At 53.9% G+C, this 52,358-nt stretch carries 39 protein-coding genes and 4 pseudogenes; 18 read left to right on the top strand and 25 right to left on the bottom strand.

Features of this window, described 5'->3' with window-relative positions; genetic code table 11:
• Positions 1-237: pseudogene (locus tag BLR80_RS13415) on the bottom strand (IS3 family transposase); the annotation flags it as partial.
• A 217-nt stretch (positions 238-454) separates the two neighbouring features.
• Between BLR80_RS13415 and BLR80_RS10805 the strand changes: the two are divergent.
• A complete protein-coding gene (locus BLR80_RS10805) occupies positions 455-1,153 on the top strand; it encodes a hypothetical protein (RefSeq protein ID WP_092079919.1) in 699 nt (232 codons plus the stop codon).
• A 90-nt stretch (positions 1,154-1,243) separates the two neighbouring features.
• Here BLR80_RS10805 and BLR80_RS10800 read toward each other — a convergent pair whose 3' ends face one another.
• From BLR80_RS10800 to BLR80_RS10730, 15 genes are all read right to left on the bottom strand, one after another.
• On the bottom strand, positions 1,244-4,390 hold the full coding sequence (locus BLR80_RS10800) for a UvrD-helicase domain-containing protein (RefSeq protein WP_092079916.1): 3,147 nt from the start codon (positions 4,388-4,390) through the stop codon (positions 1,244-1,246).
• Positions 4,387-7,128 (bottom strand): PD-(D/E)XK nuclease family protein, encoded by a 2,742-nt coding sequence (locus BLR80_RS10795; protein ID WP_171906424.1) that lies wholly within the window; start codon positions 7,126-7,128, stop codon positions 4,387-4,389. Before BLR80_RS10795 ends, BLR80_RS10800 begins: the two co-directional genes overlap by 4 nt.
• 71 nt (positions 7,129-7,199) lie before the next feature.
• Positions 7,200-8,498 (bottom strand): type II toxin-antitoxin system HipA family toxin, encoded by a 1,299-nt coding sequence (locus BLR80_RS10790; RefSeq protein ID WP_092079910.1) that lies wholly within the window; start codon positions 8,496-8,498, stop codon positions 7,200-7,202.
• Entirely contained in the window at positions 8,495-8,737 is a 243-nt protein-coding gene (locus BLR80_RS10785) for a helix-turn-helix transcriptional regulator (RefSeq protein WP_092079908.1), read from the bottom strand. Before BLR80_RS10785 ends, BLR80_RS10790 begins: the two co-directional genes overlap by 4 nt.
• A 186-nt stretch (positions 8,738-8,923) precedes the next feature.
• Entirely contained in the window at positions 8,924-11,248 is a 2,325-nt protein-coding gene (hsdR, locus tag BLR80_RS10780; protein WP_092079905.1) for an EcoAI/FtnUII family type I restriction enzme subunit R, read from the bottom strand.
• Positions 11,245-12,462: a restriction endonuclease subunit S gene (locus BLR80_RS10775; protein ID WP_092079902.1), complete on the bottom strand. Its 1,218-nt coding sequence runs from the start codon at positions 12,460-12,462 to the stop codon at positions 11,245-11,247. The genes hsdR and BLR80_RS10775 overlap by 4 nt, the downstream gene beginning before the upstream one ends.
• Positions 12,459-13,922: a class I SAM-dependent DNA methyltransferase gene (locus BLR80_RS10770; protein ID WP_092079928.1), complete on the bottom strand. Its 1,464-nt coding sequence runs from the start codon at positions 13,920-13,922 to the stop codon at positions 12,459-12,461. Before BLR80_RS10770 ends, BLR80_RS10775 begins: the two co-directional genes overlap by 4 nt.
• A gap of 174 nt (positions 13,923-14,096) precedes the next feature.
• Positions 14,097-14,576 (bottom strand): hypothetical protein, encoded by a 480-nt coding sequence (locus BLR80_RS10765; protein WP_092079899.1) that lies wholly within the window; start codon positions 14,574-14,576, stop codon positions 14,097-14,099.
• 82 nt (positions 14,577-14,658) lie between these two features.
• Positions 14,659-15,462, bottom strand: coding sequence for a hypothetical protein (locus tag BLR80_RS10760; RefSeq protein ID WP_092079896.1), 804 nt, complete (start codon positions 15,460-15,462; stop codon positions 14,659-14,661).
• Positions 15,463-15,786: 324 nt separating this feature from the next.
• On the bottom strand, positions 15,787-16,245 hold the full coding sequence (locus BLR80_RS10755) for a DIP1984 family protein (protein ID WP_092079892.1): 459 nt from the start codon (positions 16,243-16,245) through the stop codon (positions 15,787-15,789).
• Between the two features lie 188 nt (positions 16,246-16,433).
• Positions 16,434-16,793 carry a hypothetical protein gene (locus tag BLR80_RS10750; protein WP_092079889.1) on the bottom strand — a complete coding sequence of 120 codons (360 nt, stop codon included), beginning with the start codon at positions 16,791-16,793 and terminating at the stop codon, positions 16,434-16,436.
• A gap of 83 nt (positions 16,794-16,876) precedes the next feature.
• Positions 16,877-17,707, bottom strand: a complete 831-nt coding sequence (locus BLR80_RS10745) for a DUF7663 domain-containing protein (protein ID WP_092079886.1) — start codon at positions 17,705-17,707, stop codon at positions 16,877-16,879.
• Positions 17,707-18,165, bottom strand: a complete 459-nt coding sequence (locus BLR80_RS10740; protein WP_092079883.1) for a hypothetical protein — start codon at positions 18,163-18,165, stop codon at positions 17,707-17,709. Before BLR80_RS10740 ends, BLR80_RS10745 begins: the two co-directional genes overlap by 1 nt.
• Positions 18,166-18,503: 338 nt before the next feature.
• Positions 18,504-20,153, bottom strand: a complete 1,650-nt coding sequence (locus BLR80_RS10735) for an NERD domain-containing protein (RefSeq protein WP_092079880.1) — start codon at positions 20,151-20,153, stop codon at positions 18,504-18,506.
• Positions 20,144-20,683: a hypothetical protein gene (locus BLR80_RS10730; RefSeq protein WP_092079878.1), complete on the bottom strand. Its 540-nt coding sequence runs from the start codon at positions 20,681-20,683 to the stop codon at positions 20,144-20,146. The genes BLR80_RS10735 and BLR80_RS10730 overlap by 10 nt, the downstream gene beginning before the upstream one ends.
• A gap of 248 nt (positions 20,684-20,931) precedes the next feature.
• Here BLR80_RS10730 and BLR80_RS10725 point away from each other — a divergent pair, with 248 nt between their 5' ends.
• Complete coding sequence (locus BLR80_RS10725) at positions 20,932-23,013, top strand: AAA family ATPase (protein WP_171906423.1); 2,082 nt, start codon at positions 20,932-20,934, stop codon at positions 23,011-23,013.
• Positions 23,014-23,185: 172 nt separating this feature from the next.
• Here the strand turns inward: BLR80_RS10725 and BLR80_RS10720 are convergent, their stop codons facing one another.
• Positions 23,186-24,205, bottom strand: a complete 1,020-nt coding sequence (locus tag BLR80_RS10720; RefSeq protein WP_092079872.1) for a helix-turn-helix transcriptional regulator — start codon at positions 24,203-24,205, stop codon at positions 23,186-23,188.
• A 297-nt stretch (positions 24,206-24,502) separates the two neighbouring features.
• On the opposite strand from BLR80_RS10720, the gene BLR80_RS10715 reads away from it, so the two are divergent.
• The 4 genes from BLR80_RS10715 to BLR80_RS10705 all read left to right on the top strand — a co-directional run bounded on the left by BLR80_RS10715 (position 24,503) and on the right by BLR80_RS10705 (position 26,867).
• Positions 24,503-24,850, top strand: coding sequence for a hypothetical protein (locus BLR80_RS10715; protein WP_092079869.1), 348 nt, complete (start codon positions 24,503-24,505; stop codon positions 24,848-24,850).
• A 147-nt stretch (positions 24,851-24,997) separates the two neighbouring features.
• The gene (locus BLR80_RS13000; protein WP_171906422.1) at positions 24,998-25,153 is read left to right on the top strand and encodes a hypothetical protein; all 156 of its coding nucleotides are present in this window, start codon (positions 24,998-25,000) and stop codon (positions 25,151-25,153) included.
• A 70-nt stretch (positions 25,154-25,223) separates the two neighbouring features.
• Entirely contained in the window at positions 25,224-25,751 is a 528-nt protein-coding gene (locus BLR80_RS10710) for an alpha/beta fold hydrolase (RefSeq protein WP_092079866.1), read from the top strand.
• Positions 25,752-25,853: 102 nt separating this feature from the next.
• Entirely contained in the window at positions 25,854-26,867 is a 1,014-nt protein-coding gene (locus BLR80_RS10705) for an ADP-ribosylglycohydrolase family protein (RefSeq protein ID WP_216095212.1), read from the top strand.
• Between the two features lie 155 nt (positions 26,868-27,022).
• Here the strand turns inward: BLR80_RS10705 and BLR80_RS10700 are convergent, their stop codons facing one another.
• From BLR80_RS10700 to BLR80_RS10685, 4 genes are all read right to left on the bottom strand, one after another.
• A complete protein-coding gene (locus BLR80_RS10700) occupies positions 27,023-27,478 on the bottom strand; it encodes a response regulator (protein ID WP_092079863.1) in 456 nt (151 codons plus the stop codon).
• Between the two features lie 75 nt (positions 27,479-27,553).
• A complete protein-coding gene (locus BLR80_RS10695) occupies positions 27,554-27,796 on the bottom strand; it encodes a hypothetical protein (RefSeq protein WP_092079860.1) in 243 nt (80 codons plus the stop codon).
• A 98-nt stretch (positions 27,797-27,894) separates the two neighbouring features.
• Positions 27,895-28,119, bottom strand: coding sequence for a hypothetical protein (locus tag BLR80_RS10690; RefSeq protein WP_092079857.1), 225 nt, complete (start codon positions 28,117-28,119; stop codon positions 27,895-27,897).
• Between the two features lie 74 nt (positions 28,120-28,193).
• Positions 28,194-28,406: a hypothetical protein gene (locus tag BLR80_RS10685; RefSeq protein ID WP_092076744.1), complete on the bottom strand. Its 213-nt coding sequence runs from the start codon at positions 28,404-28,406 to the stop codon at positions 28,194-28,196.
• 626 nt (positions 28,407-29,032) lie between these two features.
• On the opposite strand from BLR80_RS10685, the gene BLR80_RS10680 reads away from it, so the two are divergent.
• From BLR80_RS10680 to BLR80_RS13410, 9 genes and pseudogenes are all read left to right on the top strand, one after another.
• Positions 29,033-29,542 (top strand): hypothetical protein, encoded by a 510-nt coding sequence (locus tag BLR80_RS10680; protein ID WP_092079854.1) that lies wholly within the window; start codon positions 29,033-29,035, stop codon positions 29,540-29,542.
• Between the two features lie 281 nt (positions 29,543-29,823).
• The gene (locus BLR80_RS10675; protein WP_245691494.1) at positions 29,824-31,560 is read left to right on the top strand and encodes a DNA recombination protein RmuC; all 1,737 of its coding nucleotides are present in this window, start codon (positions 29,824-29,826) and stop codon (positions 31,558-31,560) included.
• Positions 31,561-31,931: 371 nt separating this feature from the next.
• Positions 31,932-35,204 (top strand): helicase-related protein, encoded by a 3,273-nt coding sequence (locus BLR80_RS10670; RefSeq protein ID WP_092079851.1) that lies wholly within the window; start codon positions 31,932-31,934, stop codon positions 35,202-35,204.
• On the top strand, positions 35,201-35,893 hold the full coding sequence (locus BLR80_RS10665) for a DUF4391 domain-containing protein (RefSeq protein ID WP_092079848.1): 693 nt from the start codon (positions 35,201-35,203) through the stop codon (positions 35,891-35,893). The genes BLR80_RS10670 and BLR80_RS10665 overlap by 4 nt, the downstream gene beginning before the upstream one ends.
• 9 nt (positions 35,894-35,902) lie before the next feature.
• Positions 35,903-37,849, top strand: coding sequence for a site-specific DNA-methyltransferase (locus BLR80_RS10660; protein WP_092079846.1), 1,947 nt, complete (start codon positions 35,903-35,905; stop codon positions 37,847-37,849).
• An 8-nt stretch (positions 37,850-37,857) separates the two neighbouring features.
• Positions 37,858-38,964, top strand: coding sequence for an AAA family ATPase (locus BLR80_RS10655; RefSeq protein ID WP_092079842.1), 1,107 nt, complete (start codon positions 37,858-37,860; stop codon positions 38,962-38,964).
• On the top strand, positions 38,957-39,643 hold the full coding sequence (locus BLR80_RS10650) for a DUF4276 family protein (protein ID WP_092079839.1): 687 nt from the start codon (positions 38,957-38,959) through the stop codon (positions 39,641-39,643). Before BLR80_RS10655 ends, BLR80_RS10650 begins: the two co-directional genes overlap by 8 nt.
• The gene (locus tag BLR80_RS10645; protein ID WP_092079836.1) at positions 39,640-42,777 is read left to right on the top strand and encodes a type III restriction-modification system endonuclease; all 3,138 of its coding nucleotides are present in this window, start codon (positions 39,640-39,642) and stop codon (positions 42,775-42,777) included. The genes BLR80_RS10650 and BLR80_RS10645 overlap by 4 nt, the downstream gene beginning before the upstream one ends.
• 258 nt (positions 42,778-43,035) lie before the next feature.
• A pseudogene (locus BLR80_RS13410) lies at positions 43,036-43,981 on the top strand (COG2958 family protein).
• A gap of 125 nt (positions 43,982-44,106) precedes the next feature.
• Here the strand turns inward: BLR80_RS13410 and BLR80_RS12755 are convergent.
• The 4 genes from BLR80_RS12755 to BLR80_RS12745 all read right to left on the bottom strand — a co-directional run bounded on the left by BLR80_RS12755 (position 44,107) and on the right by BLR80_RS12745 (position 51,291).
• A complete protein-coding gene (locus tag BLR80_RS12755; protein ID WP_143012143.1) occupies positions 44,107-44,949 on the bottom strand; it encodes a hypothetical protein in 843 nt (280 codons plus the stop codon).
• A gap of 380 nt (positions 44,950-45,329) precedes the next feature.
• Positions 45,330-48,293 (bottom strand): site-specific integrase, encoded by a 2,964-nt coding sequence (locus BLR80_RS10635; protein WP_092079833.1) that lies wholly within the window; start codon positions 48,291-48,293, stop codon positions 45,330-45,332.
• Positions 48,290-50,758 carry a site-specific integrase gene (locus tag BLR80_RS12750; RefSeq protein ID WP_143012142.1) on the bottom strand — a complete coding sequence of 823 codons (2,469 nt, stop codon included), beginning with the start codon at positions 50,756-50,758 and terminating at the stop codon, positions 48,290-48,292. The genes BLR80_RS10635 and BLR80_RS12750 overlap by 4 nt, the downstream gene beginning before the upstream one ends.
• The gene (locus BLR80_RS12745; protein ID WP_143012141.1) at positions 50,755-51,291 is read right to left on the bottom strand and encodes a hypothetical protein; all 537 of its coding nucleotides are present in this window, start codon (positions 51,289-51,291) and stop codon (positions 50,755-50,757) included. Before BLR80_RS12745 ends, BLR80_RS12750 begins: the two co-directional genes overlap by 4 nt.
• Before the next feature lie 225 nt (positions 51,292-51,516).
• Between BLR80_RS12745 and BLR80_RS13335 the strand changes: the two are divergent.
• From BLR80_RS13335 to BLR80_RS10615, 3 genes and pseudogenes are all read left to right on the top strand, one after another.
• A pseudogene (locus tag BLR80_RS13335) lies at positions 51,517-51,648 on the top strand (MBL fold metallo-hydrolase); the annotation flags it as partial.
• 12 nt (positions 51,649-51,660) lie between these two features.
• Entirely contained in the window at positions 51,661-51,903 is a 243-nt protein-coding gene (locus tag BLR80_RS10620; protein ID WP_281241646.1) for an MBL fold metallo-hydrolase RNA specificity domain-containing protein, read from the top strand.
• Between the two features lie 192 nt (positions 51,904-52,095).
• Positions 52,096-52,358: pseudogene (locus BLR80_RS10615) on the top strand (hypothetical protein); the annotation flags it as partial.

The following is a 52,358-nucleotide window of genomic DNA, read 5'->3' as shown; positions in this document are numbered from 1 at the left end:
CTCCACGGCGGTAAAGATCCAGACCCAGCCCTCGTCAAGCGTGAAGACGCGGGTGCCATCGGTGCCCCACATCAGGTTGGGAGCCAGAGTAATGATCTTGCCCTCGTGCGCCTTGGCTGCCTTGGGCCGGCCCCGATGTGGAGAGAGCAGATGATTCTCGCGCATGAGGCGAAGAACCCGTTTGCGTGTCACGCGCAGGCCATCACCATAACGTAGCCTTCCCCAGATCTTGCGGTGTAGCGGCACTGGCTCCTTGGACACAAGTTTTGCTTACGCCGCCTGACGAATTCGTCGGGCGAGCGGAAACCGTTTTTTCTTGACACGCCATTTGTGCTGAAGGTCAGGACATAAAGATTAAGCGCAATAGCGCGGGTAAGCGACATCTCTTGTCGCTTCTGCTGGGTAAGCTCCGATGAAACAATCCATTGCGATAAAATCACGGGAGGTAGGAGCGATGTATTACGCCAAGGTCAAGAATGTTAATCCCAGTTTGGTGCGCAACCTTATCGAAACGGCGCTCGTACAGCATAACTTAAGCGAAGACGATCTGATCCGTAAACTCGGCTATCTCCACATTGAGCAAGGCCGGCGGGATCTCACAAATCTGTATTGCTCAGGGAGAAATACTGTCTTGTTGCGGCGTATCTGCGCGCGCCTGGAACTGGATCATGAGACGGTGACAGGTGAACGTTCATTCGAAAACCATGAAGACTATCTGCGTTTTACCTTTGAGCCGACACTTCTGCGTGTCCCAGCTCGGCAGCGTCCGAACTCCATTACCTCGGTGGCCTTCGTTGGTCTCTCACGCCTGTTGTGTGTCGGCAAATTCGCGTTTTTACGCAAAGCCTCCGATGGGGCTCAGGATCTGTTTATTGCCCGGCAGATTCGTGAAGACTACGCCCAGCGTGAGGATATCATGTCTTTCGGTAAAATTATCGGTTACGTCTTCTATGCCACATTCGATCAGGCGCGCGCCTATGCGGTTACAGGGGAGCGTCTGACCGAAGTCGAGATTGTTCCAGTGACCGTCAGTGCCTCAGCATCAACCGGCCACAGCGTTATCGCCAGCCATAGCGGTATCATCCCCCGGTTGCGAAGCATTGAGACCGGTGAGATTTTAAGCGATACGATTAACGCACAGTCTCCACTCTGACGCTCAACACCTTTGCAGCGCTTTTTGTTGGCCAGCCGAAGCCGGGGGCTTGAAAGAAGCTTGAAAGCAGAATCACCACTGCTGCCGGGATCAATCGCTAAGCACCTCCACCATCCCCGCACCGATACAGAAATGAATCCAGCAACCACATACCGGTCGTTGACTGCTGGCCAACATGGCCTGGCGATAGCCGACCAGCTGGCCAGCATATTTCAAGGCTTGTTGTTGCCAGTCAGATTGAGCGCCAGGAAAAGATTTGTGGTCAATAATCAGCCAGCCGTTTGGTGTGTCGACCAGTAGATCAATCCAGCCACTGAGCTGCTGCCCTGAAGGCAACGTGTACCTGATAGGCCATTCCGGATAAAAGGCGGTTGCGCTGAACTGCTGTTTAAGAAAGTCACGCAGACGTTGAGGGATGTGGATCGCATCGGTACTGGCGATGACACCGCGCAACTGATTGCGCACCAGCGCCTGTTCAATATGCCTTGCTTCTGTCCCATTTCCAGGGCTGCTGAATTCGGCGGTGATCAGATTGTGCAGCAAGGTGCCCAGCTGATCCATCTCCGGTTGGCCATTGATGGCCAGCCGCTTGCCTAATGGCAGTATCCGGCCGATACGCGCCCCGGCTGGAACCGGTAAGGCGCTGGGCGATAGGTCACGCGCTGGCCGTGGTCGATGGGGAACGCGGCCGGCGAACCAAGGCAGGCTGAGGCGTTGCTGTTCTGCTGGTCTGACGTCCTCCTGTGGTGCGCACTGTCGCACAGATGCTGGGACGCTCTCACCGTTGGGCAAAGTCAAGGCCGGATCGGCAGGCCTGAGCCAATCGGCTTGGAGTAGATCAAGCCAAGCGTAGGAGGAATGCTTTTGCGGCAGGGCCAGGATCAGCTGATCGCGTGCTCTGGTCATGCTGACATAGAGCAACCGCAAGGCTTCAGCTTGCTGGCGCGTCTGGGCCTGCAGCGCGACAGAACTGGCTGCGACACGATCGGCGATGGCAATGCCTTTTTTCTGGCGGCCAAAGGGCCAGGGCCAAAAATGCAGGAAGCGCTCAGCTAAAGGATCGTGCAGATCAAGCTGCGCTCCATTTGACAGCGCGCGCATCTCCCAGGCTCCACCATCAAATAGGTGATGCAGATCGCACAGAATCACCAGCGGCCACTCCAGTCCCTTGGCGCCATGATGAGTCAGAACCGCGACGCTTTCCGTGCCGGCATCGCTGGCGCAGCAGTCCTGCTGGGCCTGGGCCAGTTGCTCCAGCCATAGCAGCAGGCCAGCAACGGTTGCCGCCAGACCACTTTGGCCACAGAAATCCTGATACTGACACGCCAGAACCCGTAACTGCTCCAGATTGGCCAGGCGCTGCCGTGCTCTCTGCGGGGTTGGCCCCCAGGCGTGGCACTGTTGTTCCACATCGCCGATGCCGATGGCCAGATCCAGGGCTTCGGCTGGTGCCAGCACCTCCAACTGGTGGTGCTGTGCCTGCAGTTCTGCCAGAATCGGATCAGATTGGTTGCCGGTAGTTTTCCAATTTCTGGCGGGCTCTTCACTGGCGAGCCACTGCATGCGATCCTGCAGAATTTGCTCAATAGGCTGTGGCCGGCACAGTAGCAGGATTTCTGCGCTGGCCAGACTGTCAGCGGGGCTGTGAAGCCGTCGCAAACAGGCCAGGCTCAGCCGGGTCTCCGGTGTGGCCAGCAGCCCCGGCCGGCCGATGCTGACCGGAATCCCCGTTTGCTGCAGGGCTTCGGCCTGCACCTGAACATTGTCGTTGGTCCGGCAGAGAATGGCGATATCCCCCGGCTGCAACGGCCGCAACTGGCCAGTTTTCTTGTCGCTCACCTGGGGCCGATGCTCCAGCAGGCGGGCGATTTCGCCGGCCAGAGCTTGCGCCTGCAGATTCACATTGCGGCCCGGCAGCGACCAGAACTCCACCGCCGCCAGAGCGTCCATTTCCGGCCGCGAAGGTTGCAGAGCAACCTCTTCGGCTTTGAGAATGTCACTAAAAGCAGGAACGAACAGTGCGTTGGTCAGTTTGACCAGCCCGGGTTGCGAGCGGTAGGAATACGGCAGAATATCCAGTCGACCACCCATCTGGCGCAGATTGGCCACCACGGCCTTCATCAGTTCCGGATCGCAACCACGAAAGCCGTAAATGGCCTGTTTGACGTCTCCGACCCAGACGGTTTTTTTCACCAGCCTCATCAGCTTCAGAAAAATCGCCAGTTGCAACGGACTGGTATCCTGAAACTCGTCCACCAGCAACAGATCCATCTCCTGACGCAGATCTTCAGCCACTTCCGGCAGATCAAGCAGATGCAGCACCCTGTGTTCCTGATCGACAAAGTCGATCAGACCCCGCTGGTTTTTATCCTCTTGGTAGATGGTCAAAGCCTCGCAGGCTGTGGCAAACACCTCCTGCAAATACTGCCGCAGCTCCTCCTGCAGTTGCGGATGGGTGTCGAACTGGATGGCGACATCGCGGACGGCTTGAGCCAGCGGTTCGCTGCGTTTGGCAGCCTTTTCCTTACTCAGTTTGACCCATTCAGACCAGGGGAGATGGCCGGCGCTCAAACGTGGCAGCACCTTCTGGAGAAGATCCAGATAATCCGCCGTCGTTTTGGTGCTATCTTCGTTGCCGGAAATGCCGTGAATACCCTGCTGAACCGCATCAAGTAATTGCGCTGTCAGATCCTGGCCGGTTTGTGGCGGAAAAAACGCCAGCAGGGCTTCGGCGTTGGCCTTGGCGAAACCTGCCAGGCGGGTAGGGTCGATGGCGTTACTGCGGGCCAGGTTCACCAGAGTCTGCACTTCGCGACGCCAGTCTTCGATGCCCAGTCGTTCGCTCAGGCGATTAAGCCGGTCGATCTGGTCGTCGCTCATGGCACCGTCAAGGGCCTGGCGAAACAGCAGAAGGCTGGCCTGTTCATCAAGAACCCGCAGACGAGGAGACAGCCCGGCATGCAGAGCATAGCGGCTGAGCAACTGGCCGCAGACGCTGTTGACGGTGCCGATCAGTGACTGGCACAGTTCAGCAGTCAGATCAAAATGACCCTGTTCAGCCAGGGTCGAGCGTACCCGTTCGATAAGCTCGCTGGCGGCCTTACGGGTAAAGGTGGTAGCGATAACTGCCTGAGGCCGGATGCGCCCGCTGGCCAGTTCATCCTTGAGCAGGTGGGTGATGTGATAGGTTTTGCCGCTGCCGGCACCGGCACTGATCAGGGTCAATGATGAACTCATGCCTGTTCCTCCCAGCCTGTCAGGCAGGCATAGTCATTGAATCGGTCACTGGTTTCAGGAATCGTCAGGGCCTTTTCCGGTGTTTTTGACTGCTCGTCTGGCAGGGTGCCTGTGACTGTTACCTCAATCTGGCCGGCATCAAGTTGGGCCCGACGCCACTGGTAGGCCGCCTCGAACTGTTGCCACAGCCCAGCAGTGGTGGCGTTGTCCTCCAGTGGTGGGCAGACGCGAGCGCGCGGGAAATAATGCGCGTTGTGCGCCAGCAGACAGCCCTCCTCCAGGATAAAGAAGGCTTGGGCCGGCCAGCGTTGCTGCTGTCGGCGCAGCCAGGCGTAAAGTGCCAGTTGCAAAGCGCGGTTTGCGCGCAGCTCGGTAGCGCGGTATCTGCTACCACCCCATTTCAGGTCAATAACGGCTTCATCCCCGTCTGCATTGGTCACCAGTAAATCGATAGCACCGGCCAGATCCCCACCAGAAAATCGCCCCTGGACCGGCTTTTCGATCTCAACATGGCGGACCTGGGCAGCGCGTAGCTGCTGGATCAGCTGACAGACCGAACGCATTGCGGTGTCGGCCAGCGATTGCTTCTCACGCCGTTGCCCCGGTTGTAAAAAAGTGGCGGCTTCTTCGGCGAGCAGTCGCTCAAAACACTGGCGGGTGGCCTGCCCAATCTGCTGATCCGTGGCCTGAAGCCAGTCAAACTGTGGATCGGTCAGCAAAGCTTCAATCAAATGATGAAACAGGTTGCCTTTAAGGCGGCTGCCGGTGGCGAGATCGTTGAGGCCGCTGGTACGCAGCCGCGCTTTGTAGTTGAGTACCCACTGGTAGGGACTGAAAAGCAGCGCCTGCAGGCTGGAAAAGGATTCGGTTTCGCGGCGGGTCAGCCATTGTGGTTGATCAAGCTGCCACCAACGCCGCAATCCGGGCAGCGGTCGCGGTGTCTGCGGCTCAAGTTGCAGGTGCAAGCGCAGCGGTGTGGTGGTGCTGATCTCGTTTTCTGCCAGTTCGGCGGACAGATCGATAGTCGGTATCTGCCGGTCACCGCAGAGCGATTGCAGCAAATTGCCGAGGGGATGCAAACGCACCTCCTCGCCTCGTTGTCTGAGCGGTCGCAGCAGCACCAGCTGGTCGCTGGCCGCCAGAATTGGTCGCTGCCAGCGCCGCAACAGGCTTTCATATTGCTGCCGGGGACTTTGCAGCCGGGCTCCCTGCCGGGCAAGATCTGTCAATTCCTGATGGCTCCAGGGCAGTCGCTGAGGCAGCCATGGCTCAATAAAGTCCCACCACAGCAGGCGCTGCTGATTGGCGATGGCGGCGCCAGGCGCGCGCAGGCTGGGAATGGCACCGAGTTCGGCGCGACTCTCCGGTACGGGTGTTCCGGCGGCGGTAACCTCTTCCAGCAGGCGATCAAGCTGTACCCTTGTGATACAACTCTGACCCAGGGCCAGATCGTCAAGACCTTGCTGCGCTTCACGGGCTTGGCTGGCAGCTGCCAACAGCAGGGTACGCAGGCCAGGTGAAACATTTTCGAGCTGTGCTCGCTGGCTCATCCAGCGGGCCAGACGGGCGCAGTGCTCAGCCAGCCGCTGCGGTGGTGCTCCGGTTGCCGGATCAAACCGCGGCAGGTCAAGCCAATCCGCCAGACGTTGACGCAGGTTCTTGATAGCAGCTGTGGCAGCCAGCCTATCCTTGGCCTGCTGTTGCAGATTTTCTTCCAGTTCGCTGATGGCCTTGCGCCAGGCGGCGCCTCCCAGACCAGGTGCCTGTGCGACCACGTCAGCCAGCCGATAGCGGGCCGGTGCCGGAACCGGGCAGATCGGGTGGGCAAGAAATTCCAGCAGACGACGCGGATCAAGGGGTTGCCAGAATAAACTCAGGGCCAATGGCAGAACCTGCAGCGGTGGCCGCCAGGCGCTGGCGTCACTGGCGCCAGTCAACGGATTGTCTTCGAGCCACAGTGTCTGATCAATGGTGGCCAGCGACTGTTCGCTGACCACCTGAGTGGCCAGCGCCTCAGCGCAGCAGGATGTGGCCGGCAAATCGCTTCGCTGAATGCGACTAAGAGCGCGGGCGAGTAACCCCTCGTCGGGTGCGGTCAGCAGAAGCAGGCTACCGTCGTGGGCCGGAGTGAAGCTGCCTTTGTCGCGCAGGGCGCGTTGCAGGCGGCCCAGATCCGTGTCGGGTCTGGCCAGACAAAAGTTTTCCTCCGGCAGCTCCTGCCGTGCTCCCAGTTGTTGCAGAACCCGCTGCCAGAGCTGGGGAAACTCCGTCAGGGGATCAACCAGAACGACATCAAGTGACAGGGATGTCATTTCCAGGCGTTCGGCTATGGCTGCCAAGCGATCCGCAGGGCCGGGTGGTACCTGGCCTGATTGGCGCAGCGCTTGTTCCACCTCGGCCAGATCACGCAGACGCGGCGCACTGTCGGCGTCAGCTGTTCCGTCCCAGCCGGCCTCGATCCAGCGATCGCGCCAGTCGAGCAAGCTGTGGGCCAAAGCCAACGGATCGATCTGCAGCGAAGCTGAGTAAAAACGCGAACCGTTGTCGCATTGCCGCAATAGCTGCAGATAGCCGGTCAAACGGCGCATGATGGCAGGTTGCTGAACGCTCAAACCCAGGCGTGTTTCAAGCTGGGACAGCATTCCCAAGGGACCAAGGCTTACCTGACCATGACAATCGTCAGCCGCTGCGGGGCGGTAGCCGTCAAGATCAAGACCAAAGCGAAGGTTAAGGCGCATGTCGGCTCCCATGGCAGTGATGGATAAAAGAGAATGCGTTGAGGGCGGTTGTCGTTTTGCGGCCTGTATTCTTACAATTCCGCCTGCCCGCTTGGTGCTGTGGGCTGAAGTGGGCGCAGATTCAGTCGTTTGACAGTCAACTGGCAGCGTTGATCAATCAGATTGACGATATCTGCAAGCACGGCATGATCTAGCCCCTCGGCGGCAAACCGGTAATGTAGTGCCTGCGCCTGTGCCGGCAGTTGGCGGGCAAGCTGAAGAAGCCGCTTTTTAACTTGTGAGGGTGAGAGCCCGGCAGCCTGTGCCAACTGCTCCCAATGGCGAGACTGGACCTCAGTAAACACATATTTGCTGCCGATTTTCATGGCCATTTTGTCGGTTAGATCAGCGTAAACCGCCGTCGACAGAGCGTCATAAAGCGGCGCTAGCGCCGCACCCTGCACGCTATAGATCAGTGAGAAATTTTTAGCGTGCGCATCCTGATTGCCAATCAGAGCATTGAAAATCGTGTAGTCCAGTAACCGCAATAGATGCGGGGCACTTGGTCGCGTCACTGCGCGCAACAGTCGAAAACATCGCGGCAGATCTGGCCCACCCTCATTCTGATACTTATATTCCGGAGCAATTCCCAGCGCCTGACAAAAATCCTCCTGGTGCAGGCGTTGCAAAGAACCGTCGGGATGCCGCCAGCGATCGTAGCGTTCCACCAGCAGATAAGAGCATTGTTTCAGGCGAGTAATCGCAGCGCGGACAGCCGTCAGCTTCATTTGTGCGGCCAAGGCCAAACAGAAGCCCTCATTGAATACGCTGCCGTCGACTCCGATAATGGCAGGCTTGAGAATGTGCGAGCTTGGGCTGTCCTGCAGAGGAAGACCGATACGGCCATCGGCTAGTACCACCGGCAGTTTATCTTGGGCACCAGCCAGAGACAGGCGCAGCCCTTGCTCTCCAGCCAGCATTGGCCGACGGGGTAGCTCAGCCAGAATTGCCAGCAGTTCTTCATCGCTCAGCCAGCGTACCGATTGTCCGGCGGGTGCTGCGCTTGGCTGGTGGCCAGGCTTAAGCAGGCTGACAGCCCCCGCACATTCGCCACCAATGCCGTCGAGCAAGGCGAAATCATTCTGGCGAGAAACCTGCAAGGCCTGAGCAATCAGGCGACGTTTGTCACCCTCAGGCAACAAACCTGAAAAGAAGGAACGCGTAGCTCTGTCGTCATAAGCTTCCTCTCTCAAGGGCAAGCTGTACGAAAGAGGGCAGGCGCCAGGAGTTTGTAGCCATTTCGTTGTATAACAAAAACGGAGTTGTCCATCGATCTGAGTCAACTGACCGACGAGCTGATTTAGCAGCCAAACATCAAGAGAGCGCTTCATTCCTGCGCCCCTGCTTGGCTGTCGTTCAGACCGATCACAGCTAGCGTTCCACCCAGAGCCTGAAGAACACGCAAAACATGCTCCAGCCGAACAGTGGGTTTGCCCGCTTCCAGATCAACGATAAAGCGGACACCGACACCCGCAGCGAGCGCCAACTGAGGCTGGGTCAGCCCCAGTGCCTTGCGAGCATGTCTAACTGTGTCACCAAGCTTCACAGGTGTTTCTATCTGTGTTGTCATGGAAATTTCCTTTTCGGGAAATTTTGACGCTTGTTGCATTGGATTTCAATAAAATTAACTGATCGGGAAATTTTTGCTCTGTTGCAGCACATATTGCAAGCGGCTACTGTCGTTGAGGATGGATTTCGCCAGAAGGGCAAGTTAGCACAATTCCCAGACAGAAATTGCCGGCAGAGATGCCATCCATTAGCCAATCCGCGCATACAGGCAGCGCTGAAATCCAACAAAGGTTTCCCGGATCTGCGCTATCCCGCCCAGCTGCTCCGCCGCATCACTGACATTGCCGTACTGCAGTTGCAGCAGCCCGGCCAGTTTCGCCACATCCAGCTCCTCAATGCCAACACGCACATATTCGCCCAATACAAACGCCAAAAAAGCGCGCTGTTTGTCGTGGTAGCGGCTGTTGATCGCCTCCCAGTGCGCCGCCACCCGCTCAGAGCGGCTGATCGGCGGCAGGGCAAAGGCGATGTAGGCCAGCACATCAAACACATCGCTCTGTTCGGCGTTAATCATCAGCTTGGCTTCGGCCAGCTGGGCATCGCCAAAACCTTTTTCCGCCAGGCCGCCGAGCAAGCTCTTGCGCGTAGCGGGGTCGCCCCAGAGGATGCGTAGCTCGTCTTCGTTTTTGAACAGAGCCGGCAGTTCGCCGTAGAGCTGTTCGATAAACTGGGCGGCCGACATCGGCTTGCCGTCGGGACTCCAGAAACTGCTGGCCATCATGTGCTGAATCGTGCGTTCTTTGCCGTCGGCCAGTCTGATTTTGATCTTCTCCCGTTTTTTCGGCGCGTCCTCTGGTTCTGAATCCCGGTCGGCAGGATCATAAGCAGCGGGCCGTTCCCGAACCTTAAACGAATCGGCGGCTTCCGGCTCTTCCGGTTCGCCGTCCCATTCCGGATCGCTGAAGTGTTTGTACGCCTGGACGAAGTCGTAGATGGTAAAGTAGTCTTTGCCGTCGAACAAGCGCGTGCCTCGACCGACGATCTGCTTGAACTCGATCATCGAGTTGACCGGCCGCATCAGCACGATATTGCGCACATTGCGGGCATCGACGCCGGTGGAGAGCTTCTGCGAGGTGGTCAGGATGGTGGGGATGGTTTTTTCGTTGTCCTGAAAGGTACGCAGCCAGCGTTCACCTTCGGCGCCGTCGCGGGCCGTGACTCGCACGCAGTAGTTCGGGTCGGTACTGGTCTTCATCTGGTTGATCAGGTCACGCACCGCAGCAGCGTGATCTTGCGTGGCGCAGAACACCAGCGTCTTCTGCTTCTGGTCGATCATCTCCATGAAGATTTTGACCCGGTAGGCTTCGCGCTCCCTGATCTCGATGATCTTGTTGAAGTCGTCCTCGCCGTAGCGCTTGCCTTCCTCGATCTCCCCTTCGATGATCCTATCGTCCGAGGTGTAGACATACTCATCCAGCGTGGTGGCGATCTGCTGCACCTTGAACGGGGTCAGGAAGCCGTCGTTGATCCCTTCCTTGAGCGAGTAGATATAGACCGGCTCGCCGAAGTAATGGTAGGTATCGGCGTTGGTCGTGCGCTTGGGGGTCGCGGTCAGGCCCAGTTGCACGGCCGGCGAAAAATACTCCATGATACTGCGCCAGTTGCTTTCGTCGTTGGCCCCGCCACGGTGACACTCGTCGATGATGATGATGTCGAAGAATTCGGGCGGGTAATCGCCGAAGCTGGGGGCAGGATTGCCGTCGGCATCGCGGCCGGTCATGAAGGTCTGGAAGATGGTAAAGAAAACGCTGCCGTTTTTCGGAACCATACCTTTCTTGCGGATGATTTCGGGATCGATGCGCACCAGGGCGTCTTCGGGGAAAGCGGAGAAGGCGTTGTAGGCCTGATCGGCCAGGATGTTGCGGTCGGCCAGAAAGAGGATGCGAGGGCGGCGGTTGCCATCTCTACTTAATGTCCAACGACTATGGAACAGCTTCCACGCGATCTGGAAGGCGATGGCGGTTTTGCCTGTGCCGGTCGCCAGGGTCAGCAGGATGCGATCCTTGCCCGCGACAATCGCTTCCAGTGCTTTGTTGATGGCGTTGTGCTGGTAGTAGCGGGGTTGCCACTGACCGCTTTTGTCCTCAAACGGCACAGCGGCAAAGCGGTCGCGCCATTCGCTCTCTTCGGCATAGGTCATGGCCCAGAGTTCGTCCGGGCTGGGGTACTGGTTGACATACCCTTCCTGGCCGGTCTCCATGTCGATCTGGTAGATGGCTCCGCCGTTGGTCGCATAGGTGAAGCGGGTCTGCAGCATTGCGGCGTAGCGCTTGGCCTGCGCAACGCCTTCGGTATCGGGCAGATCGCGCCGCTTGGCTTCGATCACCGCCAGCTTCTGGCCGCGATAGATCAGCACATAGTCGGCAATGTCCTGCTTCGACCGTTTACCCGCACCCTGCAGTCGTCCCAACGTGATGACTTCACGACGGACACGACTGCCTTCGACAACACCCCAGCCAGAAGCTTTCAGGGCGGGGTCGATCAGTTCGGCGCGGGTATCGGCTTCGTTCATGCGATAGCCTCTTCGATCTCGTTTTCGGGCAGGGTGGTGAGTTCGCCTGCGAAGGCTTTTTGCAGGATGGATTGTTTGAGTTCGGCAAGGGCATCGAGCTTTTGCTGATAGATTGCTTCGAGGCGCTGAGTCTCTTTGGCCATTGAATTGAGCGTTTCCAAAATACTTTTCTGATTCTGAAGTGATGTTGGAAAACTCACGGTCATTTTATCCACACGAGTTATGTAGATGTGCTTAATTGTTGTTCCACCAGCATCTTCTCGCATCTTTTGCTGATAGTACGGACTGCTAAGCAGGTATCTCATGAAGTGTGCATCCATCCTCTCGTTTGGACGGAGCAAGGCAATCGACTGATTTATACATAGACCTGTTCTATCGACGACTGCTAGTCGCCCCAGAGTCCCGTCCTTAGTTAATAGCACATCGCCAATCAATGGCCGGCTTTTGTCGGTCAAAAGATTAGTGAACGCATCTTGTGATGTGTGACGAGCCGAAGCATAATTGATTTGTCCACCAATCACATTTTTTGCCGTAATCATGTAAGGGCCTGCATCGGTGGTAGGCATTGGGTTTGTGAACCCATAAGTTATTAGTTGAAGACAGTCGGCAAGAGGACAATCCACCCACCCATCACCCTTCTGGGTGAAAACGGCATTCAGATAGCTTTCAAACAGCTCACGGGCATTGGCGAGGTTCTTCTCGGTATTGGCGACCGCCGCATCGATCCCCGCAAAGGCTTCATCGAGAATGGCGACAATGCGCTTTTGTTCGGGGAGGGACGGAAAACTAATCGGGTATGGTTCGAGAGTTGCCTTATTCAGCCCGCTCTGTCCCGCAGCTCTAGACGATAAGTCTATTACGTATTTTTGAATCGGAGGGCTGCTTAAAAACTTAAATAGGAAGTCCTTGGTGATGAACTCCTCATTTGGTGTTGCCTTCATCAGTGCGACATTGTACGCACCCTCCAGACCTCTTAGTATCTGAAAAACCGGAGGGCCGTAACGACCGATCATTACATCAGAAGAAGAGCAGAATCGCTTTGCCTTCTCTTTTGGAATAAAAACAATATGCTTGTCAGATTTATAGTCGCGAATCTGAATAAGCCGAATATATCCTTCTTTAAATGTTGCCGAGAATGTCGATTTTGGCGGCTGGGAACCTCCTTCAAAGCGACATACGTCCCCTAAACTTTTTGTTGTCCAGCCCGGAATCACAGCATCCCCCGAATCCCAGCAAGAATCTCAGCACTCTCAGCATCTAGCGTCGCAATCTCATCCAGAATCTCTTGCGGATCGCGAAGCGTTGCTTCCTCTTCCTTATTCGGGTTTTTGACCTGCAGATCAAAGCTGGCCGGATCGATCTCCTGCACATCCACCGACCACGACTTGTCCGAATCGGCAAAGCTGGCCTGCAGCGCGACGAACTCTTTCAGATCATCATCATTCAGGGCCGTGGTCTTGCCGAGGCTGCGGCCCGGATCGAGCTGGTAGTACCAGGTGTTGCGGGTGGGTGCGCCCTTCTCGAAGAACAGCACCACGGTCTTGACTCCAGCGCCGAGGAAGGTTCCACCGGGGCAGTCGAGAACCGTATGCAGGTTGCAGTTTTCCAGCAGCTCTTGCCGCAGGGCGCGGGAGGCGTTGTCCGAGTTGGAGAGGAAGGTGTTCTTGATGACCACCGCCGCCCGGCCACCGGCCTTGAGCGACTTGATGAAATGCTGCAGAAACAGAAAGGCGGTCTCGCCGGTCTTGATCGGGAAGTTCTGCTGCACCTCCTTGCGCTCTTTGCCGCCGAAGGGAGGATTGGCCAGGATCACATCGAAGCGATCCTTCTCCTGAATGTCGCTGAGGTTCTCGGCCAGGGTGTTGGTGTGGATGATGTTGGGCGCGTCGATGCCATGCAGAATCATGTTCATGATGGCAATGACATAGGCGAGGCTCTTCTTCTCCTTGCCGTAAAAGGTCTTGGTCTGCAGGGTCTCCAGTTGGCCGGTGGTGAGGTTCCCACCATCTCTCGGGTGGCGCAGGTAGTCGTGCGCCTCGCACAGGAAGCCCGCCGAACCACAGGCGCCGTCGTAGATGCGCTCACCGATCTGCGGCTTGATCACCTGCACCATGGCGCGGATCAGCGGCCGGGGGGTGTAATACTCGCCGCCGTTACGCCCGGCGTTGCCCATGTTCTTGATCTTCTCTTCGTACAGGGCCGAGAGTTCGTGTTTCTGATCCTGCGAGCGGAACTTGAGGGAGTCCATCAACTCCAGAGCATCACGCAGGCTGTAGCCGCTGCGGAACTTGTTCTTGATCTCGCCGAAGATCTCGCCAATCTTGTATTCGATGGTGTCGGGACTGGCGGCGCGTTGTTTGAACCCCTGCAGGTAGGGGAACAGTTCCCGGTCCACGAAGTCGATCAGATCATCGCCGGTCAGTGCAGTATCGTGATCGAACTCGCCCTTGGCATTCTTCGGCGCCGCCCACTGCGACCACTGGTACTTGCTTTCGATGATGAAGGCGTAGTCCTTGCCCTCCAGCTCAGCCCGCATGGCCCGCTCGCGCTCCAGATCATCCAGATACTTGAGGAACAGCATCCAGGAGGATTGCTCGGTGTAGTCGAGTTCGGAAGAACAACCCGCCTCTTTCCAGAGGACGTCATCGATATTTTTAAAGGTTTGTGCAAACATGAAAAACCCCAAAGTCACTGCTGTTTTACAGTGAACTCAATAAGAAGAAATACATTTATTCATGGGTAAAGAGAAATATTTCGAGCGTCTGTGAAGGTTTCCTTTTAATATCTTTACCAACGAAATAGTTAAGAGTCTGACTTATTTATTTTTTGTGAAAATTTTTGTGAAAAGCTATCTTCTAAAAAAACTTGTTATGTCAAACCAGAACTCACGTCTGTAATAAATAGGATTTTCTCGACTGTCAACCTGAATTACTGTCTGGTTTTCTTCGTTTAATGATTTTATTTGTTTTTCATCTTCTATGCTTTTTGCGGGTCCGATAATTGTTATTTCAAAAATCAGGTGGTCGTAATACTGATCGTCAATACCGAGCAACCTTTGGCTGATCAGTTGGTATTGGTGATCTCTGAACCAGTAGTCGCTTTCCGTGATTTCACTTTGGTTGCGGTTCTCAACAAAATCATATTCCACGCCAATTCCGTCAAACTCTTCACTGGAGTCAACGATGGCATCGTTTTTGTCGATAATGCAGGCATCTTCACGAGTGTATCCCCATCCGCCACGGATTGGCAAGTCAGGTTCCGGGATGAACTTATTATTCCAGGTTTCTCTCGGTGAAGTTTCACAGACAATAGGAAGTGGAATGGCCACAGAGGCTTCTCCTTTTTGGAAAAAAGGAGGCTGAAAATTTCAGCCTCCTGACGAATCTGATACCTGCTGCCTGGAAGGGCTACTAATTGAACTGCGGCGTTGCGACGCTACGGATGACCAGATGTTCTGGTGGAACATGCGGCGTCAGAGCGCCAAGGTCTGGATCTCTGAAGGCAACATCGCCGTAATAAACCACCTCGTAGCCCTTGGGACTGCGGAAATGGTAGATACCCTGGACACCGCTTTCGATTTCCATCCCCATATAACGGGTTTTGAGCTGAATCACGTCGCCTTCGAGGGATGTCACCGCGTAGGCATTGACGAATGCCTGTAAAAACTCGTCACGGGTGAGCCCTTTAGCCTGAAAGAGTTTTTCACGCACCGGCACGGACAGGCTGAATTCGACAACCCTGCCATCGGATTCGGCAACGGCGAACGGTCGATCAATGCTGTTTTGCGCTAAGACAAGTTGACCGTTGTGACGGTAGATGCGAAACGGGCTGCGCTGGCGTTGTTCCTGTTTTTTTTGCAGATGATCTTCCATATCATGAACTTTTACTCCCTGTGCGCTGGCCTCATACATACCCATAATCATCGCCATCGCGTTGGCAGCATCTGTGCCAGGCGCCATGCCGGGAGGAATGCCGGGGAGACTGGCAGGTAATGGACCGGCAATTTCCGTGGGTGCAGAATCAAACCCCATGGCTTCGTTCAGTAAAATCTGGGCGTCTTCCAATGGCATTCCCAGGTAGAAACCTTTGAATACAAAACTATCGCGGCAGTGTTGTTGCGCATCCTGACGGATGGTGTCCGGCGATTTGGCATGGGCGGAAACATGAAGCTGAATGCCGGCCAGCAAGGTCAAAATGAAAAACCAGAAACGCATGGAATTGATCCTTTCCGGAGAAATGCGCAGGATCCCCCTTCAAGGTCTGAGAGATTCCGCTTTGATTCCAATATCATTGCTAAACGGCCGTTGACGCGGTGAATCAATCCCTGGTTGTTTGTGTATTGGGTAAGCGTACCGGCGCCGCTGGCGCCAACATTTCAGTGTTCCGGCCATGATTGTCAGTGACGGTAATCGTCTGGACTTGTGGCCCTGTCCGCCTGAAAAGCCGGATTGCCCGCCGGTTCGGGTGGGATTCGCCTTCACCGCGCCAACGGTTGCGTTCGCGCAGGTTGCAGGTTGTTAAGATGCTGCGAGGGACATTCAGTCTGCGAGCAGGTCGCAGGACCAGTTCAGTCGTTGGATTCGGGTATCAATCTCGCGGTAGGCAAGAGCGCAATCATCCGCCTGCTTTTGCAGTCGCGCGACTGGGACCGCGCAGATAAAGCGAACTTCGCGACCGGAATGGCGCGGTGCACTGACGGTTCCGGCAGAGGCAATGGTACGCAACAGCACCTGCTTTTTCTGCAGCATTTCCCTCTGGCACAGCAAATCAGCCAGGCAACTGCCGTCTTCCAGCGACCTGCAATTGGTGCGGTTGATGCGGCAGATCAACAGCTCAAGCTGCTGGTAAAGCGTTTCGATGCTGGTGAGCAATTCCTGGGGATCTTCAGGCGGCATGTCGCCTTCCTGAATGATCGCGACACGTTCCAGCCGTTTTTCCAGTTCGCGCAGACGCTTTTGCAGATCGACTCGTTGAATTAACGCTTCGGCAAGTTTCATATGCCCCTCCTGGGAAATTGTGGAGAATCCTTCTCCCTGCTGGTCACAGCAGAGATGAATCGCACGGGTTACGGCGGCCTTCTCGTCCTGCCTATGTCTTTTGATTCTAACTGCAGCTTGCGACAGATCGTGTCGCGTCGCACCGGCAAACAGGGACTCAACCGTTAACGGTCGCGATTTTATAGAGATCAGTTGTTGACGGAGGAGCAGGTGTCTTTTTCTGGTGCGATACCTGAGAGTTGATGCAGCAACTGCTTAAATTCCCTGGCCTCCGCACGAAAGCGCATATTTACCTGATAGGTGAGTCCGCAGGGACGGCAGAATGGAATTCGTAGAACATTCATGGCGGCTTCGAACAGCAGCACTTTCCCTTCCGCTGAATGGTGTAACTGGTTAATGAAGATTTCTACCCCGTACCCCTGATGTGGCGGATAGTGAGGGTCTTGCAGGGAGTATCCATCCTTAAAAACCCTGGACAGAGCCTCTTGAACGAAAGCGGAAACCGTTGTGGAGCCAAGCATGCGTTTAGCCTGCAGAAAGTGAGACATCGGATTTCCTCCCGCGTTGATCATCGATAAAACAAGGATTTTTGGGTTTCGATCTGCTCATTGTCATGGTGACACGGAGGTCATCAGAAGATATCAATGTGCTCACGACCGGAAATCTCTTGTAAAACGGCAAGCAGATCTGTGGCCGTCAGCTGTCCCGGTGCGGGAATAACCTCGAAAGTTTTGACAGGGAAACCGCTCCATGATGGCAGCGCTCCGAGCTGCTTCAGGCTGAATTTCTTATGATCAACGCCATAGCGCAGGGCGTACTGGTCATGGGTGCGTCGGCAATAATGAATTTCGTGATCCACCAGAAGATACCGAACATTCAGATTCGCCAGCATTGAGTAGAAGACCGAGATGCTCTTGCGGCAGCCACCAAAACCACAGCCCTCTCGAATCTTGACGAAATGGGAGATTTCTATGCCCTGTTTCAGCAGAATCTCGCCCAAGAAATTGTAGTTTTCGAAAAAGAAGTAAAAAACGCTCCTCTCAAAGCGACCGAGCTGGTTTGAAACAATGTCCAGGTCAAGCAGCAGGATTTGCGGGCGGCGGGCGGCATGGTCGGTAAAGGTCGCGTAGTATGGCGAAACCCTGTAATCGACCGGCAGCCCAGGTCGCAGTTCCAGCTCAAAAAGCTCTTTGATCCGGATGCAGGTGTTGCCGTCTTGAAACAACGGATCAGCACGGTTACGGAAATAACGAAAATCGTAATCTGTGTGGCAGAAGATGTTGGGCTCCTGGTGGAGCCCCAGATCCGGGCTTTTGGCCGGATTCAGGTAGAGTAGGTCGCGGTAATCGCTACCGGCACTCGGATACCAGAGCAGCCGTTCCTCGGCGATGGTGGCAAAGAAATGTTCCAGCCGCTGCTGTTCAGCATCGGTCCGTCCAACCAGAAGATCCTGAAATCGCATCATACCTCCGAGGGCAGCAAATCGTTGAGTCTGATCCGAATCTGGGTTTGGGGATCCTGATCTGGCGCCCTGGCCAGCACCCGGATGGCCAATGGCATGTACTGATCTTCCTCATAGCGACCGTCAAATCCTTCGCTTGTCAGTTGCTGAACGAAGGAACTCAGGATGTTTTTGCAGGTCGTATCGTAGGCCCTGACATTTACCGCATATTCTCCGCTGTAGCGTCGTACCCGAATCCAACCCTGGCTGATGAGTTGGCGAATGATTTTTCCCCGGGCCAGACCTTCACAGCGCCAGGGCTCGTTATGTTCCTCGTAAATGGTACGAAGCCTGTCTTCTGACATACCAAACAGGTTCGGGTGATCGATGACGTACTCGATATGGCAGGACGGAACCCGGTGAATTTCTCCTCCGGGAGCAATCCAGAAGGCGATGCTGTTTTTCAGCGGCTGAGGCATGATTTGACCTTTCTGTGAAAAAAGGGACTAAATCCTGTTCTTTTTTAGTAGATATGGAATGAAATTGATCAGCTATGAGCCATAAGCGGGCATTCCCCTGAGAATGAAAAACAGGCAGGTGCCCGCACAATAAAAAAACATAACGCTATTGTCAGGTAGCGACTGGCAAGGCTGGCTATCAGGCTAAACTGGATGCTGGCCGGTGCAGAAGCAACGCTTGGCATGCAGGCAGAATAGGGGGACGTGGCGACAAGCGGTGTCGTTTGTCGCCTGGATAGAGATATGATGGCCCAAGGAGAAGCTGGCAGGAGGAGGTCACTAATCCTGGTCGAAGTCGTTCAGGGGGCCTTGCTGAAGATATGCAGGGCCAGTTGTGCCCGTGAAGCTCCCACGTAGAGCAGATCTTCACGGCGCGCATGGTCGCTGGTGTTCCAGTCGCACAGCAATACGGCTTTGGCGTGCAGGCCCTTGAAGGCTCCGATGGTACTGAAGCGACCTTTGAATTCCTGCTGCTGACGCAGGCCTTGATAACCCTGGCTGTGGTTGGCCCGGTAGAGGCTGAGAATGACCACCTCTGTTTCGTCAATGCCGGCAGCCTGTAGCTGACGCAATGCCTGCTGCATCTGTTCGGTCTGCTGCTGTGCCGAGCGGTAACGGTGTTCGCGTACAGCCAAACCAGATTCGGGTGCGCTGGCCGGTGGATCACCGGCATAGACGAAACGGGCCTTGAGCCACTGGGCGATTTCACGGCAGTTGCGTACGTTGTGCAACAGCTGGAAAGGATAGGGAATCATGCCCTCGAAACAAGCGCTCGGTCGTTCCCATGCTCGTTCGAACACATTTTGATGTGGATCAGAAAACACATAGACAGGTGCCTGTGCGTTCAACGACTCGGCCAGAGGCAGCCACCAGTGAGCGGCAAAGTCCTGCCCCTCATCGACAATAAGGCCATCAAAGGCAACAGGGCAGCGTTGTTGAGCTTCGTCGAGCAGTTCGGCTGCTGTTTCGATATAGAAATGGCTTTGTTCCGTGAATCCAGTCGGCACAGCCCAAGATAAGCCGGTCTGGCCGGCTCGCTCCTGACAGAATTCGTGAAACGTGCCGACCCAGGGTGCTGGTTCCAATGTGTTGAGACTGCTGCGCAATGCCTCGGCCAGAGCGAGGTTGAAGCAGAGCAGCAGTACCCTCTTGCCAGCACTGGCCAGTTGCCGCACCTTTTCGCAGGCCAGTAGGGATTTACCGGTGCCGGCACCACCATCAATCATGACGCGGGGGATATGTTCCAGCATCCGCAGTGCCCAGCTTTGCTGGGCACTCAGGCGAATCAGCCTGGTACAGGTCTGTTCGTGGACAGGGGCAAAACCTGGTAGCAGGCGAAAACTGGGTCTGAGAACTCGTTGTCGCAATAATTCAAGGTGGCGCGGTCGCAGGGGTAATTTATGGCGGTAGTTTCCAGTGCGTTCGAACAGCGCCCGCAACCGTTCCCGGTCAAGACGGGTCAGATCCGATTTGAGTACCAGATCGGCGCGATCAAGACCACTGCCCAAGCCAGTGCTAAGATCCGTATCGTCCAAATCAGGTAGAATGAGATGGCGGCCGATAGGCAGTTGTAATGGGTCGGCCGCGGTCGGCGAATTGATCTGCTGCTGGATCTGCTGCAGCAAGGCATTCTGAGCCCGCCCCAGCTGTGACAACGGATCATGTATCGCATGTTCCCGGCCATGGCGGTCGACAGAAAACCAGCGCCCATCACGCCGCCCGACACCACCGCCCTTCACCTCCCAGATCATCAGCCCCAAATCCGGGTGTAGCAGCACGAAATCCATCTCTCCAAAGCCCTCCCGACCACGGTAATTGAGGCTGTGGTAGACCTCAAGTCCCGCCATCTCAAGTTGTTGCAGAGCCAGATAGACGGTGGCTTCAGCACGACTGTGCCGCTGCAGTTGCGCCAGTTCTGCCGGATCAAGGACAGGAAAAATCATTGACATGGGGACTCTCCCGAAGGGGTTGCGCAAGCAGGTGCGGTCATAGCATCGAGTTGTTGTGCTACCTCGGTCAGGATGTCGAACGGAGCTGATTCACGTTCAAAGCGTCGTTGCAGGTCATAGGCCATTAGCTCCAAAGGCGCGTTGCGGTAGCCAGTTCGCAGCAACTGGTACAGATAGCGCCGTAAGAATGGCCCGGTTCCGAGGTGCTGGTATTGCGCGACATGCACCAGTTCGTGGACGTGAAGAGACAGATGGTGTGCAAAAGCCGGCCGGAGGTAATAGGTGTCGCCGTAAGTAATAGCGGCAGCGGCACCAAAAGACGCGGGAAGAAAAGTACCAGTGCCCCACGGAATCCAGCGCTCGGCTAGGGGAAAAGGCAGCGGGTCAATAACAACGAAACCCGCCTGCGTTAAAAATGCAGCAGGAAAGTAATCCTGCAGTGACGGCCAGCAGGCGCAACTGCGTCGTTGTGCGGCATGGTCGTGGTTGGTTCGGAGGACCCAGTCTTCAAGCCAGCCGGTTAGCCTCATAAAGGGTTTCCTCTAAAGGATTTCTTAACGGTTTCATAGTCTTTGCCAATAATTCCATGGATAGATGCACACGAAAAAGAACCCATAGATTAGCACAGAATAAAGCCGCTGCCGCTATATAAAAGCGTCTATAGCGGCTTGCGACATTAACTGTCGCATAAGCCGGTTAGAGTTACGCCATGAGTATTGAACGTTTTATCGGACGGGCAAACCGTCGACGAAAAAGAGCAGGAAGAGCGGGGGGAACCATGGTCGAAGCCTTCGAACAGGATGTGCTGTTGCAGTATCTCGCTCATCTCGTGCGAGATCAGCGGATCGGATCCAAGGAGATGGAGATTATCTGCAATGGAACCGGCAGCTTTATGCCCTGTATGGAAACGGTGGCGGAAGAAACGTTTTTTGAGGCGTTCAGAAAGTTCACCGACCAGCTGGACCAAAGGGTCGTTCCCAGGGCGGTGTTACAAGGCGGCAAGGCGTTACTGGCCGACCAGCTGGCACGGTGTCGCCAGCAACTTGGCCAAGCAGAACCATCGAATTTACAGAATAATCTGGACTACCTGGCCGAAGAACTCGACCTGGACGATATCGAGGGCAAATTTTTCAGTTTTGTACTGCGCTATTACACCCACGACAGCCTGCAACGTCTTTGCGATGATCTGACGCGCTGTTCTCTTAGCCCCCAGGAGGTGAGCTCAATCTGTCTGGGATGCGATAGGGCGGAACTGGCTGAGCGCCTGCGCCCCGGTGGCCGGCTACTGGCCAGCGGTGTTCTGAACCAGCGTTATCGCAACGGTTCAGATATTGATGACATCTATGAGGTTCCTGATGCCGTGCGTATTGCGGTGCAAAAATCAACCGGTGGCCCGGAAGATATCCGGCGGTTTATTCTGGGCGAGCCGCAGACCGCTTCGTTGTTGTGGGCAGACTTTGAACACCTGGGAGAAACCCACGAACGCCTCGGCCAGTTCCTGCAGGCAGTGCTGGCGCAGCGGATCGCTGGCGTCAATGTGCTGCTGTGGGGGCCGCCGGGCACCGGCAAAACCGAACTCTGTAAAACATTGGCCCACCAGCTGAATGTACGGCTTTACGCCATCGGTGAGCAGGATGATGAGGGCGGAGAACCCACCCGGCGCGAACGCATCGGTTACCTGCAATTGGCGCAGAACCTGTTGCGCTATCAGAGCAAAAGCCTGCTGCTGTTTGATGAAATGGATGATCTGTTCGAAGGGAACAGCTTGGCGCGGCTGCTTGGTGGCAAGGCCAGCATGGGCTCGAAGGTATTCACCAATCGCCTGCTGGAACAGAATCCGGTGCCGACCCTGTGGGTGCTTAATGATGTATCGATTCTAGATGCCGCCATTGTACGACGGATGAGCCTGGCTATTGAGCTGAAGGTCCCACCCGCCAGTGTGCGTCAGCGGGTATGGCAGCGGGTGCTGAATAAAAACGCCCTGAGTTTGCCGGAACAGCAGATTCGCCACCTGGCGGAACTCGATATTGCGCCGGCAGTGGTGGACAATGCCGCCCGTGTGGCTCGCGAAATCGGTGGTCGGATGGAGGACTTCCAGTTTGCCACTGACGGACTGGTGCGGGTTCTCTCCGGTCCCGGCGCCAAACCGGCAGATCGACCGCAGAGTCAGTTCCATCTGGACCTGATGTGCTGCGATATCGACCTTGCCCGGTTGCGCCAGCAGGTAGCCCAGGCCTGCAAGCGTGATTTCTCTTTATGTCTTTACGGTCCGCCGGGTACCGGTAAATCTGCCTTTGTGCGCTACCTGGCGCAAACGCTGGGGATGCCGGTGCTGCTCAAGCGAGCGTCAGATCTGCTTAATGCCTACGTCGGGCAGACCGAACAGCGGATTGCGGCGGCCTTTCGAGAAGCGCTGGACAAGGAGGCCTTTCTGGTGTTCGACGAGGCAGATTCCCTGTTGGGGGATCGCCGTTACGCCCAGCGCAGCTGGGAGGTGACCCAGGTCAATGAGATGCTCACTTGGATGGAAACACATCCGTTGCCGTTTGCCTGCACCACGAATCTGATGGATCGGATCGATCAGGCGTCTCTGCGGCGCTTCACCTTTAAGTGCCACTGTGACAGCCTTGGTCCTGATCAGCGCTCGTTGGCCTTTGAGCGTTTCTTTGGCCTGCAGCTGCCGGCAGCAGAGGTAACGGGTTTGTCCGGCCTGACACCTGGAGATTTTGCCTTGGTGCACAAAAAAGCCAGCTTATTAGACTGCGGAGAGAATGTCGCGACCCTGATCGAAATGCTGCGGCAGGAGGTGCAGAGCAAGAGTGAACAGCGTCAGCGGCCGATCGGCTTCGGTCAATCCTGAACCATTGCCTTCACCCCTAACAAGACAGACCCTGTTAGTTTGCAATGCAACCGGGCAGCCTGAGATCCCGCCGGGCGCGGCAAGGGCAGGGCAACGCGCATGATTCGCCCGTTGCCCTGGCTTTTGATCCAACAGGCCTTTTTATTATTCTGGTTGTCCGACGCGGTTTTTGCTACCGCGGTGATTCGGACGAAATCCCCTGATAGCGTTGCACCATGGCCTGGGCTTTGGCTGCAATTTCCTCCCGCAGAGATTGAGGTTGCAGTACTTCCACCTGATCGGCGAAGCCCAGCAGCCACCAGCGCAGTTGCTGACTGTCATTCACCGTGGCACGGATATACAGCCAACCGGTTGGCCCATCAGTGATGCGCTGATCGGTACTGATCGGGCTTTCCCGCAGGTGAAAGGCCACTGCAGTGGTCATCAGCATTTGCAGCTCAAGGGTTCCAGCCATCGGGGTCGTAACAAATTCGGCGCCCCCCTGGGCCAGATAGGCCTCCAGATCAAATCCTGCTGGCCGTCGGCAGCCATCCTTGAGCAGCCGGGCACTGTCGAAACGATGCAAGGCCAGCAACCGCACATCCGGATAGTCCCACAGGCTCGCCACCAGATAGATCAGCGGATCACTGAAAATAAGTCCTAAAGGATTAACGACAAACTCCCGCCGGGTGCCATCGTTGCGGCTGTGATAGCAACCGAGAAATTGGCGGTCGTGAAACAGAGCTTCGTAGACCACATCCACGACGGCAGCATCAATCACTGGCGGTTGCAGACTCTGAGTGCGCTGAACAATACGGACCTTGTCGGGCCAGTTTTTCAGACCTCCACCTTCAAGCTGCTCCAGCAACTGCTCGGCCCGCGCCAGATGGGGCTGCAGCGCCTGCAGGCAGCCTTGCGGCAGCAGCCGCCGCAGATAGGTGTCAACCATCTGAAAGGTCAGCGCGGCAGCGGTATCCATGCCAGGGATGTCGAAAGCGGCGGCGCTGGCCTGCCAAGACCAGCCGGCGGGTTTGTTGCCATCACAGACCAAGGGAAATTCCGTCGAGAGCTTGTCGAGGTCGCGCTGAATGGTGCGTCGGCTGGTAGGAAAGCCAGCACTGTCCAGAGCGGATTCTAGATCAGCCGTGCTGATTTTGCGGGGATGACGCGGTAACAACCGCAACATATGCCAGTGACGCAGCAAGGTTTCCATGGGTTCTGACCCTTCTGTGATTTAATCGCAGCTGTTTTCAGGTGGGGAACTGGCGGCAGCTTGGTTCATCTGTGCGACAACTGCTGTCCGATAGAGGGAAAGTTCGCAACTCCATCGACGGTAGCAACGGCAGCACAAAGCGCAATGCGTCATGATCTGTCGCTGCTTCCCGCTAGACTGCCTCACAAAAAAGGCAAAAGCAACGTATCCGCACCATGTCGGTCTGTTAGCAAGGTTTGGCCGCGCACTGCGATAGCGTTTGCCAGACGGTTGCAGGCAGCGGCACGGGAGGCAGTGATGGGATGTGTAAATGTTGGAAATGGAAGCAACATTAGCAAGCCAGTGGCGGGGAACTTCAGTGAGACGCTGCTCGAGATCGGTTCCAGTCCGGAGACCCTCACGCTTCTTGCCGCTCTGATGCTGCTTTGCGCCTTGGCGGCATTTTTCACCGTGGTGGCGGGCCGCTTGCTGATGACAGCGCTCTGGTTGCAAGTCGAAGGACGGCCGGTTCGCACCGATGAGCACAACTTGATCAGCAGGGAGCCCTCTGTTTTGGTGCTGGGTTGGCAGACTTTTCGTATCTGGCTGCTGTATTGTGGCCTGACCCTGACGGGATTCGTGTTCAAGGCCCTGCTGAGTCAGTAATCCTGTTATGCGGCAAGGGGAGGGTGAGAGCCCTGAAAAACAGTGCTCAGTTGGGGCAGCGCGACGAAACGCAGGTCTTGTCGTGGTCTCGTGAGAGGGGTTCTGGGTATTTAACGGATGATCATTTTTCAAAAAGGGGGTTACTCTATGATGCAGGTATTTCTCGATAACCCGGCCTGGTGCACGATTGTTACCCTTTATGTGTTTGTGTTCCCGGCCATGGCGGTTTCGGCCTATTTCAGGGTTCGCTTGCTGAAGAAACGTTTCGACGCGGCGCAGATACCGCAACTCGACGAGAGATGACACCGCCGCAGACAGCCCTTGCTGACTTATCGTCCGTTGTTGCCATGTTGCTGTTCCCTGAGGAGTCTTTATGGAAACCAATCCCCTGGTTCTCTTCGCCCATGGCAAGGAAAGTGGTCCCTGGGGCCGCAAGATTATTGCTTTGGCCGCCATTGCTCGTGATTGTGGCTGCCGGGTGGAAAGTCCAGATTTTCGCTCTTTCCCCGATGCGGCCGAGCGGTGCCGATTTCTACTGGAGCTCTGTGGCGATGTTGCGGACGAACTGATCCTGGTAGGCTCAAGCATGGGCGGTCATGTGTGCCTGAGCGCGGCCACGGCCCTGACTCCCATGGGGTTGTTTTTAATGGCACCGGCCATCGGCCTGGCAGGCTATGCGCCAGTTCCGCCACCAGCAGCTTTTTCCTGCCAGATCATTCACGCCTGGCAGGATACGGTGGTGCCGCCAGCCCCGGTTCTGGCCTACGCTCAAGAGCATCAGGTCCCGTTGCAGATGCTTAACAGCGACCATACGCTGACCAGCGCGCTGCCCCAGATTGAGGTGCTGTTCCGCTTTTTCCTGAAGGACATTTTGGCCAAGCAGGGATCGGCCACCTGCTGACCCTGCCCAGACCCTGTTCATGCTGTCCTGACCAGCTTTCAGACTCATTCTTATTTTTTTGCGTGCCGATTTCCTGCTGTTTGCGGCAAGAAAGGAAAAATATTGCATCCGACATCGCACAATTTGTCTTCTGCTCAGCTCTCACGCGCCCAGGGGTGTCTGCTGGGACAGTTGGCCGGCGACGCCCTTGGTAGTCTGGTGGAGTTCCAGACGCCGGATTCTATCGGCCGGTATTTTCCCGCAGGGGTGCGGGATATGATGGATGGCGGCACATGGAACACTTTGGCCGGCCAACCGACAGACGATTCCGAAATGGCGCTGATGCTGGCGCGAACCCTCGTCAGGATGGGGAAATACGATAAGGAAGCGGTTCTGGCGGCTTATCGCTTCTGGATTGATTCACAACCCTTCGATTGCGGTATGACGGTGTCGGCCGGTCTGCGCGGCTATCCCAATCCGGTCAGTCAGGCCAATGGCGCCCTGATGCGGATCAGTCCCCTGGGCATTTTCGGGTTGCGTTGTTCCCTTGAGGAGGTTGCCGAACTGGCCCGGCAGGATGCGGCGCTGACCCATCCACATCCGCTGTGCCAACAGGTCAACGCTCTTTATGCCACGGCGCTGGTTCTGGCGATTCGGGATGGTTTGGCCCCCGAACCGCTATATGCCCGTATTCTGGAGATGGCGCGGTTGCAACATGTTGATCCATTGCTGTTACAGGTCACCCAGGAAGCCAGAGACGCGCCGCCGAAAAGTTATACCCGGCAAGAAGGCTGGGTGCTGATTGCTTGGCAAAACGCCTTATGGCAACTGCTGAGGGCGCCAGAGCCGGAAACCGCTATCATTGATACGGTCATGAGGGGTGGTGATACTGATACCAATGCCGCTATCTGCGGCGCATTGCTTGGTGCGCTGTACGGAATAGGCAGCATTCCGCAGCGCTGGCGGAGTGCTATTCTCAACTGCCGGCCACAACAGGGCCTGCCCGAGGTAATGCAACCCCGGCCGGAGTGCTTTTGGCCTGTTGATGCCCTGAAACTGGCCCTTCAGCTGGCTGCTGGCGGGGCAGGGGACCAGTGCGGGCAGGCCGAGCCACTGTGGTCGGATCAACAGTCCTGAACTCTGGTGACGGTACAAATTGAAGGCTCAGGGCTTAATGGGGATTGTGAATCTTACGCCCTTCCCACGCACACAAAAACGCTCCGCCAGATATCCCTGGCGGGGCGCAGTCCCTTCCTGTCTTCATTTCATCTCATCGCAGAGTCGCTTTTTCGCTAGCCCAGCGCCGTGGCCAGATGCCTCCACAGACGGTGCTCCCGTTGCTCGGCCTGCTGCTGTTCGTGGCACTGTTCCACCGCGCTGTGCAGCGCCAGTTTCAGTTCCGCCAGATCCTCTTCGCTGCGCGGTTCCAGCGCGTGATAGAAGATGCCGGCACTGCGGGCCTGGCGCAAAAAGCTGACATTGTCGGTATCGGCCAGCAGGATGATCCGCACCCTGCGGTTGCACTGGCGCAGCAGGCGGATCATCTCCAGGGCGCTGCTGCGATCGAAGCGTTCACTCAGCAGCACAATGGGTTGATCGCAGTTTCTTAAGGCACTGACGGCCTCGGCCAGATTCGCCACGCTCAGTGGCCGGCCACCCGTTTGCCGCGCCAGCTGGTGCAGCTGTTCTTCCTGGGTCGCCGTGCGATTCTCGGCACGGGTGATGAGAACATCCAGGGTGCTGTTCATGGCGAACCTCCAAAAAAGAACCGGGTCAACAGAGTAGCGGGGGTAGCGGCAGAATCAAGCCAGGGCGCAGAGGATTTAGTGATGCTTCACCGCTGCCGTCTCCTTCGGGCTGGCCACCGCCTTGACGATACCGAACATCACCAGCAGCGCCGGCACCAGCTGGGCCACCACGATCAGAGCGCAGAAGCCAAGGAACAACCAGACCAACAGACCACTGTGGTCAGTGCGCCCGGCCGTCGAGGCAGCAAAGGCAGAAGAAGCCGAAGCCAGCGGCAGCACAGCGGTGAGGATCAGGGCTTTAAGGGCAGAGGATTTCATGGGGTTTCTCCGGGCGCTAAAGGCTGCCGCCGATAATCCGGCGGCAGCGGGATAAGGTCGCTTCAAGGGTTGGAGTTGTTGCTGACGGTGCCGTGCGATCAGGCCTTGCCGCTGACTTCCTTCGGGCTGGCGACGGCCTTGACGATGCCGAACATCACCAGAACCGCCGGGACCAGCTGAGCGACAACGATCAGGCCGCAGAAGCCGAGGAACAACCAGACCAAAAGACCACTGTGGTCAGCGCGCTGCGTGGCAGCGAACACCGGCGAGGCAAGCAGCAACGAGGTCAACGAGAGCAGGGTGGTTTTAAAGGTGGTTTTCATGGCGTCCTCCTGTGGTGAAACGTTTATGGGGGTTGAATCGGTCATCGGTTTGTTCGGTTGTCCTTGTGCCGGAGCTATTTCAGCGGCAGTGTTTCCTTGCTGTGGGTTACCGCTCGGGTGATGCCGACCAGCAACAGCAGCGACGGCAGGATCTGGGTGGCGATCAGCAGGGCAAAGAAGCCAAGGAATGCCCAGAGCAGAAAACCGCTGGAGGAAGCATCGGCCGCCGCGTAGACCGGCGAAGCCGCCAGCAAGGAAGTCAAGGTCAGCAGCGTGGTGGTTTTCATGATGTCCTCCTGTGGTTACGGTTGAAGGCTTGCGGTAGTGCGTTGTTCTTGCCCAGATGCTACTGCGCAAGACGTGCCAACCAGTGCCAATAAACGCAGGAATTACGAAAGAATCAGCGTAACCAGCTGAAACAAGGAAGAAAATATCACAGAAAAAAATATCCTGCGCACGCAGGGGCAGCGTTTGCAGGCTGGCGTGGCAGCAAAAGCGGTCGCAAGCGGCGCAAATGTATGCTGGGGTTATACGATGAGAGGGGAAAGCGGATCGGCAGAACCGACGGCAGCGCGAGGCTGGCGTGGTTATCATCCTGAAATAACAGGTTTAGCTGGCTGTATGCAGAGAATATCACCAACAGCGGCTGGCTGCCTGCTGCGGACAGGCAGGGCTGAAGAGGAATGGCAGAAGGGCTGAGGACAGAGGGAATGGTCGAGAAATGCTCGCAGAGCAATACGACCGGCCTCCTCAGCCAGAGAGGCACGAGAGGGGCATGAGGCTTAAAGATTAAAATAATTCCGCTAAATGATGCTTCATGCTATAAAAAAACTAAATTTTCTCTCTGATGGGCGGCTGTGATTGGCAAAATGATCTGGGCGAGATGTTACGGCGGCCGCGACAGGAGGTTTGTATGGCAACGCAGCATTACTTTGTCCGCAATCTTTACCAGCTGGTTCGTTCACCGGAGCGCATAGAGCTGCTTTGTCAGGGCTTTGCCTACGCTGGGCGGTTCAAGGCCCGCTGCTACCAGTTCCGTGTCGGCAGCCAGGGCGTCAGTGCCCAGGTGGCCCACCAGCCGGTTGAGATGAACAAGTTGATCACTTTTGTCGCTGGTCTGCCACAGGAGACACTGGCAAAGCTCACGGCCCGGATTGACTACGACCGGCCGGGGCAATTCAACCTGATCGAGAAGCCAGGCTTTTCCATCTCCCGCAGCCTGACGCCGGTTCAGTCGTTCTCAAGCTTTCCGGCCGATCCGCAGCATCCGCTGTTTTTTGAGAAAACCAGTCAGATTGATGGTAAGCCGTTTGCCCTGACCAGTTCGGTGATTGATGGGCTGATGGTGGCGCTGACGTTGCAGTTGGTGCCGGGGGAGATCAAGGATCTTGGCATTGAGGGGCTGGAGCAGGCTCTGCCGTGAGAAAGTCGTTCAAAGCGCTTCTTAGCCCGTTCCTTGGACCTGCTTTTTCCAATGCTTTGATGAATAGGTATCTCCATGTTGCTGAAAACTGCTGATGACAAATCCTCATTGATCCGTCAACTTGACACTCTCGAAATGATAAGCTAGTAAAATAATTTTCGTTCAAATATTTTTATAAAATTATGGAAAATATATTTTCGGATTTAAAAAATCAGAGGCCTATTTCAATGAATTACTCTGCTTGATGTTCAAATAAATCAACTATTTCGGAGTTCCTAAAAATGATCGAAAAACTTTTATGGATCGCCTGTGGGCTTTCTCTGATGGCTACAGTTTTTTCTTTATTAGCTATGATAAAAAGTGGACGCAAGGAAGAGCACGATAATCAGGATATCCAGGGTGAGCTGCGTGCAGGGCGAGAAGAGGCGCTAAATGCGGCTAAGACTCTGCGTGAAGAAATAACCAGTCATTTTCAGTCGGTTGCTACGACGCTCACAGGCTCGCTTACGACTATGGGGAATTTGCAGCTAGAGCGACTGGGAGCCATGACAGAACAGCTAAAGGGGTTTGAGGTATCGAATCGAGAATCACTAGAGAAGGTTCGTAACACCTTCGATGAGAAAGTGAAAGAGCTCCAAGGTGGGAATGAGAATAAAATTACAGAAATGCGCATAACACTTACCGACGGTATGAAAGATATCAGCACCAGGTTTGCCGAGTCTGCCGCGCAACTTGGTAGGGCGCAAAAAGAGCAGCTTGAAGGGATGTCAGACCAACTCCGGCAGATGAATGAGTCTAATCAGTCGTCAATTGATCGGGTACGTAGGACGCTTGATGAGCGAGTTGGGCAGTTGCAGGAAAACAACGAGAAAAAATTTACAGAAATTCGTGGGGCCATGGCAGAAGGACTCAACCGGGCAGGCGAAACCATAGCTAAATCGACTGAAGGTATGGCCGACGTGCAAAAAGAGAAACTGGAAGGGGTGACCAGGCAACTTAAAGAATTAAATTCCAGCAACCAGCAGGCAATTGATCGTATCCGTTCGACGCTGGACGAACGGGTGAAAGAGCTTCAGTATACCAACGAGAAGAAGCTTGATGAAATGCGCAAAACAGTCGATGAAAAGCTTCATGACACTCTGGAGAAACGCTTGGGTGAATCTTTCAAGCTGGTAAGTGACCGACTTGAAGCTGTACATAAAGGGTTAGGAGAAATGCAAGGCTTGGCCAATGGCGTGGGGGATCTGAAGAGAGTTCTTACCAACGTAAAAGCCCGTGGCACTTGGGCCGAGGTACAGTTAGGTGCCATACTAGATCAGATTCTCACCCCTAACCAGTATGATAAAAATGTCTGCGTGAAGCCGGAAACTGCCGAGCGCGTAGAGTTTGCTGTACGGTTGCCCGGGTCAAAGGATGACCCAAACAGCGTGGTGTACTTGCCGATAGATTCGAAATTCCCTCAGGAAGATTATGCACGCCTGCAGGATGCAGCTGATAAAGCGGATCCTGTCGCCGTGCAGACAGCCACCGATGCGCTGTTGCGTGCAGTTAAGGGTTCAGCTAAAGAAATTCACGATAAATATATTAATCCACCAGCAACAACGGACTTTGCGATTCTTTTTTTACCGACTGAAGGCCTATACGCTGAAGTGTTGCGCCAGCCTTCAATCGTGGAAGATCTTCAACATAACTACCGAATTGTGGTGGCTGGGCCGACAAATCTTGTAGCTATCCTTAGTAGCTTGCGGGTGGGCTTCCAAACTCTGGCTATTGAACAACGTGCCTCTGAAGTCTGGCGTGTGCTTGCTGCTGTAAAAACAGAATTCGGAAGATTCGGCGAAGTTCTCTCCAAAGTGAAAAAGCAACTCAATACTGCATCGAAAACCATTAACGATACGGAGGTTCGTACTCGCGCAATGGAACGCAAGCTTCGTTCGGTTGAACAATTGCCCGAATCAGATTCAGAAAAAATTTTAAATTTTGAGGGTTCGGGTGATTCCAGTTCTGATATCAGTTAAATGAAATAATTCATTAGTATGGACAAGGCTGACAGACGACCATTTCGAGCGAGGCGATCAAGTAATTGAACGAAAATCTTTTCTTTATTCTAAACGCCAATGGATTATCACACCCATCTTGCAACGCCAAGCTTGATGGATGGATGATAGCCAGATCAGCTCAAATTCCGCCAGACTGAAAGCTTTCTGAAAACGGTTTGGAAGGTGTGGCGGCAGCAGGAGATCTCCCAAAAGTAACTGGGCTGTGCCCAAGATTTTAGGTTCGCGCCTATAAACTTTCGGTAGCTTGGAAAAGCCTTTTCAGTGAAGTAGGCGCGAATGCAGTTCGAGCAATTTAATGTACTATGTCGGGGACAAGGGGAGTTGGCCTGATGAAGATCATCGACAATGTTAGTTCTTTGCTCGGCGACGATCTGAAGGCTTCGATCCGCCCCAGGGCGAAATTGAAGATCGCGGCATCTTGCTTTTCAATTTATGCCTATGAAGCTTTAAAGTCCGAGCTCGCAAAGATCGAGTCGTTGGAATTCATCTTCACAGCACCTACATTTGTCCCCAACGAAGTCACCGACAAATTCAGAAAAGAACGCCGAGAGTTTTTTATCCCCAAAACTAACCGGGAACGCAGCCTCTACGGCTCCGAATTTGAAATCCAGCTTCGTAATAAGCTCACCCAGCGTGCTATTGCTCGAGAGTGTGCCGAATGGATGCGCCGCAAAGCCAAATTCCGCTCAAACAAGACCAAATCCCCGATGCAGCAGTTCGCCTGCATTCAGGGGCCTTCGCTGGAAGCGGCATATATGCCTTTGCATGGTTTCACCGCTGTTGATCTGGGATACCAGCAGGGTGATGCCGTTTCCAACATCGTCAATCGGGTAGACGAGACGGCTTTCACATCGACATACTTTCAGCTTTTTGACCAGATATGGAGTGACCCGACAAAACTTGAAGATGTAACCACCATAATCTGTGATCATATCGAGTCGGTCTATCAGGAAAATTCACCCGAGCGCATCTATTTCCTGATGCTCTACAACATCTTCAGTGATTTCCTCGATGATATCGACGAAGACGTCCTGCCCAACGACCGCACGGGTTATCAGGATACGCTGGTCTGGAACAAGCTTTTCAACTTTCAGCGTGATGCCGCCATAGGCATTATCAATAAGCTAGAAACCTACAACGGCTGTATCCTGGCCGACAGCGTGGGCCTTGGAAAAACATTCACGGCTCTGGCCGTTGTGAAATATTACGAACTGCGCAACCGCTCGGTGCTGGTGCTTTGCCCCAAGAAACTTGCGGACAACTGGCTGAACTACAACAGCAACCTGACGACCAATATCTTCTCCAAGGATCGGTTTAATTATGATGTTTTGTGCCATACCGACCTGTCCCGCACCTCGGGAGAGTCGTTCGGCATTCCCCTGAACCGTGTTAACTGGGGCAATTATGATCTAGTCGTCATCGATGAATCGCATAATTTCCGCAACAACGATGCCGTTAAAGACCGGGAAACCCGCTATCAGAAACTGATGAATCAGGTCGTCCGCCAAGGCGTTAAAACCAAGGTTCTGATGCTGTCCGCCACCCCCGTCAACAACCGCTTCAATGATCTGCGCAACCAACTCGCGCTGGCTTACGAAGGCGACTCTGAAAATCTCAGCAAGAAGCTGCGCACGGGCAGATCAGTGGAAGAAATCTTCCGCAATGCCCAGACGGTCTTCAACCAGTGGTCAAAACTGGCACCCGAGGATCGCACGGCGCGGGCTATTCTGGATTCCCTTGATTTTGACTTCTTTGAACTGCTTGACAGCGTCACCATTGCCCGTTCGCGCAAACATATCCAGACCTTCTACGACACCAGTGACATAGGCCAGTTTCCCGAGCGCCGCAAACCGCTGTCATTCCATTCGCCACTGACCGGCCGCACGGATGTCATGAGCTTTAATGAGATCTTTGAACAGCTCTCGCTGCTCAAGCTCGCCGTTTACGCCCCGATCAGCTACATCCTGCCCAGTCGGCTCAAAAAATATGAAGACCTGTACGACACGCAGGTGGAAGGTGGCAAAGGGAAGCTGAAGCAGGCGGACCGCGAACGAAGCCTGCAGGCATTGATGACGACCAATCTGCTCAAACGTCTGGAAAGCTCGGTTGAGGCATTCCGGCTCACCCTGAAAAGCCTGCACGACAACCACGCTCGCACCCTGAGCAAAATCGATTCATTCAGGATTGCAGGCGATGCTGGCAGTGTCTCTGACTGGACCGATAGTCTGGCAAACCTCGAAGCCGAAGAGGACGATATCCCAGTTCCGGATGACGCCGAGATCGGCGGCAAGGTGAAGATAAACCTTGCGGACATGGATCTTCCTTCGTGGGAACACGACCTGAAGGCTGATCTGGAAGTCATTAACGCCTTGCTGGAGTCCATGGCAAAAGTCACACCCGAGGACGACGCCAAGCTGCAACACCTCAAGGCCCTGATTCTCAGCAAGATTGAAAACCCTATCAATGACGGCAATAGAAAAGTCCTTGTTTTCACTGCCTTTGCCGATACAGCGAATTACCTCTACAACAACCTGGCGAATACCCTACTGGCAACGCAGAGGCTGCACACCGGAAAAGTAACCGGAAAGGATACGCCGAAATCAACCCTCAGAAAAAATTATGATTTCCAGTCGCTGTTGACGCTTTTTTCTCCTCGCGCCAAGGAGAAGGCTCAGGTGTTGCCAAATGAACCGGCCGAATTGGACCTGCTGATTGGCACCGACTGTATCTCCGAGGGGCAGAACCTTCAGGACTGCGATTACCTGGTCAACTATGACATCCACTGGAATCCGGTTCGCATCATTCAGCGATTCGGTCGGATCGACCGCATCGGCTCCATCAACAAGACCATCCAACTGGTGAACTATTGGCCCGACATTTCTCTGGATGAATACATCAATCTCAAGGAACGGGTTGAAAACCGGATGGTCATTGCCGACGTGACGGCCACCGGCGACGACAACGTCCTCACGGCAAAAAGCAGCGAGATTTCGTATCGAAAGGAGCAACTCCGGCGCTTGCAGGAAGAGGTGATCGAACTGGAAGACCTGAAAACGGGTGTTTCCATCACCGATCTCGGCCTGAACGACTTCCGGATGGATCTGCTGAACTATGTCAAAACCAATGGCGACCTTGCCAACGTGCCTAATGGCATGCATGCGGTTGTCCCAGCCAGGCCCGCAATGGGATTGCACCCCGGGGTCATCTTTGCCCTGCGCAACCGCAATCATGAGGTCAACATCAATCAGCAGAACCGGCTGCATCCTTACTACCTGATCTATATCTCTGGCGACGGCCAGGTCATCGCCAACCACACCGAGGTCAAAACACTGCTCGACCTGGTGCGATCCAGCTGTAAGGGACAACCGGAACCCATTCAGGCGGTCTGCCGCCTCTTCAATCAGCAGACCGACGAAGGCCGGAACATGAAGACCTGCTCCGATCTGCTAAGTACCGCCATTCGTTCGATGATCGACGTCAAAGAGGAAAAGGATCTGGACAGCCTGTTCTCCGGCGGCAAGACCACGGCGCTGGTAAACACCATCGCCGGGCTCGATGATTTCGAGCTCGTCGCCTTTCTCGTGGCGCAGGAGGAAGGATGACAGCCGTGCTCTTCGACTATCCCAAAAACGCCGCCTTCGGACGCGTGCTGCCCAAGAACAAAATCTACGAACACGGAAGCCCCAGCGCTGCAGTCAGACAGATGTTTGTCCGGCAGGTGGAACAGATCGTCTGGCAGCACAAGCTTGCCCCGGAGACAGTCAACCTGAAGGCATCAAAGGCCGTGCCTGAAATCCAGATCTTCAGTATCACGCTCAAGGGGGACGAACTCAAACCCGAGGTGCTGCGCTGCATTGACCTGGCCATTCCCTTCCCGATCATTTTTGAGCTTCGGTTCGACGGAAAAGTACAACCCATTGCTGCCTTTAAGCGGCCAAGTGAAGCGGATGCCAGCAAGTGGGTCATCAGCGAATATTTCGATGGCGATTGGACAGCCACCGATACGCCACGCAAGCCCCTGCCGATGGTTTTCGACCTCGAGGCGCTTTACGGCCATTTGCTGATGCCCCTGATGCCGTACCCGGCACGGCCGGGCGAAGACCTGCAAACGCGGGTGGGACGGATGGAGCGTATTCGCCTCAAGCAGCGGGAGCTGGAGCGTTGCGAGGCCCGGCTCCGCAAAGAAAAGCAATTTAACCGCAAGGTCGCGATCAACGCCGAGCTTCGTGATCTGAAACAAGAACTTAAAAATCTGACCCGCCCGTTAAGCGGGACGGCAGTCGCACCCTAAAGGACGAACATGATGGAAAAGATGAAAATGCACTCTCCGAACCTGACCCAGGAAAACATTGCCCGTATCCGAGAGCTGTTTCCCGGCTGTGTGGCCGAGGCCCAGAGCGAAGACGGTAAGCCGAAGCTTGCGGTCGATTTCGACCAGCTGCGTCAGGAGTTGTCCGAATCCATCGTGGAAGGCCCACAGGAGCGTTACCACCTCAACTGGCCAGGGAAACGCGAGGCGCTACTTACCGCCAACGCGCCCATCGCCAGGACCCTGCGCCCCTGCCAGGAAGAGAGCGTGGATTTTGATGTCACGAAGAACCTGTTTATTGAGGGCGATAACCTGGAGGCCTTGAAGCTGCTCCAGGAGACCTACCTCGGCAAGGTCAAGATGATCTACATCGACCCACCGTACAATACGGGCAACGATTTTATCTATGAAGACGATTTTTCCGAGAACTCAGATGAGTTTCTTAAAAGATCAAATCAGAAGGATGAAGAAGGCAATCGGCTGATTGCGAACACTGAGGCCAATGGCCGATTCCATTCTGATTGGCTATCTATGATGTACCCACGGCTGAAACTGGCGCGAAATCTGTTGAGCGATGATGGCGTCATATTTATCAGTATTGATGATCATGAAGTACACAGCTTAATGCGCGTATGTTCTGAAATTTTTGGAGAAGAAAATTTCATTGCACAACTTGCTGTTCAGCTTAATCCTCGTGGACGTCACCTTGATAAATTTGTGGCAAAAACGCATGAATCTATTTTGATTTTTGTAAAAGACGCCATGAATGAAAATGCCATCTACGGCATTGAAAAGGAAGGTCGAATGGTTGACGAGTACAACCGAGAAGACGAAAGAGGAAAATACCGTCTGCTGGGTTTGAGAAATCGGAATCAATCATTTAATCCTACGACTCGTCCAAAGCTCTACTATCCTCTTTTTGTTAATCCTAATGATGGGAGTGTTTCTTTAATTCGGGATGACACATTCACTGATGAGGTTTGGCCTGACGCCCCAGATGGCACCAAGACGTGTTGGACGTGGGGAAAAGAAAAGGTGACGAATGAATCCATTCTGCTCACAGCTGAAAAGACGGCAGATGAGTGGCGAATATATCGCAAAGATTATCTCGTCGGGGCCGACGGAGAGCTTGCGAAAACCTTAGTGAAGTCGGTATGGATGACAAAGGAAATTACCAATGATCAAGGACGAAAGGTCATAAAAGATTTGTTCGGATCAGCGGTAATGGATTTTCCAAAATCTACCGAACTGCTAAAGACGCTTATTCAAATTGGAACTAATGGAAAGGATTTAGTTCTGGATTTCTTTGCTGGTTCCGCAACCACAGCACATGCTGTTATCAATCAAAATGCTGAAGACGGTGGGCATCGGAAGTTTATCATGGTCCAGTTGCCTGAACCCTGCGATGAGAAATCCTCAGCATACAAAGCGGGGTTCCAATCAATTGCTGAACTCAGTAAGGAGCGAATCCGCCGTGCTGGAAAAAAATCTATAGAAGGCGAATACCATGAAGGGTGGAACAAGGACATCGGCTTCCGTGTCCTCAAGGTCGATTCATCCAACATGGCCGACGTCTACTATAGGCCGGACGCCATCGAACAAGGTCAGCTGAAGATTTTCACCGACAACATCAAGTCGGATCGCAAGCCCGAAGACCTGCTCTTCCAGGTATTGCTGGACTGGGGCGTGGATCTTTCACTGCCCATCCGAAAAGAGACCGTCCAGGGTAAGACCGTCTTTTTCGTCAATGAGCCGCCCTACGATCTTGTCGCCTGCTTCGATACCGGCGTGAGTGAGGACCTCGTTAAGGAGCTGGCCCGGTTTGAACCGCTACGGGTTGTGTTCCGTGACACCGGTTTTGTCTCCGATGCCGTCAAGATCAACGTGGAGCAGATCTTCAAGCAGATGTCTCCGGGCACTGAAGTAAAGGCGATATAGGAGGCGCTATGGGAACTTCTCTGGATAAATTAACGATAAAGGGTTTCAAGTCGATCCGTGCGCTGGTCGATTTTGAATTGACGAATCTGAATGTGGTGGTGGGTGGCAACGGTGCGGGAAAAAGTAACCTCATTTCTTTTTTCAGGATGCTGCGGGCGCTCATCGACGGCAATTTGAACCGTTATGTACGGGATAACGGCGGCGCGGGCGATATTCTCTTTAACGGCCGCAAGGTAACGGAAAAAATGGAGTTTGAAACGAGGTTCGGCGTTCGCGGATTTCGTTTCAAGCTGGTGCCTACACCGAGCAATGCCTGTGCCATTGAAGACGAGGCGCGGTATTGCCAAGGCGGGACCACGGGGTGGTGGGTGCTGGGGGATAGCGATGACGGCACGTCGCGCATGGTCAAAGAGGTAAAGGAAAAAAAGGGGGATGCCAAATATAGCCAACCTGTTTTCGATGCCATATCCTCGTGGCAGATCTATCACTTTCACGACACCAGTTCCACTGCGGCAATGCGGAACTATGAGATTGTCCAGGACAACAAGGTGTTGCGCACCGATGCCGCAAACATCGGTCCATTCCTCTATAAGCTGAAGCAAAAGCATCCGAAGGAATACAAAGATATTCTGAATGCTATTCGCTTGGTCACACCATTCTTTGATAACTTCATTCTTGAGCCACGCGAAAGCGGCGCCAAAAACGAGGTCAATATCAGCTGGATGCAAAAGGGGTCGGATTATCCGCTTCAGCCTTATCATCTTTCCGATGGTTCCATTCGGTTTATTTGCCTTGTCACGGCGCTGCTGCAACCAAATCCACCTTCCACCATTATTGTTGATGAACCTGAATTGGGGCTTCATCCTGCCGCTATCGTCATTCTGGCGGAACTCATTCAGGTCGCCTCCAAACGGACACAGGTTATCGTGGCAACCCAGTCACCGGCTTTAATCGATCAGTTCGGCATTGACGATATTATTGTTGTCAACCGTGAAGACGGCGCATCTACATTCAAGCGACTTGACAAAAATGATTATTCTGAATGGCTCAAAAGTTACTCGGTGGGTGAACTCTGGATGAAGAACGTGATCTCCGGAGGGCCGGTTTATGAGTAACTTTATCGAGGTGATCGCCATTGTTGAGGGAAAAACCGAAGAGATTTTTATCAATTCATTGTTGCAGCCCTATCTTGCTCAAAAGATGGTTTTCATGACCCCGACTCAGGTCAGCAAGCCTGGACAAAAAGGCGGTGACGTGAAGTTTGAGCGGGTCAAGAAAGACCTTGAAATTCACCTCAAACAGCGCGCTGATACCTATGTGACGACACTGGTGGATTTTTATGGGGTACGCGAGTGGCCGGGCATAGATTTGGTTCCCGCGAATGCGTCCCCCGCACAGATTGCGGAGATCGTCAACGGCGCTACCCAGGCTGCGGTGGTTGAACTATTCGCTGCGCAACGGGCGGACCGAAGATTCATACCCCACATGGCCATCCACGAATTTGAAGCACTGCTCTTCAGTGACAGCGCAAGCCTCGCAACTGAGCTGGATATAGCAGAAGAAAAGGTCACGGCGGTCCTGAACGAGTGCGGTGAGCCCGAGGCCATTAACAACAGCCCGGTGACAGCCCCATCCAAGCGGCTCGACGGATGGTCGCGCAATGGCGAGTTTCCCAAAACAACAACGGGAATTGCCGTGGCACGCAGTATCGGCATACAGAGAATGCGGGAGCAATGTCCTCTTTTCGATGCTTGGCTGCAACGTTTTGAAGCAATTGTCGGGGGGCAGGCATGAAGCTTAAATTCAAAGTCCAGCCCTATCAGACCAAAGCGGTGGAATCCGTGGTTGATTGTTTTGCCGGGCAGGTGAATACCTCGGGCATTGCTTACCGAATCGACCCGGGCGCGAACAAAAAGCTCATTGCGAAGGGACCGACTTTGCCGGGCATGGATATTGAGCAGACCGGCTTCAAGAACACCGATCTCCAGCTGACCGATGCCCAGCTGCTGACCAATATCCATGCCGTACAGCGGCGGCAGAATCTGCCCCTGTCGGATAAGCTGGTGTCCAGCGCCGGATGCAAGGTCAACCTTGACGTGGAGATGGAAACCGGGACCGGAAAGACCTACTGCTACGTCAAAACCTTCTTCGAGATGAACAAGCAGTATGGCTGGACAAAGTTCATTGTGGTGGTGCCCAGCATTGCCATCCGTGAGGGTGTGCTCAAATCACTGGAAATTACCGCCGAGCATTTCACCGAGAGCTACGGCAAAAAGGCCCGCTTCTTTGCCTACAATTCAAAACAGCTACACCATCTGGAATGCTTCTCCTCTGATGCGGGCATCAACGTCATGGTCATCAATATCCAGGCGTTCAATGCAGCTGTTGATGCTGAAGGGAAGGCGACAGAAGGCAAGAAAGCTTCTATTGAAGCGCGGAAGATCTTTCGTGAACTGGACGACTTCCAGTCCCGCAAGCCTATCGATGTGATCTCCGCGAACCGCCCCATCCTTATCCTGGATGAACCGCAGAAGATGGAGGGCGAAAAGACACTGGAGGCTCTGGCCAAGTTCAAGCCGCTGATGATCCTGCGCTACTCGGCCACCCACCGGACCACGCACAACAAGATCCACCGCCTCGACGCCCTGGATGCCTACAACCAAAAGTTGGTGAAAAAAATTGCGGTGCGCGGGATCGCCGTCAAGGGCCTGGCAGGCACCAACGCCTATCTCTACCTGGAATCCATCGAAATTTCCAAGAAGGCACCAGTTGCCCGAATCGAAATGGAAGTGCGCCAGGGTGGTGGCATCAAGCGGATCGTCAAACGCCTGGAGCGAGGCAAGGATCTGTTCGTTGAATCAAACGAGCTGGACCAATATCGCGGCTTTGTCATCGCCCAGATCGACGCCAACAAGGACACGGTGGAGTTCACCAACGGCCATGTTCTGAGTGCGGGTGATGCAACCGGCGACATCACGGAAATGGCTATCCGGCGGATTCAGATCCGGGAGGCGATCAGGGCTCACCTTGAGAAGGAGCAGGTTCTTTTTGCCCAGGGCATCAAGGTGCTGTCCCTTTTCTTCATCGACGAGGTGGTCAAATACCGGGACTACAGCCAGGCCGATGAACATGGAGAGTACGCCAGGATTTTTGAAGAAGAGTACGAGCGGCTCAAAGCCGAATATTTAAGCCTTCTTCCCTTGGATGGTGGAGTCTATCAGGAATATCTGAAGGGCATTCAGGTTGGCCGCACCCACAACGGTTACTTCTCCATCGACAAGAAAACCAAGAAGCTTACCGATCCGAGCTTCAAGACGCGTGGAGAGGAAGCCGGGCTTTCCGACGATGTCGATGCCTATGATCTCATCCTGAAGGACAAGGAACGGCTGCTCTCCTTCGCGGAACCGGTCCGATTCATTTTCTCTCACTCCGCCCTGCGGGAAGGCTGGGATAACCCCAATGTCTTCGTCATGTGTATGCTCAAACACAGCGACAACACGATCTCGCGCCGTCAGGAAGTTGGCCGGGGGTTGCGGATCAGCGTCAACCAGCTCGGGGATCGTATGGATAACCCAGCAACGGTCCATGACGTGAATATCCTGACCGTAGTCGCAAGCGAGAGTTACAAGGACTTCGTCGGGAATCTTCAGCGTGAGATCAGCGACTCCCTCTCTGCACGCCCCCGCAAGGCGGACGAAGCCTACTTCACCGGGAAGGTCATCACCACGGAAACCGGTACGGTGGAAATTACCCCGGTCATGGCCAAGCAGATATACAAGTATCTGCTCAAGAACGACTATACCGATGACACGGATCAGGTTGCCGAAGCCTACCACGCGGCAAAAGCCAACGGGACTCTGGCGGCGCTTCCGCCCGAGCTTGCCCCTCATGCGGACCAGATTTTTGGCTTGATCGACAGCGTCTTCAGCGAGTCCCAGCTGCCCGACGTGGGTGATGATCGCAAGCCGAAGACCAATCCGCTGAATGCCAACTTCGAGAAAAAAGAGTTCAAGGCGCTCTGGAGTCGGATCAATCAGAAGGCGGTCTACCGTGTCGAGTTCGATTCCAGTGAACTCATTCAAAACAGCATCCGGGCTCTGGACAAAGAGCTGCGGGTGACGCCGCTGCAGTACACCATCCAAAGCGGTGTCCAGGGCGATCAGATCACCGATGGCCAACTCAGAAGCGGTGACGGATTCACGCTGACCAATACATCAGTCGAAACCCATAATGCCTCAATCCATTCCATGGTCACCTATGACCTGCTCGGGAAAATCGCCGAAAACACCCAACTGACAAGAAAGACCGTCGCCGAGATTTTAAGTGGCGTTCAGACGGCGGTTTTCAAACAATTCAAACAGAACCCGGAGCATTTCATTGCCGAAAGCTCACGGCTTATCAATGAGCAGAAGGCCACTATCATCATCGAGCGACTGAGCTACGACAACATCGCCGAGACCCACGATATCGATATTTTCACCACAGGCCAAAGCAAGCAGGACTTCACCAAGGCCAGCGAGAAGCTGAAGAACCACATCTATGACTACGTGATTACCGACTCCAAGGTTGAGCGGGAGTTTGTGAAAGAGCTGGACACCAGCACCGAGGTGGTCGTTTATGCAAAGCTCCCCCGAGGTTTCCTGATTCCTACTCCCGTCGGCGACTACAACCCGGACTGGGCCATTTCCTTTAAGGAAGGCTCGGTCAAGCACATCTATTTCGTCGCCGAGACCAAGGGCTCCATGTCCAGCATGGAGCTTCGGGCAATCGAACAAACCAAAATCGAATGCGCCCGCAAGTTCTTCGCGGAGGTCAACCGCAAGATTGATCCCGAACACGTGAAATACGACGTGGTGACCAGCTACGGGAAGCTGATGGAGATTGTTGGTAGGGCAGGAGATACTGTAAGCCCGCCTGTCGCTTTTTAGATTCAAGGTCGTCTAAACAATGGAATGTTGTTACTTTGCCTGCTGTGGCTCCCGCCGTTGCGCTAGCAGGATGTTGAAAAAGTCCCATCCAGGGCTTTTTCAACGACGCAAGCCGAAAATGCGATTTCCGTCTTGCTCACAAAATCAATCCATTACGAAGTAATGATTGATTTTGGTCGCCCGTCCATGGGCTCCAGCAGGCTGTTTTTCAACAGCCTGTTGAGCGGTTCACCTGTAAAGCCCTGGCTTTGCCGGGGGATACTTACTCTTATAAAAGCCGTCATCAGTTTGCTGAAGGATCGGCCCGAGGAAAAGTTCACAGCGCGGCAGATCGCCGATTGGGTGTTTGCGACGTATCCCGATGAATGTCAGGCTAAGACACAGAGCAGTCAAGCGCTGGTGTCTGATGCCGGCCTCGTGCAGCAGATCATCAGGGAGATCAGTTCACAACTGACAGCGCCTGCAAAAAAGCACGTGGAGTTTAAGATGACCGAAGGTCGACCGCGCAAGTATTACTACTCGGAGAAATCAGACAGCGCAGAGGTAGTTACGGCTGAGGGTTCATCTGTAACTACAACAACGGTTGATGATGGGCAGGCAAAGGTTGATGAGCACGCCCTTTACCCACTGCTCTCGCGATACCCCTGGGAGGAGTTTGGTGTTTTTTTCAAGCGCATCGACGAAAAGCGTTCATCGAACAATCGCGATCCGAATGGCAACAGCTGGCTGTTGTCCGGATGTAGTAGGCGTGGAAGATTTAAGCAAGGAGTGGCACCATGAAGTGCGCGATTGCGTCACGCAGTATTCCGACAAGCGCACCAAGTTGTGGTCGTTCGAAGCCAAGCTACTGATCAACCGTTCGAACATGCGCGAATGCTTTTCCCAGGCGGTGTCGAATTCGTCTTGGGCCAATTTCGGCTATTTGGTCGCGGCAGAAATCGGCAGTACCGATAGTCTGAAGGAACTGCGGACGTTGTTCGCCGCCCACGGCATCGGCTTCATCAAGCTTGACGTGGTGGACAACCCTGCCGACAGTCAGGTGCTGATTGCGGCCCGTGAGCGCCCCGAGATCGATTGGGACATGGTTAATCGGCTGGCCACGGAGAACCGGGATTTTCTGGAATACGTGAAGCTATTGAAGCAATTCTACCAGACCGGCGAGGCGCGCCCGGCGGACTGGGACGTTCCGGATCTGGACAATTAATCGCCTATTGCAGGTGGCCGATGACGTCGAGGTGTTCGTCGCCGTGCTGAAACGCATTGAACCAACCTCTTGCTAGTCGGCAAAACAAATCCTTGTTGCCAGTGGGAGATCTCAATAGTTCATGTTTAACATATTAAATCTAGTTGTTTTTTTGGTTCTTCAGGCAACTTGATCTCCAGCACTTCTGTTATTCTAAACAAAACCCCATGATGTGTTTTAACAGCTTTATACTTGGCACACATTTTTGCAAAACATTTGAAATCATGTTCACCATTAATCCATTCCTTCAAAAATATATCGCTGCACATCTCATGCTTAATTTGTTTACTATCTCGCATTAGCGTAAATTGCACATTGATATCTCCAGGGGCCTTTTTAATATCAAACTCGCCATAGTACTCAGTATCGTCTTCTTTGAGAGTTCCTAAAATTTCTTCATGCGATATTTTTCTTCCGCATTGAAAATATATTTTGCCGTTATTGTCTATGTAAATAATTTTAGTATTAGTGCGCCTGCTTAAAGTTATTTCTGATAATGAAACTATGGCTTCAGCAAGCTTCTCTACAGGAAGTTTGCAGATCGGCAAAATCAAACTAGTTGTTTTTTTTGTTATCTGTTTTTCAAGATCTATGAGATCGCTGCATAAGATATTAAAATCATCTCTACTTTTAATGTTGTTTATCGACTCGAGAATGACACGCCTAGAGCTTAATAAATATACTTTTATTTCATCTAATACATCTTCCGGGTAGTTCAGGTTGGAATTTATTACTATTTCAGTTCCTCCAGATAGTCCAGCAGGGCATCTATAGTTTAATGACAAATTTCTATCGCTAAGCTGCCCCATCATTATTTTGTCTAATTTTTCTAATTGGCAGCTGAGGATGCCTAAAGCGGTAAAGATTTTAGATGGGTTTTCAAATAATTCGCATCCGTCTGTGTCAATTCGGAAATCATGGCTGTTCATCGTCGCCTCCAGCTTCGGGTTTGTGTGTATTATCCGACGCTGGAAAAAAATAATTGTTCCGAAAAGCGCACTTTTTTTGTGCTATTCACGTTTTTTTGTCACGTTTCAGCCTGCCTGGGTGCTTTGTGATTAGTTTCCAATGTGGCTTAGGCCATGATGGAAGATCGGTCTCAGCAACAATACTTTGCAACTAAACCAATCAGTGTCCGTATATGGTCCCCCCCCCTTTTTTTTTTCGCAAAGGCTTTGTGCATTTAATGATAGGGACAGGATAGCTGCCGTATATCCGGCCTCTTTTTGAAGAAGTCAATTGGCCATTTATTGAGCGATACAAAAACGGTTAGGTTATTATGCTGATGCTACTTTTTATCTAGAAAGTGTTAATTCATACTAAACTGTTGATGTAAAAGTCTAAGAGCGAAGTAAAATCCGGAGGATCCTTTTTTCCCTCTTTTCTTTTTAGCTTCGCCCTCGTCATAATTGTCATTTAAAATCTTGATAGTGACCGAGCCCTTTTTGTCTGTACTTTTCAGGTTAGACTCTTCGCCGCTAGTGAGCTGAGAAACGGGCAACTTTGCAGCGGTGGCCCATTTAACTAAGTATTTGCGTCGATCAGATTGCTCTTGCCCTCTGCGTGCGTGATGCACTAACAAGATTCTCCTCTTAGGAATACCACATTCAAGAATCAACTCGACAAGCTCCGCCAAATCCGTCAGAGAGCCGTAACAGCTATCAGACCATCGAGCTGATCGGCAATTCAGGGCGAGTTGGATAATTTTTTTAGCAGATTTTATTCTGCGGCCATCTAGTTGTCGGATGCTTTCGTACACCTGTACCGCCAGCTCCCAATCAGGGCGGGTGAGGGCATCTAACGATTTCTTAAGATTTTCTGGCAGGTGCTCGTTACCATGGCCGACGATCTCGGCCCAGCATTTTATCGGGGAAGACTTTTCTCGCCATTGGATCTTGCAGGGAACGCGTGCTTTACCCATCAATGGGTGACGCAGGCGAGTGGCATAGATTGACGCCCGATTCAGTAGAATCGGCAACAGGGGATGCGTTTTTTGACTTAGCGACTGTTGCAGTACAGCATAGACGCGCGGCTGCGACAATCCTGAGATGGCCATAATGGTTTTGGCACTAAAGGGGTAAGAGTAAGATACCTGGCGTCTTTCATACCCGTTCAACCAATCAAGAAAATGTATGTAACTTTTAAATGTCGTTGTCGGGCTGCTGTGCCCCGCCAAAAGTGCGAGCAGATAAGCCTGTGAACGTCCCGTATCCGGTTGCTGTAGCAGTTGCTCATGCAGGGCTCGCAGTCGCAGGTCATCAAATTCCTGATGTTGCAAGGCCGCAACATCTTTAGCCGGACTGTCCGGGTACAAAAAGTACCCCACATGGCTCCAGGTTAAAAAGGAGTGTCTCAGGTGATATGAACGCACGCTCTCATCCTGGGTGATGAGTCTTAGGTGTTCGCGAATAACACCAAAAAGTTCACCATCGCTAAGCATTCCTTTTTTTCGTGCCGGATTGGCCAGGAACAGTTCTTCGCCAAAGAGTGCCGTTTCCTGCTTTCGTTGATCAAGGTAATGCAGCAGGAAGGACATTTCCTGTTGATTCAGCAGCAGGGATAGCGGAAGACGGCGAATACCTGCACTGGTTTTTGTGGTCTTGAAACTGCTGTTGCGCACCAGAACTTCCCATTCACTAACGCCCTGAATGTCTATAATGCGCAACGCCCGGACTTCAACGGGTCTGAGTCCGCAGCGATACGACAGGATGGTGGCCAGCAGGTGCAGCGTTTGCCACCGGGAAGGTTCCGGCTTGCTCCAGCCAAGCGAGTTGAGCAGGGCATCGTAGGTCGCCGGACTCACCAGGTTGGCGTCTACCCCGGAGCAGGAGGCTATCTGCCCCTCTACAATTTCCGCCCATTCCATTTCAGGCGCTTGGTAAAAGGCCTCTAAAAAACCATGGAACTGAGCCAGGCGATGAACAGCATAGGGATCGCTGCCCAACTCCTGTGCAATGGCTTCATAGACCCATTCTAGATCCTGCGGGTCGAGCAGAAGGGGGTTTTCCACTCCAAAGGCACGCACCAGTTTGTGGCCGATTTCACTCCAGTAGCGCAGCAGGCTGCTCACTTTGATCGGGTGGGCAGTGCGTCTTTCCAGTCGAGAAATTTTCGGCGAGAGCATCTGGCATCCCCAAGCCGTTAGTAGCTGCATTGTCGGGGCAAGTTGCTGATGGTACTCATCGAAAAAGGTTTTGAGGCGTTTTCGCCCCATAGCAACGGTGATTTCCTTGCCGTCTCGATCAATGCTGAGAAGTCGCTGAGCCTTCTTAAGCAGCTTGATCTGAGCAGCGGTAGTCGTGTTTTCGAACGGTAAAAGGGTTTTGTGCTGAATTTTCACTCCCGCATCGTGTTGACTCTGAGGCAGCCGAATCGGGATCGCCTTGCCTGTCAGGATCCTCAGCCAAGGGCCAATCGGCAAAGAGAACGACTCCAGATCGCCTTTAGCGTAGCTGAGCATTGAAGAACTTGAACGTAAAACCTCACGAGCCATGGCCCAGCGCAGCAGTTCAGACAAGGAACGGGGTTTTTTCTCCACGGGAAGTGGTAGCTTTTTGCAGATTGCCTCAAGCAGTTGCCAGGGGGACTTTTTTTTCGGATTTTCTGTGCCGGTAGGCAATGCCAGATCCAAAAAACGGTAAATCAGCAAATGAGTCAAAGGATCTGCCACCCATCGGCCCTGTCGCGTGGCGGTGTGTTTTTTGGCCAGGGAGGTCATCTCGACCCAGAGCCAGCTGCCTTCCTGAAATATATCGTTCTGATTGAGAGCTGAAATGAAGGGTTGATGCCAGCGAGGGTTGATTAGTCCCCCGAACAGAATTGCTGAAAAGAAGATATGGCCTATGGCCTCTGAACGTGAGCAAGGCACATGCTGAAGTTCATTTAAAAATGCTGCCGCTAAATCTTCGGCCAAATGACGACATTGAAACAGTTTTGGCTGAAGGAGGTTACGCTGGCGCTTAACACCATAGAATAAGGGAGATAGAGGGACGTCCCATCCCAGATGGCGATTGCCCCATTCAATGCCGCGGGCGAGGAAGTTGAATCGCTCTTTTTTGTCTGTAGCATTGCAATTTCCCAATTTGATGCACAGTGGCCCGAGTTGTTCTGCTGTAAGTTGTATCCCGGACTGCCCCGATAGAAGGATCGGCAGAATATCACTTACGACCTGCAGTGCGAGTTGCTGGTTTTGAGTGAATGCGACTGACTGTGCCGAATGGGCCAGCTTTTGTGCCGCTTCTGGCCAAGGCGAGGGAATCGACGGCTTGTTCATGGCAAAAAACCGTGCAGAGCGCGCCAGCCATCCTGTTCCAGGCAGCGCGGCACATGTCGTTTCAGAAATTCGTGAAAGACTCCTGGTCGTAACCCCGACAGGCCATGCCAGGATTCTTGTCCCAGCTCCCAGTGGCCGAGATAAGTTTCAATAATTTCAGGTGGACAGCCGTCTTGCAAAAGGTGCGATTTAAGATAGTGCCGGTTGGCGTTGGCCGGCAAATGATAATTAAAGAGCCGTGAAAGGATTTGTTGCAGCAACCCTGGGCCAAGAAGCTCTACCTCTGAGAGTTCTATGTCGATGTGAAATAATTGTGCCGGGCGCCCTTTACCACAATGATTTTTGATCATGTTGAACAATGCCGGGCTGGCGGCGCCTGTACGGTCATACAACGCCACCAGATGTTCGCGGTAGTAGCGGATTTGTCGCCGGCATTCATCTGGAATCCAGACCAGACGGTTGGAATAGCCAAGATCATCGCTTTTGTCGCAAATTAATGCCAGTCCCGACTGCTCGTCGATCAGGCCTTCATTGAAAGACGGATCACGTACTGCACGATACCCTGTAGCAAAAGCGATAAAGCACGCCGTATAGACGGCATAGTAGTTGTGAAAGGTGGCTACGCGGTGGCTATCACCTGGATCTGGACGATTAACGTCTACACAGTCGATCAGGGCCTGAACCAGTTCCTGAACAGATTCGGGCTTGGGACACCAGGGGGTTCCCACAGCGGCACGCTCTGAATTGACATGCTGCGCAGGGAAGGCGGAACTGTGCCCCAGCGGGGTTAAGAGAGCCTGACACATTTGGCGGTAGGACTGTTCCAGTCTAAGCAGCGGGGCATGCGTATAGTGGATACGGGTTACCGCCAGTCGCTGACTATAGCCGAAGTACAACGCAGCACTGGGTAGATCCTGACCGGGCTGCCTGGCAAGGCGTCGTACCAGATGCTGACTGATTCGGGTGGGTGTCAGCCGCGTGCCATGCTGCCGGTTCAGCTTCGTTAGGCACTGCGTTAAGGATTGGCGCAGTTCAGATTGCGCATCTTCCTGGCGATCAAACACAGAGCAGCCTTCAATCTTGCGAGATCTGTCGCTGTCCGGCAGCAAAGATGTCAGGATATGGCGTACCATGTTTGGCAGAGGAATCTGTGAATACTGCACGGTGGGCCGGGCTTGGGGGTAGTTATGAGCCGTCGATTCATCGCACAACTCAGGACCTGGAGATAGCAGGCGAAAAAAAGGCACCTTGCCTTCGTCCCAGTGGAGCGCGTCACCGGATTCAAGCCGTGCGCCTCCCTGGTAGTAGAAGGTCATCTTCAGAGCACGGTCAAGAGGAGATGCGCTCCAGAACATAATCAAAAGCAGCTTTTTGACTGCCGCTTCACACGGCAGCGGCTTTTCAGGCGCTGAGGTGCCGCTAAGGTAGGCCAGCAAAGTTGCGACATCGTACTGGTTAAGATCCTGCCACGCTAACGGGAACATCTGGTTGCGCATGGCGATCTGGCTGCTGGCCTGTCGGGCCTGAATTGCCAGTTCATTTAAACTGGTTCGGTCGTATTGTCGTTCCTCGATTGCCACAACCGCAATGGCATCACGTGCAGCAGTAAACTCGCCAGGATGGCCTCCATGCTGAAGATAGACTTTCTCTTCTTCCGGGTTTAACCCTTTAGATTCGATTACTTCAGTTCCAGTCCAAGAAACTGCCTGAGATACTACTTCATCATCAAACGCCTTGCTGAGACCGCCTGAACGGCGGGGACTGGCTTTTTTGGTCACTGCTGGGCGCACAGGATGGCGAGGAGCATGCTGGACCAAGGCTTTTTCGATAAGCACAATGGCATCTTTCAGCCGCTGGCCAGGTTTACCGCGGTGAATGGCCTCGAAAAACGCCTGAGGAGTTAAGGGTTGCGCTGGGACCTTTGAGAGTTGCTCAGTATATTTAGGTAGCGACAACATGCGAACACCTCGGTAAACCTTAAGTATCTGTTCGCTATTGTGCGTTTCATTGATAGCTAGAACATGACTGGCCAGGAAAATTTGTGCCAAAAGATTTGTATAAGATGGATGATATTGAGGGTTGGCGACAGCGTGTCCCAGCGAGCAGTACAATGGATACTCTTCTAGGATTCCTTTGAATGTTTCTTCTGCGCTGTTGCCTTTGGTAAACAGATCGTCCAGAAGGAAATCAGTTGCGATTTCCTCTGAAATTGAAAGCAGAATCTCGCTCACCGTTATCGCAGGTTCAATTGTCTTTTCCATAAATTGATCATTGCCGGCGAGCTGACAGATTGCTTTTGCCGTTTTCAGCACCGGCAATAATCGTGGCAGCAGAAAAAATAACCCTTTCAGGTGCGCCGGTGCCATGATTGTGTCGGTGAGAGCCACCAGATCTGCAGCGGTTATTGACGCTGTTGGCCCGGCTTTTTCCAGCAGGCGGGTCATGGTTTGACTAAGCGCGGTCATCTTTTCTTCAATTCGCTGTTATAGACATAGAGTGTCTGCCGGCTGACGCCAAGAAGTTCAGCGATTGTGGTGATATCGGTTGCCAGGGCGGGGGACCACTTGGTCAACCGCTCTTGTGACTGCAGTTCCCTGCTGCGGACATAGAGCGATTTCTCCGGCGCATGAACGCCGTAGGCCATTTGAGCGAGAAAGCAATCCATTTCCATCAATGTAATGAGTTCGCTTCGAGATGTCTTGGCGGGTAAAATCCCCACAGGCAGCAGCTCCTCTGGCTGTAAAAAGGGCGATGTCAATGTCAGCACCCGCAAGCCTCCAATACAATGATGTTTAGAACCCCACAGCAGGGGAGGATGCAAATGCAGCAGATAGTGCGCAGCTTCCGGAGTCAGGGATGGATGATGCCTCTTGCCGAGCTCGGTTCTATTGATAACGTAGTCCGAAGGGCAGAGCAGATCGGCCTCTTCGATCAAATCCAGCGGGGGAGGGGAGATATCCTTAAGCGCGATTCTGTGCCATTCGATGTTCTGTAGCATGGATTCGATCCCGATCCTGAAATTGAATGTGCCATTGAATCTGAGAAAGAAGGGTTCTTTTCCCTTTACGAAAGAACAGTATGATTTCGCAGGGGATTTCCTTTAATAACACACATCTTGGCCCGCGACCAGATTCTGTTGCAGCAAGGTACTCTTTAGCGTTTTGTAGCCTGTCATCCGCTCTAGGAGGCTACGCATCCTAGATGAAGCGCCCTCAACAGTCTCAAGGCTCCGGCGATCATCATCAGTTCCAGCGACATGCTCGAAGGAGGGAGGATGCGCCACCACCTGCGCAACCGCATCGGTGATCCGCGTACCACCATTCTGATGACCAGCTGGCAAGCGCCCAACACCCTTGGTCGCAAACTGGTGGAGAAGCAAAGTCCGGTACGGATTTTCGGTGAGGGATTCGAGGTGCTTACCGGGTTCTCCGGCTACGCTGACCGCGTTGGCTTGGTGGAATTCGTGCAGGTGATGGAGAAAAAGCCGCAGCGCACCTTCATCGTTCACGACGAGGCGGAGTCCTCGGCGAATCTGGCAAAGACGCTGGGCGATGAGCTGGGGATCACGGGAATTGAGCTGCCAGAGGCTGAGCAAATCTTTTCACTGTAAAGGATGTGTACAACGATCTGATGGTGAAGACAACCACGAGGGATGCGATTCACCATCTCCCTGCCAGCTGCTCAAGGGGGGAGGAAGGGTCTTCAGCTCGCCGCCAATGTTGCCACCAATTCTTAGTGGAGCGGAGCCGGTTTTCTTGGCCACTGATTTGGGGTAATGTCCCCGTGTCCAAGGAGATTAACAATGACCAAACAGAACCAGAACGAAACCGTCACAGGACCGTTGGCCGAGGGGCAGCGCTGGAGTGCCGCCCGCAAGCGTGAAGTGGTCCTACGTCTGCTGCGGGGCGAATCCGTTGATGCGCTATCCCGCGAACTGAGCATTGAGATCTACCGCCTGGAGCAGTGGCGAGAGAAAGCGCTGGCCGGGATCGACGAGTCGCTGAAAAAACGCCAGAATGATCCCGTCCAGACTGAACTCAACCAAGCCATGCGCCGGATCGGCGA

This window comes from Desulfuromonas thiophila, from assembly GCF_900101955.1.
In the GTDB taxonomy this organism is placed as follows: Bacteria; Desulfobacterota; Desulfuromonadia; order Desulfuromonadales; family Desulfuromonadaceae; genus Pseudodesulfuromonas; species Pseudodesulfuromonas thiophila.
Note: the sequence above shows the minus strand (reverse complement) of the source record. Positions and strands in the feature narration are given on the sequence as shown.

What these genes read in the sequence shown, in the direction of transcription:
- BLR80_RS10805 (WP_092079919.1), top strand. Translation starts at nt 455, where the DNA reads ATGTATTACGCCAAGGTCAAGAATGTTAATCCCAGTTTGGTGCGCAAC.
- BLR80_RS10800 (WP_092079916.1), bottom strand. Translation starts at nt 4,390, where the DNA reads ATGAGTTCATCATTGACCCTGATCAGTGCCGGTGCCGGCAGCGGCAAA.
- BLR80_RS10795 (WP_171906424.1), bottom strand. Translation starts at nt 7,128, where the DNA reads ATGCGCCTTAACCTTCGCTTTGGTCTTGATCTTGACGGCTACCGCCCC.
- BLR80_RS10790 (WP_092079910.1), bottom strand. Translation starts at nt 8,498, where the DNA reads ATGAAGCGCTCTCTTGATGTTTGGCTGCTAAATCAGCTCGTCGGTCAG.
- BLR80_RS10785 (WP_092079908.1), bottom strand. Translation starts at nt 8,737, where the DNA reads ATGACAACACAGATAGAAACACCTGTGAAGCTTGGTGACACAGTTAGA.
- hsdR (WP_092079905.1), bottom strand. Translation starts at nt 11,248, where the DNA reads ATGAACGAAGCCGATACCCGCGCCGAACTGATCGACCCCGCCCTGAAA.
- BLR80_RS10770 (WP_092079928.1), bottom strand. Translation starts at nt 13,922, where the DNA reads ATGTTTGCACAAACCTTTAAAAATATCGATGACGTCCTCTGGAAAGAG.
- BLR80_RS10760 (WP_092079896.1), bottom strand. Translation starts at nt 15,462, where the DNA reads ATGCGTTTCTGGTTTTTCATTTTGACCTTGCTGGCCGGCATTCAGCTT.
- BLR80_RS10755 (WP_092079892.1), bottom strand. Translation starts at nt 16,245, where the DNA reads ATGAAACTTGCCGAAGCGTTAATTCAACGAGTCGATCTGCAAAAGCGT.
- BLR80_RS10750 (WP_092079889.1), bottom strand. Translation starts at nt 16,793, where the DNA reads ATGTCTCACTTTCTGCAGGCTAAACGCATGCTTGGCTCCACAACGGTT.
- BLR80_RS10745 (WP_092079886.1), bottom strand. Translation starts at nt 17,707, where the DNA reads ATGCGATTTCAGGATCTTCTGGTTGGACGGACCGATGCTGAACAGCAG.
- BLR80_RS10740 (WP_092079883.1), bottom strand. Translation starts at nt 18,165, where the DNA reads ATGCCTCAGCCGCTGAAAAACAGCATCGCCTTCTGGATTGCTCCCGGA.
- BLR80_RS10735 (WP_092079880.1), bottom strand. Translation starts at nt 20,153, where the DNA reads ATGTCAATGATTTTTCCTGTCCTTGATCCGGCAGAACTGGCGCAACTG.
- BLR80_RS10730 (WP_092079878.1), bottom strand. Translation starts at nt 20,683, where the DNA reads ATGAGGCTAACCGGCTGGCTTGAAGACTGGGTCCTCCGAACCAACCAC.
- BLR80_RS10725 (WP_171906423.1), top strand. Translation starts at nt 20,932, where the DNA reads ATGGTCGAAGCCTTCGAACAGGATGTGCTGTTGCAGTATCTCGCTCAT.
- BLR80_RS10720 (WP_092079872.1), bottom strand. Translation starts at nt 24,205, where the DNA reads ATGGAAACCTTGCTGCGTCACTGGCATATGTTGCGGTTGTTACCGCGT.
- BLR80_RS10715 (WP_092079869.1), top strand. Translation starts at nt 24,503, where the DNA reads ATGGGATGTGTAAATGTTGGAAATGGAAGCAACATTAGCAAGCCAGTG.
- BLR80_RS13000 (WP_171906422.1), top strand. Translation starts at nt 24,998, where the DNA reads ATGATGCAGGTATTTCTCGATAACCCGGCCTGGTGCACGATTGTTACC.
- BLR80_RS10710 (WP_092079866.1), top strand. Translation starts at nt 25,224, where the DNA reads ATGGAAACCAATCCCCTGGTTCTCTTCGCCCATGGCAAGGAAAGTGGT.
- BLR80_RS10700 (WP_092079863.1), bottom strand. Translation starts at nt 27,478, where the DNA reads ATGAACAGCACCCTGGATGTTCTCATCACCCGTGCCGAGAATCGCACG.
- BLR80_RS10695 (WP_092079860.1), bottom strand. Translation starts at nt 27,796, where the DNA reads ATGAAATCCTCTGCCCTTAAAGCCCTGATCCTCACCGCTGTGCTGCCG.
- BLR80_RS10690 (WP_092079857.1), bottom strand. Translation starts at nt 28,119, where the DNA reads ATGAAAACCACCTTTAAAACCACCCTGCTCTCGTTGACCTCGTTGCTG.
- BLR80_RS10685 (WP_092076744.1), bottom strand. Translation starts at nt 28,406, where the DNA reads ATGAAAACCACCACGCTGCTGACCTTGACTTCCTTGCTGGCGGCTTCG.
- BLR80_RS10680 (WP_092079854.1), top strand. Translation starts at nt 29,033, where the DNA reads ATGGCAACGCAGCATTACTTTGTCCGCAATCTTTACCAGCTGGTTCGT.
- BLR80_RS10675 (WP_245691494.1), top strand. Translation starts at nt 29,824, where the DNA reads ATGATCGAAAAACTTTTATGGATCGCCTGTGGGCTTTCTCTGATGGCT.
- BLR80_RS10670 (WP_092079851.1), top strand. Translation starts at nt 31,932, where the DNA reads ATGAAGATCATCGACAATGTTAGTTCTTTGCTCGGCGACGATCTGAAG.
- BLR80_RS10665 (WP_092079848.1), top strand. Translation starts at nt 35,201, where the DNA reads ATGACAGCCGTGCTCTTCGACTATCCCAAAAACGCCGCCTTCGGACGC.
- BLR80_RS10660 (WP_092079846.1), top strand. Translation starts at nt 35,903, where the DNA reads ATGATGGAAAAGATGAAAATGCACTCTCCGAACCTGACCCAGGAAAAC.
- BLR80_RS10655 (WP_092079842.1), top strand. Translation starts at nt 37,858, where the DNA reads ATGGGAACTTCTCTGGATAAATTAACGATAAAGGGTTTCAAGTCGATC.
- BLR80_RS10650 (WP_092079839.1), top strand. Translation starts at nt 38,957, where the DNA reads ATGAGTAACTTTATCGAGGTGATCGCCATTGTTGAGGGAAAAACCGAA.
- BLR80_RS10645 (WP_092079836.1), top strand. Translation starts at nt 39,640, where the DNA reads ATGAAGCTTAAATTCAAAGTCCAGCCCTATCAGACCAAAGCGGTGGAA.
- BLR80_RS12755 (WP_143012143.1), bottom strand. Translation starts at nt 44,949, where the DNA reads ATGAACAGCCATGATTTCCGAATTGACACAGACGGATGCGAATTATTT.
- BLR80_RS10635 (WP_092079833.1), bottom strand. Translation starts at nt 48,293, where the DNA reads ATGAACAAGCCGTCGATTCCCTCGCCTTGGCCAGAAGCGGCACAAAAG.
- BLR80_RS12750 (WP_143012142.1), bottom strand. Translation starts at nt 50,758, where the DNA reads ATGACCGCGCTTAGTCAAACCATGACCCGCCTGCTGGAAAAAGCCGGG.
- BLR80_RS12745 (WP_143012141.1), bottom strand. Translation starts at nt 51,291, where the DNA reads ATGCTACAGAACATCGAATGGCACAGAATCGCGCTTAAGGATATCTCC.